The 54,298-nt window shown below is 61.7% G+C and carries 58 protein-coding genes and 1 tRNA gene (2 of these 59 running past the window's edge); 44 read left to right on the top strand and 15 right to left on the bottom strand.

Translation table 11 applies throughout. From position 1 onward, the window contains the following. From RLEG4DRAFT_RS18945 to RLEG4DRAFT_RS19020, 16 genes are all read left to right on the top strand, one after another. On the top strand, positions 1-452 hold the 3' portion of the coding sequence (locus tag RLEG4DRAFT_RS18945) for a VOC family protein (RefSeq protein ID WP_003579062.1). It extends 445 nt beyond the left edge of the window; 452 of the gene's 897 nt are visible here — the last part of the coding sequence; its start codon lies beyond the left edge, outside the window; it ends in the stop codon at positions 450-452. Further along, a complete protein-coding gene (gene kdsA / locus RLEG4DRAFT_RS18950; RefSeq protein WP_003579065.1) occupies positions 449-1,294 on the top strand; it encodes a 3-deoxy-8-phosphooctulonate synthase in 846 nt (281 codons plus the stop codon). The genes RLEG4DRAFT_RS18945 and kdsA overlap by 4 nt, the downstream gene beginning before the upstream one ends. 141 nt (positions 1,295-1,435) lie before the next feature. Further along, a complete protein-coding gene (gene eno, locus RLEG4DRAFT_RS18955; protein ID WP_003579067.1) occupies positions 1,436-2,710 on the top strand; it encodes a phosphopyruvate hydratase in 1,275 nt (424 codons plus the stop codon). A gap of 135 nt (positions 2,711-2,845) precedes the next feature. Continuing rightward, complete coding sequence (locus tag RLEG4DRAFT_RS18960; RefSeq protein WP_003573348.1) at positions 2,846-3,166, top strand: FtsB family cell division protein; 321 nt, start codon at positions 2,846-2,848, stop codon at positions 3,164-3,166. Between the two features lie 145 nt (positions 3,167-3,311). Further along, entirely contained in the window at positions 3,312-4,358 is a 1,047-nt protein-coding gene (pdhA, locus tag RLEG4DRAFT_RS18965; RefSeq protein ID WP_003579069.1) for a pyruvate dehydrogenase (acetyl-transferring) E1 component subunit alpha, read from the top strand. Between the two features lie 15 nt (positions 4,359-4,373). Then, positions 4,374-5,759, top strand: coding sequence for a pyruvate dehydrogenase complex E1 component subunit beta (locus RLEG4DRAFT_RS18970; RefSeq protein WP_003579070.1), 1,386 nt, complete (start codon positions 4,374-4,376; stop codon positions 5,757-5,759). A 10-nt stretch (positions 5,760-5,769) separates the two neighbouring features. Further along, entirely contained in the window at positions 5,770-6,072 is a 303-nt protein-coding gene (locus RLEG4DRAFT_RS18975) for a hypothetical protein (protein WP_003579072.1), read from the top strand. Between the two features lies 1 nt (position 6,073). Further along, complete coding sequence (locus RLEG4DRAFT_RS18980; protein ID WP_003579073.1) at positions 6,074-7,414, top strand: pyruvate dehydrogenase complex dihydrolipoamide acetyltransferase; 1,341 nt, start codon at positions 6,074-6,076, stop codon at positions 7,412-7,414. A 19-nt stretch (positions 7,415-7,433) separates the two neighbouring features. Next, the gene (locus RLEG4DRAFT_RS18985; protein ID WP_003579076.1) at positions 7,434-8,075 is read left to right on the top strand and encodes an SGNH/GDSL hydrolase family protein; all 642 of its coding nucleotides are present in this window, start codon (positions 7,434-7,436) and stop codon (positions 8,073-8,075) included. A 2-nt stretch (positions 8,076-8,077) separates the two neighbouring features. Continuing rightward, positions 8,078-8,659, top strand: coding sequence for a GNAT family N-acetyltransferase (locus RLEG4DRAFT_RS18990; protein ID WP_003579077.1), 582 nt, complete (start codon positions 8,078-8,080; stop codon positions 8,657-8,659). A 16-nt stretch (positions 8,660-8,675) separates the two neighbouring features. Continuing rightward, positions 8,676-10,121, top strand: a complete 1,446-nt coding sequence (gene lpdA, locus RLEG4DRAFT_RS18995) for a dihydrolipoyl dehydrogenase (protein WP_003579079.1) — start codon at positions 8,676-8,678, stop codon at positions 10,119-10,121. Between the two features lie 98 nt (positions 10,122-10,219). Then, positions 10,220-10,474: a GlsB/YeaQ/YmgE family stress response membrane protein gene (locus RLEG4DRAFT_RS19000; RefSeq protein WP_003539329.1), complete on the top strand. Its 255-nt coding sequence runs from the start codon at positions 10,220-10,222 to the stop codon at positions 10,472-10,474. 37 nt (positions 10,475-10,511) lie between these two features. Next, complete coding sequence (locus RLEG4DRAFT_RS19005; protein ID WP_003579081.1) at positions 10,512-10,760, top strand: GlsB/YeaQ/YmgE family stress response membrane protein; 249 nt, start codon at positions 10,512-10,514, stop codon at positions 10,758-10,760. A 40-nt stretch (positions 10,761-10,800) separates the two neighbouring features. After that, the gene (gene lipA / locus RLEG4DRAFT_RS19010) at positions 10,801-11,772 is read left to right on the top strand and encodes a lipoyl synthase (protein ID WP_003573330.1); all 972 of its coding nucleotides are present in this window, start codon (positions 10,801-10,803) and stop codon (positions 11,770-11,772) included. Positions 11,773-11,987: 215 nt separating this feature from the next. Then, a complete protein-coding gene (locus RLEG4DRAFT_RS19015) occupies positions 11,988-12,584 on the top strand; it encodes a hypothetical protein (RefSeq protein WP_003579083.1) in 597 nt (198 codons plus the stop codon). 9 nt (positions 12,585-12,593) lie between these two features. Further along, positions 12,594-13,046, top strand: coding sequence for a type II toxin-antitoxin system RatA family toxin (locus tag RLEG4DRAFT_RS19020; protein WP_003579084.1), 453 nt, complete (start codon positions 12,594-12,596; stop codon positions 13,044-13,046). Between the two features lie 23 nt (positions 13,047-13,069). Here RLEG4DRAFT_RS19020 and RLEG4DRAFT_RS19025 read toward each other — a convergent pair whose 3' ends face one another. Together RLEG4DRAFT_RS19025 and RLEG4DRAFT_RS19030 are read right to left on the bottom strand one after the other, a co-directional pair. Beyond that, positions 13,070-13,573 carry a CinA family protein gene (locus RLEG4DRAFT_RS19025; protein ID WP_003579086.1) on the bottom strand — a complete coding sequence of 168 codons (504 nt, stop codon included), beginning with the start codon at positions 13,571-13,573 and terminating at the stop codon, positions 13,070-13,072. Further along, entirely contained in the window at positions 13,570-14,787 is a 1,218-nt protein-coding gene (locus tag RLEG4DRAFT_RS19030) for a bifunctional 2-C-methyl-D-erythritol 4-phosphate cytidylyltransferase/2-C-methyl-D-erythritol 2,4-cyclodiphosphate synthase (RefSeq protein ID WP_003579088.1), read from the bottom strand. The genes RLEG4DRAFT_RS19025 and RLEG4DRAFT_RS19030 overlap by 4 nt, the downstream gene beginning before the upstream one ends. 142 nt (positions 14,788-14,929) lie before the next feature. Between RLEG4DRAFT_RS19030 and dusB the strand changes: the two genes are divergently transcribed. From dusB to hflX, 10 genes are all read left to right on the top strand, one after another. After that, positions 14,930-15,949, top strand: a complete 1,020-nt coding sequence (gene dusB / locus RLEG4DRAFT_RS19035) for a tRNA dihydrouridine synthase DusB (RefSeq protein ID WP_003579090.1) — start codon at positions 14,930-14,932, stop codon at positions 15,947-15,949. Next, positions 15,946-17,100: a two-component system sensor histidine kinase NtrB gene (locus RLEG4DRAFT_RS19040; protein WP_003579092.1), complete on the top strand. Its 1,155-nt coding sequence runs from the start codon at positions 15,946-15,948 to the stop codon at positions 17,098-17,100. Before dusB ends, RLEG4DRAFT_RS19040 begins: the two co-directional genes overlap by 4 nt. Then, on the top strand, positions 17,097-18,548 hold the full coding sequence (gene ntrC / locus RLEG4DRAFT_RS19045; protein WP_003579094.1) for a nitrogen regulation protein NR(I): 1,452 nt from the start codon (positions 17,097-17,099) through the stop codon (positions 18,546-18,548). The genes RLEG4DRAFT_RS19040 and ntrC overlap by 4 nt, the downstream gene beginning before the upstream one ends. A 549-nt stretch (positions 18,549-19,097) precedes the next feature. Next, complete coding sequence (locus RLEG4DRAFT_RS19055; protein ID WP_003579096.1) at positions 19,098-20,087, top strand: potassium channel beta subunit family protein; 990 nt, start codon at positions 19,098-19,100, stop codon at positions 20,085-20,087. Positions 20,088-20,238: 151 nt separating this feature from the next. Then, complete coding sequence (locus RLEG4DRAFT_RS19060) at positions 20,239-20,556, top strand: hypothetical protein (RefSeq protein WP_003579097.1); 318 nt, start codon at positions 20,239-20,241, stop codon at positions 20,554-20,556. Positions 20,557-21,353: 797 nt separating this feature from the next. After that, a complete protein-coding gene (locus RLEG4DRAFT_RS19070; protein WP_003579099.1) occupies positions 21,354-23,624 on the top strand; it encodes a sensor histidine kinase NtrY-like in 2,271 nt (756 codons plus the stop codon). Further along, positions 23,614-24,978, top strand: a complete 1,365-nt coding sequence (locus RLEG4DRAFT_RS19075; RefSeq protein WP_003573313.1) for a sigma-54-dependent transcriptional regulator — start codon at positions 23,614-23,616, stop codon at positions 24,976-24,978. The genes RLEG4DRAFT_RS19070 and RLEG4DRAFT_RS19075 overlap by 11 nt, the downstream gene beginning before the upstream one ends. Positions 24,979-25,040: 62 nt before the next feature. Continuing rightward, positions 25,041-25,904 carry a D-amino-acid transaminase gene (locus RLEG4DRAFT_RS19080; RefSeq protein WP_003579101.1) on the top strand — a complete coding sequence of 288 codons (864 nt, stop codon included), beginning with the start codon at positions 25,041-25,043 and terminating at the stop codon, positions 25,902-25,904. Between the two features lie 112 nt (positions 25,905-26,016). Continuing rightward, the gene (gene hfq / locus RLEG4DRAFT_RS19085) at positions 26,017-26,259 is read left to right on the top strand and encodes an RNA chaperone Hfq (RefSeq protein WP_003539403.1); all 243 of its coding nucleotides are present in this window, start codon (positions 26,017-26,019) and stop codon (positions 26,257-26,259) included. Positions 26,260-26,336: 77 nt separating this feature from the next. Next, positions 26,337-27,662, top strand: coding sequence for a GTPase HflX (gene hflX / locus RLEG4DRAFT_RS19090; RefSeq protein ID WP_003579104.1), 1,326 nt, complete (start codon positions 26,337-26,339; stop codon positions 27,660-27,662). A gap of 180 nt (positions 27,663-27,842) precedes the next feature. Here the strand turns inward: hflX and mazG are convergent, their stop codons facing one another. After that, positions 27,843-28,688 (bottom strand): nucleoside triphosphate pyrophosphohydrolase, encoded by an 846-nt coding sequence (gene mazG, locus RLEG4DRAFT_RS19095; protein ID WP_003579106.1) that lies wholly within the window; start codon positions 28,686-28,688, stop codon positions 27,843-27,845. 6 nt (positions 28,689-28,694) lie between these two features. Beyond that, on the bottom strand, positions 28,695-29,282 hold the full coding sequence (locus tag RLEG4DRAFT_RS19100; RefSeq protein WP_003579108.1) for a deaminase: 588 nt from the start codon (positions 29,280-29,282) through the stop codon (positions 28,695-28,697). A gap of 268 nt (positions 29,283-29,550) precedes the next feature. Here RLEG4DRAFT_RS19100 and cysG point away from each other — a divergent pair, with 268 nt between their 5' ends. From cysG to RLEG4DRAFT_RS19125, 5 genes are read left to right on the top strand one after another with little or no spacing between them, the layout of a single operon-like run. Further along, positions 29,551-30,987: a siroheme synthase CysG gene (gene cysG / locus RLEG4DRAFT_RS19105; protein WP_003579110.1), complete on the top strand. Its 1,437-nt coding sequence runs from the start codon at positions 29,551-29,553 to the stop codon at positions 30,985-30,987. Positions 30,988-30,989: 2 nt separating this feature from the next. After that, positions 30,990-31,304 carry a DUF2849 domain-containing protein gene (locus RLEG4DRAFT_RS19110; RefSeq protein ID WP_003579112.1) on the top strand — a complete coding sequence of 105 codons (315 nt, stop codon included), beginning with the start codon at positions 30,990-30,992 and terminating at the stop codon, positions 31,302-31,304. Positions 31,305-31,312: 8 nt separating this feature from the next. Beyond that, a complete protein-coding gene (locus RLEG4DRAFT_RS19115; protein WP_003579114.1) occupies positions 31,313-32,983 on the top strand; it encodes a nitrite/sulfite reductase in 1,671 nt (556 codons plus the stop codon). Positions 32,984-32,993: 10 nt separating this feature from the next. Further along, on the top strand, positions 32,994-33,506 hold the full coding sequence (locus RLEG4DRAFT_RS19120) for a DUF934 domain-containing protein (RefSeq protein ID WP_003579116.1): 513 nt from the start codon (positions 32,994-32,996) through the stop codon (positions 33,504-33,506). Between the two features lie 39 nt (positions 33,507-33,545). Further along, positions 33,546-34,757 (top strand): UbiH/UbiF family hydroxylase, encoded by a 1,212-nt coding sequence (locus tag RLEG4DRAFT_RS19125; RefSeq protein WP_003579117.1) that lies wholly within the window; start codon positions 33,546-33,548, stop codon positions 34,755-34,757. On the opposite strand, the gene RLEG4DRAFT_RS19130 is transcribed toward RLEG4DRAFT_RS19125, so the two are convergent. The 3 genes from RLEG4DRAFT_RS19130 to RLEG4DRAFT_RS19140 all read right to left on the bottom strand — a co-directional run bounded on the left by RLEG4DRAFT_RS19130 (position 34,725) and on the right by RLEG4DRAFT_RS19140 (position 37,791). Further along, entirely contained in the window at positions 34,725-35,687 is a 963-nt protein-coding gene (locus RLEG4DRAFT_RS19130; protein ID WP_003579118.1) for an AEC family transporter, read from the bottom strand. The two genes, RLEG4DRAFT_RS19125 and RLEG4DRAFT_RS19130, sit on opposite strands and share 33 nt — an antisense overlap. Positions 35,688-35,864: 177 nt before the next feature. Further along, the gene (locus RLEG4DRAFT_RS19135; protein WP_003579119.1) at positions 35,865-36,800 is read right to left on the bottom strand and encodes an MBL fold metallo-hydrolase; all 936 of its coding nucleotides are present in this window, start codon (positions 36,798-36,800) and stop codon (positions 35,865-35,867) included. Positions 36,801-37,041: 241 nt separating this feature from the next. Beyond that, the gene (locus RLEG4DRAFT_RS19140; RefSeq protein WP_003579120.1) at positions 37,042-37,791 is read right to left on the bottom strand and encodes a cytochrome c biogenesis CcdA family protein; all 750 of its coding nucleotides are present in this window, start codon (positions 37,789-37,791) and stop codon (positions 37,042-37,044) included. A gap of 209 nt (positions 37,792-38,000) precedes the next feature. On the opposite strand from RLEG4DRAFT_RS19140, the gene RLEG4DRAFT_RS19145 reads away from it, so the two are divergent. The 3 genes from RLEG4DRAFT_RS19145 (at position 38,001) to RLEG4DRAFT_RS19155 (ending at position 39,424) form a co-directional block, all read left to right on the top strand. Beyond that, positions 38,001-38,076 (top strand) — tRNA-Lys (locus tag RLEG4DRAFT_RS19145). A 273-nt stretch (positions 38,077-38,349) separates the two neighbouring features. After that, positions 38,350-38,973: an outer membrane protein gene (locus RLEG4DRAFT_RS19150; protein ID WP_037094679.1), complete on the top strand. Its 624-nt coding sequence runs from the start codon at positions 38,350-38,352 to the stop codon at positions 38,971-38,973. Positions 38,974-39,220: 247 nt separating this feature from the next. Continuing rightward, positions 39,221-39,424: a CsbD family protein gene (locus RLEG4DRAFT_RS19155; protein ID WP_003579122.1), complete on the top strand. Its 204-nt coding sequence runs from the start codon at positions 39,221-39,223 to the stop codon at positions 39,422-39,424. A gap of 62 nt (positions 39,425-39,486) precedes the next feature. Here the strand turns inward: RLEG4DRAFT_RS19155 and RLEG4DRAFT_RS19160 are convergent, their stop codons facing one another. Then, positions 39,487-39,708 (bottom strand): hypothetical protein, encoded by a 222-nt coding sequence (locus RLEG4DRAFT_RS19160; RefSeq protein ID WP_003579123.1) that lies wholly within the window; start codon positions 39,706-39,708, stop codon positions 39,487-39,489. A 229-nt stretch (positions 39,709-39,937) separates the two neighbouring features. Between RLEG4DRAFT_RS19160 and RLEG4DRAFT_RS40930 the strand changes: the two genes are divergently transcribed. Both RLEG4DRAFT_RS40930 and RLEG4DRAFT_RS19165 read left to right on the top strand, forming a co-directional pair. Beyond that, positions 39,938-40,108, top strand: coding sequence for a hypothetical protein (locus tag RLEG4DRAFT_RS40930; protein WP_003579124.1), 171 nt, complete (start codon positions 39,938-39,940; stop codon positions 40,106-40,108). Positions 40,109-40,435: 327 nt separating this feature from the next. Beyond that, entirely contained in the window at positions 40,436-41,929 is a 1,494-nt protein-coding gene (locus RLEG4DRAFT_RS19165) for an FAD-dependent monooxygenase (RefSeq protein ID WP_003579125.1), read from the top strand. A gap of 16 nt (positions 41,930-41,945) precedes the next feature. Here RLEG4DRAFT_RS19165 and RLEG4DRAFT_RS19170 read toward each other — a convergent pair whose 3' ends face one another. Further along, positions 41,946-42,680: a hypothetical protein gene (locus RLEG4DRAFT_RS19170; protein WP_003579126.1), complete on the bottom strand. Its 735-nt coding sequence runs from the start codon at positions 42,678-42,680 to the stop codon at positions 41,946-41,948. Between the two features lie 543 nt (positions 42,681-43,223). Further along, complete coding sequence (locus tag RLEG4DRAFT_RS19175) at positions 43,224-43,406, bottom strand: hypothetical protein (RefSeq protein ID WP_003579127.1); 183 nt, start codon at positions 43,404-43,406, stop codon at positions 43,224-43,226. 306 nt (positions 43,407-43,712) lie between these two features. Between RLEG4DRAFT_RS19175 and RLEG4DRAFT_RS19180 the strand changes: the two genes are divergently transcribed. Next, entirely contained in the window at positions 43,713-44,006 is a 294-nt protein-coding gene (locus tag RLEG4DRAFT_RS19180; RefSeq protein WP_003579128.1) for a DUF982 domain-containing protein, read from the top strand. 150 nt (positions 44,007-44,156) lie between these two features. Here RLEG4DRAFT_RS19180 and RLEG4DRAFT_RS19185 read toward each other — a convergent pair whose 3' ends face one another. After that, on the bottom strand, positions 44,157-44,984 hold the full coding sequence (locus RLEG4DRAFT_RS19185; protein WP_003579129.1) for a nickel-binding protein: 828 nt from the start codon (positions 44,982-44,984) through the stop codon (positions 44,157-44,159). 380 nt (positions 44,985-45,364) lie between these two features. Between RLEG4DRAFT_RS19185 and RLEG4DRAFT_RS19190 the strand changes: the two genes are divergently transcribed. The 3 genes from RLEG4DRAFT_RS19190 (at position 45,365) to RLEG4DRAFT_RS19195 (ending at position 46,157) form a co-directional block, all read left to right on the top strand. Next, positions 45,365-45,622, top strand: coding sequence for a DUF982 domain-containing protein (locus tag RLEG4DRAFT_RS19190; protein ID WP_003579132.1), 258 nt, complete (start codon positions 45,365-45,367; stop codon positions 45,620-45,622). A gap of 98 nt (positions 45,623-45,720) precedes the next feature. After that, positions 45,721-45,891, top strand: coding sequence for a hypothetical protein (locus tag RLEG4DRAFT_RS39735; RefSeq protein WP_010069037.1), 171 nt, complete (start codon positions 45,721-45,723; stop codon positions 45,889-45,891). After that, entirely contained in the window at positions 45,891-46,157 is a 267-nt protein-coding gene (locus RLEG4DRAFT_RS19195) for a hypothetical protein (protein ID WP_003579134.1), read from the top strand. Before RLEG4DRAFT_RS39735 ends, RLEG4DRAFT_RS19195 begins: the two co-directional genes overlap by 1 nt. 303 nt (positions 46,158-46,460) lie before the next feature. Here RLEG4DRAFT_RS19195 and RLEG4DRAFT_RS19200 read toward each other — a convergent pair whose 3' ends face one another. Beyond that, positions 46,461-47,963: an FAD-dependent oxidoreductase gene (locus tag RLEG4DRAFT_RS19200; protein WP_003579136.1), complete on the bottom strand. Its 1,503-nt coding sequence runs from the start codon at positions 47,961-47,963 to the stop codon at positions 46,461-46,463. Between the two features lie 44 nt (positions 47,964-48,007). Between RLEG4DRAFT_RS19200 and RLEG4DRAFT_RS19205 the strand changes: the two genes are divergently transcribed. Beyond that, a complete protein-coding gene (locus RLEG4DRAFT_RS19205; protein WP_003579138.1) occupies positions 48,008-48,523 on the top strand; it encodes a MarR family winged helix-turn-helix transcriptional regulator in 516 nt (171 codons plus the stop codon). Between the two features lie 80 nt (positions 48,524-48,603). Then, positions 48,604-49,083 (top strand): DUF2938 domain-containing protein, encoded by a 480-nt coding sequence (locus tag RLEG4DRAFT_RS19210; RefSeq protein WP_003579140.1) that lies wholly within the window; start codon positions 48,604-48,606, stop codon positions 49,081-49,083. 206 nt (positions 49,084-49,289) lie between these two features. Here the strand turns inward: RLEG4DRAFT_RS19210 and RLEG4DRAFT_RS19215 are convergent, their stop codons facing one another. Genes RLEG4DRAFT_RS19215 through RLEG4DRAFT_RS19225 form a run of 3 tightly spaced genes read right to left on the bottom strand, consistent with a single transcriptional unit; the run spans position 49,290 to position 52,282 of the window. Then, on the bottom strand, positions 49,290-49,931 hold the full coding sequence (locus RLEG4DRAFT_RS19215; protein ID WP_003579141.1) for a ThuA domain-containing protein: 642 nt from the start codon (positions 49,929-49,931) through the stop codon (positions 49,290-49,292). A 17-nt stretch (positions 49,932-49,948) separates the two neighbouring features. Then, a complete protein-coding gene (locus RLEG4DRAFT_RS19220) occupies positions 49,949-51,049 on the bottom strand; it encodes a Gfo/Idh/MocA family protein (RefSeq protein WP_003579142.1) in 1,101 nt (366 codons plus the stop codon). A 33-nt stretch (positions 51,050-51,082) separates the two neighbouring features. Continuing rightward, positions 51,083-52,282, bottom strand: a complete 1,200-nt coding sequence (locus tag RLEG4DRAFT_RS19225) for an ROK family transcriptional regulator (RefSeq protein ID WP_003579144.1) — start codon at positions 52,280-52,282, stop codon at positions 51,083-51,085. Positions 52,283-52,484: 202 nt separating this feature from the next. Between RLEG4DRAFT_RS19225 and RLEG4DRAFT_RS19230 the strand changes: the two genes are divergently transcribed. Next, the gene (locus tag RLEG4DRAFT_RS19230; RefSeq protein ID WP_003579146.1) at positions 52,485-53,789 is read left to right on the top strand and encodes an ABC transporter substrate-binding protein; all 1,305 of its coding nucleotides are present in this window, start codon (positions 52,485-52,487) and stop codon (positions 53,787-53,789) included. A gap of 79 nt (positions 53,790-53,868) precedes the next feature. After that, positions 53,869-54,298 carry the beginning of a carbohydrate ABC transporter permease gene (locus tag RLEG4DRAFT_RS19235; protein WP_003579147.1) on the top strand. 509 nt of this gene lie beyond the right edge of the window, so the window shows 430 of its 939 coding nt (coding positions 1-430); its start codon is at positions 53,869-53,871; its stop codon lies off the right edge, out of view.

Genomic DNA, 54,298 nt, shown 5'->3' on the forward strand with positions numbered 1-54,298 from the left:
TGCGGGCGCCTGATTTCTTTCTCTTCACCTGCCAGCGCATCAATCCATTGCCGGCCGATCGCGGCGCGCTGGAGACGCATGCCAATGGCGCAACAGGCATTGCCGAGATCGCACTGTGCGCGCCGGATCCCGCTGCATTCGCCGCCTTCGTCAGTCTTGCCATGGCGCAACCAGCCGTCGAGAAAACCGGTTTCGGCGTCAATATCGCAGCGCCGAACGCGAAAATAAGCCTGATGACGCCGGAAGGGCTGGAGGCCTATTTCGAGATGGCCGTCTCATCCGCCGACCGCGGCCTGCGCGGCCGGGCTATCCTCTTTACCGTCGCCGATCTTGCCGTGACAGAAGCGCATTTGGCTGCTAACGGAGTGACCTACACGCGCAAGAACAATCGCATTCTGGTGAAGCCGGCGCCCGGGCAGGGCACGCTCTTCGCCTTCGAGGAAACACGATGAGCACTGATACGAATTCTGAAGTCAGGATCGGCGAGGGCGCAGGCCAGGTCACCTTTTCCAATACCGGCCGCCTGTCGCTGATTGCCGGTCCCTGTCAGATGGAGAGCCGCGACCACGCTTTTATGGTTGCCGGCACGCTGAAGGAGCTCTGCGCCAAGCTCGGCATCGGTCTCGTCTACAAGAGTTCCTTCGACAAGGCGAACCGGACCTCGCTGTCGGCCGAGCGCGGCATAGGGCTTGAAAAGGGGATGCAGGTTTTTGCCGATCTCAAGAAGGAATTCGGCTTTCCGGTCCTCACCGACGTTCACACCGCCGAGCAATGCGCCGAAGTGGCTAAGGTGGTCGATGTATTGCAGATTCCGGCCTTCCTCTGCCGTCAGACCGACCTTCTGATCGCCGCTGCCGAGACCGGCCGTGCCGTCAATGTCAAGAAGGGCCAGTTCCTCGCCCCCTGGGACATGAAGAACGTGCTGAAGAAGCTCAACGCCAGCGGCAATCCGAACGTGCTGCTCTGCGAGCGCGGCGCCTCCTTCGGTTATAACACGCTGGTTTCCGATATGCGCTCGCTGCCGATCATGGCGTCGATGGGCGCCCCAGTGGTTTTCGATGCGACCCATTCCGTGGCGCAGCCGGGCGGGCAGGGCGATTCCTCCGGCGGTCAGCGGGAGTTCGTGGAAACGCTGGCGCGCGCAGCGGTGGCGACCGGTATTGCCGGCGTTTTCGTCGAAACCCATCAGGACCCAGACAACGCACCGTCCGACGGCCCGAACATGGTCTATCTCAAGGACATGCCGCGGCTGCTGGAAAAGCTGCTCGCCTTCGATGCCGTCGCCAAGGGCTGACAGTCAAAAGCCTGACATGTTCGTGCTATAGCGACGATCAGACATGCAGGTCGAAGGCGTCGCAATGCGCCATTGTAATTTGCACGCCTTCGATTATGACAGGCTTCGAACGATTGATCACCCACCGAGCAGGAAGAACCCATGACTGCAATCACCGATATCATCGCCCGCGAGATTCTCGATAGCCGTGGCAACCCCACCGTCGAAGTCGATGTCTATCTCGAAGACGGCAGCATGGGCCGCGCGGCCGTTCCCTCGGGCGCCTCGACGGGCGCGCATGAGGCGGTCGAGCTGCGCGATGGCGGCAAGCGCTACCTCGGCAAGGGCGTGCAGAAGGCGGTCGATGCGGCCAATACCGAGATCTTCGACGCGATCGGCGGCATCGATGCCGAAAACCAGATCCAGATCGACAACATCATGATCGAGCTGGACGGCACGCCGAACAAGTCGCGTCTCGGCGCCAACGCCATTCTCGGCGTATCGCTCGCTGTCGCCAAGGCTGCCGCCCAGGCGTCCGGCCTGCCGCTCTACCGCTACGTCGGCGGCGCTTCCGCCAGCCTCCTGCCGGTGCCGATGATGAACATCATCAACGGCGGCGCCCATGCCGACAACCCGATCGATTTCCAGGAGTTCATGATCCTGCCGGTCGGCGCAGATTCTATCGCTGAAGCCGTGCGGATGGGTTCGGAAGTCTTCCACACGCTCCGCAAGGAACTGGCCGCCCAGGGCCACAACACCAATGTCGGCGACGAAGGCGGTTTTGCTCCGGGCCTGAAGAGCGCACCCGAAGCCCTCGACTTCATCATGAAGTCGATCGAGAAAGCCGGCTACAAGCCGGGCGACGACATGTGCCTCGGCCTCGATTGCGCCTCGACTGAGTTCTTCAAGGACGGCAAGTATGTTCTCGAAGGCGAAGGCCGCACGCTCGAATCGGGCGCCATGGCCGAATATCTGGCCGAACTCGCCGCCAAGTACCCGATCATCTCGATCGAGGACGGCATGGCCGAAGACGACTGGGACGGCTGGAAGACGCTGACCGACCTGGCCGGCAAGAAGACCCAGCTCGTTGGCGACGATCTCTTCGTCACCAACTCCGCCCGTCTTCGCGACGGCATCCGCATGGGCGTCGCCAATTCCATCCTCGTCAAGGTCAACCAGATCGGCTCGCTGACGGAAACGCTCGATGCCGTCAACACGGCGCACAAGGCAGCCTATACCGCCGTCATGTCGCACCGCTCCGGCGAAACCGAAGATTCGACCATCGCCGATCTCGCGGTTGCCACCAACTGCGGCCAGATCAAGACCGGCTCGCTGTCGCGTTCCGACCGCCTCGCCAAGTACAACCAACTGATCCGCATCGAGGAAGGCCTCGGCCCGCAGGCTCAGTATGCCGGCCGGTCGATCATCCGCGGCTGATCGAATCTGCTTTCAATGGCTCGACCCGCGCCTTCCGGCGCGGGTTTTTTATTGCCCGTTTTTTACGGTCAATGAACGGTTAATCTCTCAGCGTTATGCTGAACGAATTGGTAATGCGTTCAAGAGCATGCGTGTATGTGGACAAAGCATCATAAGAAGAGAAAGATTGGCCGCTTCGTCATTCCAGCCATGACGGTCGCCTTCCTTTCCTATTTCGGTTATCATTGCATTCACGGCGATTACGGCCTGCGCGCAACGGAGACGTTCGAGCATCAGCGTCTCGCGCGTGAAAAAGAGCTTGCGATCTTGAAGGCAAAGCGCGAACATCTGGAAAATCAGGTCGCGCTGCTCAGTGATGGCTCGCTCGACAAGGATATGCTGGACGAAAAAGCGCGTTATCAGCTCAACATGTCGCGCGCGGACGAGATCGTCATATTCAACCATTATTCCAATTAACCTGAATTAGGTTAATTGGAATTTTCGCAGGTTTTCCAATAATTTAGTGCCGAATACGAGCCATGCAATTATGGCATTGCTGTGGTCAAATTTCTTCCCTATGGTACGCGCCAACGAGAACCGACAAACCCATAGGGAGGGTTGAATGGCGCCGCGAAAGACCGCGACCGTTTCCAGCCGCAAGACTGCAGCAAAACCGGCAGCTAAAGCATCGAATGGCGGCCCGGTAGCCGACTTCGATCGTGATGAAGAACTCAAGGCCTATCGCGAGATGCTTTTGATCCGCCGCTTCGAGGAGAAGGCCGGCCAGCTTTACGGCATGGGCTTCATCGGCGGCTTTTGCCACCTTTACATCGGTCAGGAAGCTGTCGTCGTCGGCATGCAGATGGCGCAGAAGGAAGGCGACCAGGTTATCACCGCCTATCGCGACCACGGCCACATGCTGGCAACCGGCATGGAAGCGCGCGGCGTCATGGCGGAGCTGACCGGCCGCCGCAGCGGCTATTCCCACGGGAAGGGCGGCTCGATGCACATGTTCTCGAAAGAGAAGCATTTCTACGGTGGCCACGGCATCGTCGGCGCCCAGGTTTCGCTCGGAACGGGTCTCGCCTTTGCAAACCATTACCGCGGCAACGGCAATGTCTCGATCGCCTATTTCGGCGATGGCGCTGCCAACCAGGGCCAGGTCTACGAGAGCTTCAATATGGCGGCTCTCTGGAAGCTGCCGATCGTCTATATCGTCGAGAACAATCGTTACGCTATGGGCACCTCGACGGCCCGCGCCACCGCGCAGTCGAATTACTCGCTGCGCGGATCCGGCTTCGGCATCCCCGGCATTCAGGTCGACGGCATGGACGTTCGCGCCGTCAAGGCGGCAGCCGACGAGGCGCTCGAACATTGCCGTTCCGGCAAGGGCCCGATCATTCTCGAAATGCTGACCTATCGTTATCGCGGTCACTCCATGTCGGATCCGGCGAAATATCGCTCGAAGGAAGAAGTGCAGAAGATGCGCTCCGAGCAGGACCCGATCGAGCAGGTCAAGGCGCGCCTTATCGAAAAGGGCTGGGCTTCCGAAGACGATCTGAAGGCGATCGACAAGGATGTCCGCGACATCGTCGCCGACAGCGCCGACTTCGCCCAGGCCGATCCGGAGCCGGATGCATCCGAGCTCTACACCGACATTCTGCTCTAATCGGGGAGGGAACCCATGCCTATCGATATCCTCATGCCCGCCCTCTCTCCGACGATGGAAGAAGGCACGCTGTCCAAATGGCTGAAGCAGGAAGGTGACAAGGTCACTTCAGGCGACGTCATCGCCGAAATCGAAACCGACAAGGCGACGATGGAAGTCGAAGCCGTCGACGAAGGCGTCATCGGCAAACTGCTCGTCGATGCCGGCACCGAAGGCGTCAAGGTCAATACCAAGATTGCCGTGCTGCTACAGGATGGCGAATCGGCCGCGGATATCTCCGCCGCCAAGCCGGCTGCTGCTGCCGCTCCGCAGGTTGCCCAGGCAGAAAAGCCTGCCAGCACCGGTTCTGCCGCAGCACCGCTTCCGGCCGAGCCGAAGGCCGTCGTCCCGAACGACCCGGAAATCCCGGCCGGCACCGAAATGGTGTCGATGACCGTGCGCGAAGCGCTCCGCGACGCCATGGCCGAAGAAATGCGCGCCAGTGAAGACGTCTTCGTTATGGGCGAGGAAGTTGCCGAATACCAGGGCGCCTACAAGGTCACCCAGGGCCTGCTGCAGGAATTCGGGGCCCGCCGCGTCATCGATACGCCGATCACCGAGCACGGCTTTGCCGGCGTCGGTGTCGGCGCCGCCATGGCAGGCCTTCGCCCGATCGTCGAATTCATGACCTTCAACTTCGCCATGCAGGCGATCGACCACATCATCAACTCGGCCGCCAAGACGCTCTATATGTCCGGCGGCCAGATGGGCGCCCCGATCGTCTTCCGCGGCCCGAATGGTGCTGCCGCCCGTGTCGGCGCCCAGCACAGCCAGGACTATGCTGCTTGGTACAGCGCCATCCCCGGCCTCAAGGTCGTCATGCCCTACACGGCCTCCGACGCCAAGGGCCTGCTGAAGGCTGCGATCCGCGATCCGAACCCGGTGATCTTCCTGGAAAACGAAATTCTCTACGGCCAGCACTTCGACGTGCCGAAGCTCGACAATTTCGTCCTGCCGATCGGCAAAGCCCGCATCCATCGTCCGGGCAAGGACGTCACGGTCGTTTCCTTCGGCATTGGCATGAGCTATGCGACGAAGGCGGTTGCCGAACTCGAGAAGCTCGGCATCGATGTCGAACTGATCGACCTTCGCACCATCCGCCCGATGGACCTGCCGACGGTCATCGAATCGGTGAAGAAGACCGGCCGCCTCGTCACCGTCGAGGAAGGTTATCCGCAGTCCTCCGTCGGCACTGAAATCGCCACCCGCGTCATGCAGCAGGCCTTCGACTATCTCGATGCGCCGATCCTGACGATTGCGGGCAAGGACGTGCCGATGCCCTACGCCGCCAATCTCGAAAAGCTGGCGCTGCCGAATGTCGGCGAAGTCGTCGATGCGGTGAAGGCTGTTTGCTACAAATAAGGGGTGGGCGATGGCCGGGATGAAAGATGTCAGGCGCATTGCCTGGTCGATCTATTGGAAGATGGTTTTACTCAGCGCCATCTGCGGTTTTGTTGCCGGTGCAGCTTTCGGGTTCGTTTTAGGGGTTGCTGGTGGGATCGCCGGCATACCTCGGGAGACGATGATGCCGTATCTGCAATGGGGTGGTGCTATTAGCGGTCTGATCGCAAGTTTTTTTGTGTTCAACTTTATTTTGGCACGGACAATTGGAAAGTCGATTGGTGGGCGGCAGCTTGAACTCGCCGTTGTCGATTCGCTCAGGGAGGGCCACTAACATGCCGATCAATATCACGATGCCCGCCCTCTCTCCGACCATGGAAGAAGGCAATCTTTCCAAGTGGCTGGTCAAGGAAGGCGATACGGTTAAATCAGGCGATGTGATCGCCGAGATCGAGACCGACAAGGCGACGATGGAAGTCGAAGCCGTCGATGAAGGCACGGTCGCCAAGCTCGTCGTTGCCGCCGGCACCGAAGGCGTCAAGGTCAATGCGCTGATCGCCGTTCTCGCCGCTGATGGCGAGGATGTCGCCGCTGCCGCAAGCGGTGCGGGCTCCGCCGCTCCGGCAAAGGCTGATGCAGCGCCCGCGCCGAAGGCCGAGGCTGCGCCTGCGAAGGCTGAGGCCGCGCCGGCTCCTGCCGCAGCACCTGCATCGGTTTCGGTTGATGGCAACCGCACCTTCTCTTCGCCGCTTGCGCGTCGTCTGGCTAGGGAAGCCGGTATCGATCTTTCGGCAGTCGCAGGCTCCGGTCCGCATGGTCGCGTCATCAAGAGCGATGTCGAAGCCGCCGTTGCCGGCGGTGGCGCCAAGGCTGCAGCCGCACCGGCCGCTTCCGCTCCGCAGGCAGCCGCCGCTCCCGCCCCGGCCGCGCCGAAGGGCGCTTCCGAGGAAGCCGTGCTCAAGCTCTTCGAACCGGGCTCCTACGAGCTCGTGCCGCATGACGGCATGCGCAAGACGATCGCCCGGCGCCTGGTCGAATCCAAGCAGACGATCCCGCATTTCTATGTCAGCGTCGATTGCGAACTCGATGCTCTGATGGCGCTGCGCGCCCAGCTGAACGATGCGGCTCCCCGCAAGGACAACGCTCCGGCCTACAAGCTCTCGGTCAACGACATGGTCATCAAGGCCATGGCGCTGGCGCTGCGTGACGTGCCGGATGCCAACGTCTCCTGGACCGAGACCAACATGGTCAAGCACAAGCATGCCGATGTCGGCGTCGCCGTCTCGATCCCTGGCGGCCTGATCACCCCGATCATCCGCAAGGCCGAGCAGAAGACCCTGTCGGTCATCTCCAACGAGATGCGCGATCTCGGCAAGCGGGCCAAGGACCGCAAGCTGAAGCCCGAGGAATATCAGGGCGGCACCAGCTCGGTTTCGAACATGGGCATGATGGGCGTCAAGAACTTCGCAGCCGTCGTCAACCCGCCGCATGCGACGATCCTCGCGGTCGGCGCCGGCGAACAGCGGGTCGTGGTCAAGAACGGCGAAATGGCGATCGCCACGGTGATGTCGGTCACGCTGTCGACCGACCATCGCTGCGTCGACGGCGCGCTCGGCGCCGAGCTGCTCCAAGCCTTCAAGGGCTATATCGAAAACCCGATGGGCATGCTTGTCTGATCGCTGGGCGGAGGCGGAAATGACCAAGACCGTTCTTTGCTATGGCGACTCGCTGACCTGGGGTTATGACGCCGAAACGATCGGCCGTCATGACTACAAGAATCGCTGGCCGAGCGTGCTTCAGGCAGCGCTCGGCAGCGAGGCGCGTGTCATCGCCGAAGGGCTGAACGGTCGCACGACCGCTTTCGACGACCACCTCGCCGATTGCGACCGCAACGGGGCGCGCGTCCTGCCGACGATCCTGCAGACGCATGCGCCGCTCGATCTCGTCATCCTTCTGCTCGGCACCAACGACATGAAGCCGGTGGTGGCTGGTTCGGCCTTTGCGGCCTGCCAGGGCATCAGCCGCCTCGTGCGGCTGATCCGCAATCATGCCTGGCCCTTCGAATTCGATGGGCCGGAGATCCTGATCGTGGCGCCGCCGGCGATCTGCGCGACGGGCAATGTGCCCTTCGCCGCGTCGTTTCCCGGCGGCATCGATGAATCGGCAAAGCTTGCAACGCTTTATCGTGATCTTGCCGACGAACTCGGCTGCGGCTTTTTCGACGGCAATTCCGTCGCTAGGACCACGCCGATCGATGGCATCCATCTCGATGCGGAGAATACGCGGGCGCTCGGGCGCGGGCTGGAATCGATCGTGCGGATGATGCTGGGGATCTGAGCATGACGGCCTTCATCGCGCTGCGGCAGGCCTCACGGCGGGATGCCTCGGAGCTGGCGATCCTGGCGGATATTGCTTCGCACGGTTTTGCCTCGTGGCTCTGGTTCGCCGATGTGGCGAATGGCGTCAGCGACACGCCGCTGGAGCGGGGCCGGCTGAAGATGAGCGAGGAGGATACTGTCGGCGGCTGGCGGGATTCCGTCATCGCCGAGGCTTATGGCGAGGTCGCAGGTGTGGCGATCGGCCATGCGCTGGAGGATGGCGTAGGTCATATCGAGGCGACGATCCCGGCGACCGAGCCGATGCTCGCCTTGCAGAAAACGGTTGTGGGAAGCTGGTTCATCGGCAGTCTCGGCGTCTATCGCCACCTCCGCGGCATCGGCATCGGACGCAGGCTGCTGGAGGATCAGATCGACAGGGCCGATCGCCGCCCCGTCAGTCTCATTACCGCAAGTGATAACGAGGCGGCTTTGTCGCTTTATGGAAGAAACGGATTTCTGGAGGCTGCGCGCGCCGATGCCGTGCCGCTCTTCGAAAACAGCAAGAGCCACGCGTGGGTGCTCATGACCCGCAGCGCAGCATAACAAGGGCAGGAAACACATGGCTGAATCCTACGACGTCATCATCATCGGCTCCGGTCCCGGCGGCTATGTTGCCGCCATCCGCGCCGCTCAGCTCGGCCTAAAGACCGCGATCGTCGAGCGCGAGCATATGGGCGGTATCTGCCTGAACTGGGGCTGCATCCCCACCAAGGCGCTGCTGCGCTCGGCCGAGGTGCTGGATCACGCCAATCATTTCAAGGATTTCGGCCTGGTTCTCGAAGGCACTGTCAAGCCGGATGCCAAGGCCGTCGTTGGCCGCTCGCGCGCCGTCTCCGCCCGTCTGAATGCCGGCGTCGGCTTCCTGATGAAGAAAAACAAGATCGACATCATCTGGGGCGAAGCAAAAATCACCAAGCCGAGCGAGATCGTCGTCGGCAAGTCGTCGAAGCCGGTGGTCGAGCCGCAGCACCCGCTGCCGAAGAATGTCAAGGGCGAGGGCACCTATACCGCCAAACACATCATCATCGCCACCGGCGCCCGCCCGCGGGCGCTGCCCGGCATCGAGCCCGACGGCAAGCTGATCTGGACCTATTTCGAGGCGCTGAAGCCGGATGCGCTGCCGAAGTCGCTGATCGTCATGGGCTCGGGCGCGATCGGCATCGAATTCGCAAGCTTCTACCGCTCGATGGGCGTCGACGTGACCGTTGTCGAAGTCATGCCGACCATCATGCCGGTCGAAGATGCCGAAGTGACCGCCATCGCCCGCAAGCAGCTTGAAAAGCGCGGCCTCAAGATCTTCACCAGCGCCAAGGTCACCAAGGTCGAGAAGGGTGCCGGCAGCATCACCGCCCATGTCGAGACGTCAGACGGCAAGGTCCAGCAGATCACCGCCGACCGGATGATTTCGGCCGTCGGCGTTCAGGGCAACATCGAAAATCTCGGCCTCGAGGCGCTCGGCATCAAGACCGATCGCGGCTGTGTCGTCGCCGATGGTTACGGCAAGACCAATGTCGCGGGCATCTATGCGATCGGCGACGTTGCCGGCCCGCCGATGCTGGCGCACAAGGCCGAGCATGAAGGTGTCGTCTGCGTCGAGAAGATCGCCGGTCTGCCGAATGTTCACCCGACGGACAAGGGCAAGGTTCCCGGCTGCACCTATTGCAACCCGCAGGTCGCCTCCGTCGGCCTCACCGAAGCGAAAGCCAAGGAGCTCGGCCGCGACATCCGTGTCGGCCGCTTCTCCTTCGCGGCGAACGGCAAGGCGATCGCACTTGGCGAGGACCAGGGCATGGTGAAGGTGATCTTCGACAAGAAGACCGGCGAGCTGCTCGGCGCCCACATGGTCGGCGCCGAAGTTACCGAGTTGATCCAGGGCTTCGTCGTCGCGATGAACTTGGAAACGACCGAGGAAGAGCTGATGCACACGATCTTCCCGCATCCCACAGTTTCCGAAACGATGAAGGAAGCGGTGCTCGATGCCTATGGCCGCGTGCTGAACGCTTGATAATTTCCAGGGCTGCCCTCTATCCCGAGGCGGCGAAGCCATCCTCCGGGATGGCCTAGCCATCACCCGGGGGCTGGAAAAAACGAAAGGAAATCATCATGTCTATGGAGACGCAGGCGTTGCTGGTGTTTTTGTTGATTGGCCTGGTTGCAGGCTTCCTCGCCAGTCTGGTCGTCGGTGGCGGCGGCTTGATCAGATGCCTGCTCAGCGGCATCATCGGCGCCTTCGTCGGCGGTTATCTGTTCAGCGCGCTCGGCATTTCGCTGGGCATTGAAAACGCGCTGGTCGTGCAGATCATCCACGCCACGGTCGGCGCCATTATCGTGGTGCTGATCGCCAGGGCGGTCGCTTGAGGCGCAACTGAAGGGCAAGTTGAGGGTAGGGGCAGGCATGGAAGGCGTGGGCTGGATTTCGGCAATCATCATCGGCGGACTTGCGGGCTGGCTGGCCGGCAAGCTGATGGACGCGCGATACGGGATTTTTCTGAATATCGTGCTCGGCATCGTCGGCTCGGTCGTGGCCAGCGCCATCCTTGCGCAGTTTCACCTCGCCTTGGTCGGCGGCCGGCTCGGTTACTTCGTGACGGGTTTCCTTGGCGCCTGCCTGCTGATATTCCTTGCGCGGCTGGTGCGGCGCTAGAGATCATGCCGCGTAGGGGCGGCGGAAAGCTGATACTGCAATGGTGACCATTCTCGACACGATCAATCCCGACGCCAAGCGCGTGCGGCATCCGGAAAAGGCACACCGGCCCGATACGGAAGTCATGCGCAAGCCTGACTGGATCCGCGTCAAGGCACCGACCTCCAAGGGTTATGCCGAGACGCGCGCGATCGTGAAGGAGCACAAGCTCGTCACCGTCTGCGAGGAGGCCGGCTGCCCGAATATCGGCGAGTGCTGGGACAAGAAGCACGCCACCTTCATGATCATGGGCGAGATCTGTACCCGCGCCTGCGCCTTCTGCAATGTCGCCACCGGCAAGCCGAACGCGCTCGACATGGCCGAGCCGGAGAATGTCGCCAAGGCGGTCAAGGAGATGGGTCTGTCTCACGTCGTCATCACCTCGGTCGACCGTGACGATCTCGAAGATGGCGGCGCCGAGCACTTCGAAAAGGTGATCTGGGCGATCCGCGCGGCCTCGCCTGCAACAACGATCGAGATCCTGACACCCGACTTCCTGAAGAAGCCGGGTGCCTTGGAGCGCGTCGTCGCCGCCAAGCCCGACGTCTTCAACCACAATATGGAGACCGTGCCCGGCAACTATCTGACGGTTCGCCCCGGCGCCCGCTATTTCCATTCCGTCCGCCTGCTGCAGCGGGTGAAGGAACTCGATCCGACCATGTTCACCAAATCGGGCATCATGGTCGGCCTCGGCGAAGAGCGCAACGAGGTGCTGCAGCTGATGGACGATCTACGCACCGCCGATGTCGATTTCCTGACGATCGGCCAATACCTGCAGCCGACCCGCAAACATCACAAGGTCGAAAGCTTCGTCACTCCAGACGAGTTCAAATCCTACGAGACCGTCGCCTACAGCAAGGGCTTCCTGATGGTCGCCTCCAGCCCGCTGACCCGCTCCTCCCACCACGCCGGCGACGACTTTGCGCGGCTGAGAGCGGCGCGCGAGAAGAAGCTGCTGATCGCTGCTGAGTAAGGTTGGGGCGCGCGACAGGAGAATATCCTCGCCCCCGAGATCGCCGCATGCCCCTCATCCGCCTGCCGGCACCTTCTCCCCGCTTGCGGGGAGAAGGTGATATGCCGCACCCGCCTCTTCAACCTTAACGCTGCGTTTGGCACGTCCCCTCTACCCGTTTACGGGGAGAGGGTTAGGGTGAGGGGCAGGCAGTGGTGGCGAGGGCCGAGGATGACATGATGGATCAGAGAGCAGAGTTGCCGCTGCGTCAGCAGATTACCGACATTAAACAGGCGGCGCAGGACATTCGAAGAGCCCGACGCATTCTCGTCGTGGGCTGCTCGGGCGGCGGAAAATCCACTCTGTCGCTGACGATTGCCAGGCGCTTCGGGCTTTCTTACATTTCACTCGACCGCGACGTTTATTGGCTTCCCGGCTGGGTGACGCGCGACAGGGCAGAGCAGCGAGGTATCATTGCCAGCAGGATCCTCGAAGACCGTTGGATCATGGATGGCACCAATACATCGTCGCTGGACATTCGGATGCCGCGGACCGATGTCGTGGTCTGGGTCCGTATACCGCGGCTTCTGTGTATCTGGGGTGCGATCAGCCGATGGGTAAAGTGGATCGGTCGCACCCGCCCGGAAATGGCCCCGGGCTGTACAGAGAAGATCGATTGGAAATTCCTCTGCTTCATCTGGACATTCGAAGAGAAGTTCGCGCCGCGCATCGTTGCCGGTCTCGCCGAGCACGGCCCTGACGTGCCGGTTCTTCAGCTAAAATCCCGCCGTCAGATGCGTGAGCTTCTTGATCTTCTCCGCGCGCCCGCTTAAGTGCCGCCTATGCCGCAATTCGAAACCCATCGTCCCGTCCCGCACACGCCCGATCAGATGTTCGACCTCGTTGCCGATGTCGAGCGCTATCCCGAATTTCTGCCGCTCTGCGAAGCCCTCGCCATCAGGAGCCGCAAGGAGCGCGACGGCAAGATCCTGCTGGTTGCCGACATGACGGTGGGGTACAAGGCGATCCGCGAGACCTTCACCACCCAGGTGTTGCTAAACCGCGCCGAGCACGTCATCGAGGTCAAATATATCGATGGCCCGTTCAGGTATCTCGACAATCGTTGGCATTTCGCCGAGACGCCGACCGGCGGCTGCACCGTCGATTTCTTCATCGACTACGAGTTCAAGAGCCGCATTCTCGGGGCGTTGATGGGCTCGATGTTCGACCGCGCCTTCCGCATGTTCACGGAAGCCTTCGAGACCAGGGCAAACAGGATCTACACGACGGCCTGAGACGGTGAGATCAGGCTCGGCGATCAGCCGGCGAGGAGCGAGTGCACCATATCAAGCGCCGTCCGGACCGTTGCCAGCCGAACCTCGCTGCGGCCGATATCGCCGTAATGCATCTTTCGGTGGAGGAGCGCGCCGGCGCGTGACCTGGCGGCAAGATGCACGAGGCCGACGGGTTTTTCGGCCGATCCGCCGCCGGGACCGGCAATGCCGGTGACGGCAACGGCGATCGCGGCGCGCGAGCGGAAGAGGGCGCCATGCACCATCTGCCGCGCGGTTTCTTCGGAGACCGCCCCGAACCGCAGCAATGTTTCCTCGTGTACGCCGAGCAGCTCGATCTTGGCGGTATTGGTATAGGTGACGAAGCCGCGGTCGACGACGGCGGATGAACCGGAGATCTCGGTCAGCGCCCCGGCAATCAGCCCGCCGGTGCAGGATTCGGCGGTCGACACCATCAGCCCGGCGGCGGTGAAGTCGCGAATGATCGTCTCCGCCGCCGATAGGATATCCTGCGGGAAAAGGCTCATCATTTCCCCCCGCGATAGACGACGGTCGCCGTGGCGATCGCCGCAATGCCCTCGCGCCGGCCGACGAAGCCGATCGTCTCGTTGGTCGTCGCCTTCACCGAGCAGCGCTCGATATCGATGCCGAGATAATCCGACAGTTTCGCCCGCATGGCCTGGCGATGCGGTCCGACCTTCGGCGCCTCGGCGATCAGCGAGACGTCGGCATTCATGATCGTGCCGCCGTGCTCACGCACGATCCGGGCGGCATGCTCGAGGAAGATCCGCGAGGCCGCGCCTTTCCATTGCGGGTCGGATGGCGGGAAATGATCGCCGATATCGCCGGCGCCGCAGGTGGCAAGCAACGCGTCGGTCAGCGCATGCAGCGCGACGTCGGCATCCGAATGGCCTTTGAGCTTCTGGTCGTGCGGAATAAACACACCGCAGAGCGTGACGCCGTCGCCGGCTTCGAGCTGGTGCACGTCGTAACCATTGCCGGTGCGCACATCGGGAAGCGATGGCGCTGACAGCTTGTCGTCGGCCATGGCGATATCGCTCTTGACCGTCAGCTTGACGTTGTCGGGCGTGCCCTCGACGATCGTCACCGGAATGCCGAGCCATTCGGCGATCGAGGCATCGTCGGTAAAGTCGCTGCGCCCGCTTGCCGCTGCCTTCTCGTGCGCGTCGAGAATTGCTTCGAAGGCGAAGGATTGCGGCGTCTGCGCCGCAAAGAGCTGCTCGCGTGAAACCGTCGTCAGCACCGTGCCGGCGCTATCGGCGCGTTTCAGCGTATCGGTTACCGGCGTCGCCGGCAGCACCGCCTGCGCGCCGTCGCCAAGGCTCTCGGCAATGCGGTCGAGAAGCACGTGGTCGAAGAACGGCCGCACCGCATCATGGATCAGCACATGGCTGACATGCTTCTCCTTGAGGTGTCTGAGGCCGGCCAGCACCGATTGCTGCCGGGTCGGCCCGCCATGCACCGTTGTGATCGGCGTTGCCGAAATGATATGGCGGAACGCCTTGGCAAACAGCGCCTCGTCGTCGGGATGAATGACGACGACGATCTCGGTCGCCGCTTCCCATGTCATGAAGTTTTCAAGCGTATGCACGATAACCGGCTTGCCGCCGATCAGGCGATATTGCTTGGGGCCTTCCTGGGAGGATCCTGCGCGCTCGCCGCGGCCGGCGGCAACGATGACAATTCCAGCCGATATCGGTTGCTTGGAAGGCATTTGCAGCATAAATCCCCTAAATTATGCGGAATTGACCGGAGTGCTCTAACCTCTTGCTTTGGCCTTTTCCAGCATCTGCCCAAAAAATATCGATTCCGAACCGAGCCCCCTTGGCAAGACATGGATCTATGGCTAAAAATAATGCAGTTCCATGGTGTGCCTGAAAGATAATCAATTGATTTCCAAGGACCTCGCAGCGCCTTTCCGAATCGGAGATGTCTCCGTGCGGAACCGCGTTGTGCTGGCGCCGATGTCCGGCGTCACCGACATGCCGTTCCGCGAGCTCGCCTGGCGCTTCGGCGCCGGCCTCGTCGTCACCGAAATGGTGGCGAGCCGCGAACTGGTCAACGACACGGCTGAATCCTGGTCGCGGCTGAAGGCTGCGGGCTTCCGGCCGCATATGGTGCAGCTCGCCGGCCGAGAGGCGCACTGGATGGCGGAGGCGGCAAAGATCGCCGCCGATCACGGCGCCGATATCATCGACATCAACATGGGCTGCCCGGCAAAGAAGGTGATCGGCGGTTATTCCGGCTCGGCGCTGATGCGTGATCCCGATCATGCACTCGGCCTCATCGAGGCGACGGTCAAGGCCGTCGATATTCCGGTGACGCTGAAGATGCGCCTCGGCTGGGACGAGAATTCGATCAACGCGCCCGAGATCGCCCGCCGTGCCGAAGAGGCCGGCATTCAGCTCGTCACCATTCATGGGCGCACCCGCATGCAATTCTACGAAGGCCGCGCCGATTGGGATGCGATCCGTCCCGTCCGTGAGGCGATCTCCATCCCGCTGATCGCCAATGGCGATGTCGAGACCGCTGAGGACGCGCAGGAAATCCTCCGCCGCTCCGGCGCCGATGCCGTGATGATCGGCCGGGGCTGCCAGGGCAGGCCATGGCATGCCGGCGTCATATCAGGTGCGGCCGAGCCACTGTCACATGAGATCGCCGACATCGCCGTCGAACATTACCGGATGATGCTCGAATTCTACGGCGAGGCGGTGGCGATCCGCCATGCCCGCAAGCATCTCGGCTGGTACCTCCAGCGTTTCGCCCCTGATCTCGCCGGCAGCGAAAAGGCCGAGATCATGACCTCCCGCGATCCGCGCGAGGTGGCCGGGCGCCTTTACGATGCGCTGGCATCAGCAGTTGTCGACAGCCGGGAGGCGGCATGACGAAGGATACGACTTCTCCGCCCGATCACGCCGGCGGAACCGTCGCCATGGCTGTGCTCAACGCCATCCAGAACCCGGTCGTCATGGTCGACGAATCCGGCTTCGTCGTTTTCGCCAATTGGGAGGCGGAGGCCTTCTTCGGCGCCAGCGCCTCGCATCTGGCGCGTTACCGCATCTCGACCTTCATTCCCTTCGGCAGCCCGCTGCTTGCCCTGATCGATCAGGTGCGCGAGCGCAAGGCCCCGGTGAACGAGTATCGTGTCGACCTGAGTTCGCCGCGTCTCGGCCAGGACAAGCTCGTCGATCTCTATGTCGCCCCCGTCCTCAGCGAGCCGGGCGCCGTCGTCATCGTCTTTCAGGAACGCTCGATGGCCGACAAGATCGACCGGCAGCTGACGCATCGCGCCGCCGCCCGCTCCGTGACCGGCCTCGCCTCGATGCTGGCGCACGAGATCAAGAACCCGCTCTCCGGTATCCGCGGCGCCGCCCAGCTGCTCGAGCAGTCGGCGGTCGATGACGACCGGGCGCTGACCCGGCTGATATGCGACGAGACCGACCGCATCGTCTCGCTGGTCGATCGCATGGAAGTCTTTTCCGACGAACGCCCAGTCGACCGCATGCCGGTCAACATCCATTCCGTGCTCGATCACGTGAAGGCGGTCGCCAGGGCAGGTTTTGCCCGCAACATCCGTATCACAGAGAGTTACGACCCGTCGCTGCCGGCCGTCTATGCCAATCGCGACCAACTCGTGCAGGTCTTCCTCAATCTGGTGAAGAACGCCGCCGAAGCGGTCGGCGACCGGTCGGATGGCGAGATCATGCTGACCACGGCCTATCGCCCCGGAATCCGTCTCTCGGTCGCCGGCACGCGCGAGAAAATCTCGCTGCCGCTGGAATTCTGCGTCCATGACAATGGCCCCGGTGTGCCCGCCGATCTACTGCCGCACCTCTTCGATCCCTTCATCACCACCAAGACGAACGGCAGCGGCCTCGGCCTGGCGCTGGTCGCCAAGATCATCGGCGATCACGGCGGCATTATCGAATGCGACAGCCAGAACAGCCGCACGACATTCCGCGTCCTCATGCCGGTGTCGAAGGACGCCTCGCTCGAAGACGCTTCTTCCGCAAGCTCGACAGGACCTTTTCGATGACAGCTACGATCCTCGTTGCAGATGATGATGCGGCCATTCGGACCGTGCTCAACCAGGCTCTGAGCCGCGCCGGCTATGACGTTCGCATCACCTCCAACGCCGCTACCCTCTGGCGCTGGATTTCGGCAGGTGAGGGCGATCTGGTCGTCACCGATGTGGTGATGCCCGACGAAAACGCCTTCGACCTCTTGCCGCGCATCAAGAAGGCGCGCCCCGAACTGCCCGTCCTGGTCATGAGTGCGCAGAACACCTTCATGACCGCCATCAAGGCTTCCGAGAAGGGCGCTTACGATTATCTGCCGAAGCCCTTTGACCTGACCGAGCTGATCGGCATCATCGGCCGCGCGCTCGCCGAGCCGAAGCGCAGGCCCGCCAAGCTGGAAGACGACGTGCAGGACGGCATGCCGCTGGTCGGCCGGTCGGCGGCGATGCAGGAAATCTATCGCGTGCTCGCCCGCCTGATGCAGACCGACCTGACGCTGATGATCACCGGCGAATCCGGCACCGGCAAGGAGCTCGTCGCCCGGGCGCTGCATGATTACGGCAAACGCCGCAACGGCCCGTTCGTCGCGATCAACATGGCGGCGATCCCGCGCGACCTGATCGAATCGGAACTTTTCGGCCACGAGAAGGGCGCCTTCACCGGCGCGCAGACCCGCTCGACAGGGCGCTTCGAGCAGGCCGAAGGCGGCACGCTCTTCCTCGATGAAATCGGCGACATGCCGATGGACGCCCAGACCCGGCTGCTGCGCGTGCTGCAGCAGGGCGAATACACCACCGTCGGCGGCCGCACCCCGATCCGCACCGACGTGCGCATCGTCGCCGCCACCAACAAGGATTTGAAACAGGCGATCAACCAGGGCCTGTTCCGCGAGGATCTTTATTACCGCCTCAATGTCGTGCCGCTGCGCCTGCCGCCGCTGCGCGACCGCGCCGAGGATATTCCCGATCTGGTCCGCCATTTCATTCAACAGGCGGAGAAGGAAGGCCTCGGCACCAAGCGCTTCGATCAGGAAGCGCTGGAATTGATGAAGGCCTATGCCTGGCCGGGCAATGTCCGCGAATTGGAAAACCTCATTCGCCGTCTGATGGCGCTCTATCCGCAGGAAGTCATCACCCGCGAGATCATCGATGCCGAGCTGCGCTCCGACGTGCCTGACAGCCCGATCGACAAGGGGCCGATCCGCAGCGGTTCGATGACGATCGCGCAAGCCGTCGAGGAGAACATGCGCACCTACTTCTCCGGCTTCGGCGAAAACCTGCCGCCGCCGGGCCTCTATGACCGCGTGCTGACGGAAATGGAATATCCGCTGATCCTCGCTGCGCTGACCGCGACACGCGGCAACCAGATCAAGGCGGCCGATCTTCTCGGTCTCAACCGCAATACCTTGCGCAAGAAGATCAGGGAGCTGGGTGTCTCGGTCTACAGAAGCTCGCGCACTGCCTGAATGAAAACTGGCTGAATGAAAAGAGGGCGGCGGGCCCTCATGTTGCCCACCGCCCACTTCCTCCCGGCGTCCGCCGCCACGGTCGGGAAGAGAATTGAATCTAGCCGAGCCGGGCCGCGGTTTATATCCGGGCGGACAAACAAAAGCGCAGTGTCATTCAACAGTCACATGACGTTTGCGAGGCATGGTTTGCCGCCGGGCGAATGTCATTGAAGTTGCTGCGATCGTGGCCGCCGCGCCTGTGGATAGGCTGTGGATAAGTGGTGGATGACAGGGGTCGATCGGCGGGCGATAACGTCCCAATTCCATTTGTATGTTGCCAATCCGTTCCGAATCTCGTCATCTCCAGGTGCTGCTGTCGACCTCCGCCGCAAACGTCGTCGATTGCATGCAACGGGCGCTCCGGCTGATGTCGTCGAGCGCCCTTTTTCTTTGCAGACACGGCTCGCATATCATCGCGCATGCCATAGATTACGCCAGTCGGTCGTCGATCGATCGCGCGACGCCGGTGACAGGCCGGCCCAGTTCATTATTTTCGGGAGCTGCATGATGGAATATCGTCGTTTGGGAAAGTCGGGTTTGCAAGTGAGCGAGTTCTCCTTCGGCTCATGGGTCACGTTCGGCAAGCAGGTCAACGGAGGCGACGCCGTCGACCTGATGAAGCTCGCCTATGACAACGGGGTGAACTTCTTCGACAATGCCGAAGGATATGAAAGCGGCAAGTCCGAAATCGTCATGGGCGAGGCGCTGAAGTCGCTTGGCTGGAGCCGAGACAGCTTCGTCGTCTCGAGCAAGGTTTTTTGGGGCGGTCAGAAGCCGACGCAGCGCGGCCTGTCGCGCAAGCATGTGACCGATGCCTGCCACGCGGCGCTGAAGCGGCTTCAGGTCGATTACCTCGACCTCTATTTCTGCCACCGCCCGGATATCGACACGCCGGTCGAGGAAACCGTCCGGGCGATGCACGATCTCGTCGCCCAGGGCAAGGTACTCTACTGGGGAACGTCGGAATGGTCGGCGCAGCAACTGACGGAAGCCTATGCCATTGCCCGGGATCTGCGCATCACGCCGCCGACCATGGAGCAGCCGCAGTACAATATTTTCGAACGCCAGAAGGTCGAATCTGACTATCTCCCTCTCTACGACCTCATCGGCCTCGGCACCACGATCTGGTCACCGCTCGCCTCGGGCGTCCTGACCGGCAAATACAGCGACGGTGTGCCGGCTGACAGCCGCATGAATCTGCCGGGCTATGAATGGCTGAAGGAGAAGTGGTCCAGTGATGCCGGCCGCGCCCAGCTCGAAAAGGTGCGCCAGCTCGCAAGGCTCGCCGATGAGATCGGCCTGTCCACCACCCATCTTGCGCTTTTGTGGTGCCTCGCCAATCGCAACGTCTCGACCGTCATTCTCGGCGCGTCGCGCGCCAGCCAGCTGCAGGATAATCTCGCGGCCCTTTCACATCGGGAAAAGATGACGTCCGACGTGATGGCCCGGATCGACGCGATTGCCGGAAACAAGCCGGAAGAACCGCGTCGGTTCTAAAGCCTTTAGCGCAAAGCTGCGCAGCGGGTTGCTGCCAACGACATGGTAGAAATAAAGATCTAAAGCGCGGAGCGTATCCGGAGATCGCGACGCGCATTAGATGAAACAGAATTCCCTCTACAGGCCAGACCAACAATGGTAGAGCGAAACGGTGGCGAAGCGGGCGGAGGCAGGCGGGGTGATGCATTTCTTGGAAGTCTTCGCGATCGGATGTCTCATCGCGGCAGCAATTTTTCATGTCTGCATGCTCATCGCCTTCGAGCAACTGACAAATAAGATCAACAAATACGGGCCGAACCTTGTCACTAAAAGGTCGAAGGCGCTCCCCCAGATAGACCCGAGCAGCCCGTTTATTCCGTTGGCATTGAAGAATAGATTCCAGCTTTATAGGCAGGCTTGGATGGTCGTCATTGCAATATTCATTGTTCCCGTGGTCATTTATGTGGTGACGAAAGCCTATGCGAGTTGAGGCTTTTGAGGGAGCAATGCATTGAGATTTTTCCTAATCTTGCTGGCGGCTCTATTCCTTACCGGTGCCTGGACGTTTATCCGATACAAAACGGCAGGCCATACATGGGAGGGTGTGTATGATTGCGGTGATCGAGGACCGCTGAGTGACGGTGAATTTATACTAGCAGCCGTATCTCAAAGCATTCAGGCCTCGAAAAATTCCCCGTATTATCGGCAATCCTCAAGCCTGAGCTCGAATTTTATTTTTGCGGGGAAATTCATATCGGATAATCCGGAATGCTGCAGCATATACCGCGGAAATCCCAATGATTACTTCTCTCCGGAAAGTTTCGGCGAGTATATGTCGAGAACCGTGGCCAAGATCGTCAAGATTCAATTCATCAAAGAGAATCGTTCGAATGGATCGTATTTTGGAATGCCGGCGTCCTATTACGTGAAGATGGACGCGTGCGGAAATCAATTGGATTAGGCAATACGAAAATGGCCGTGATAGAGACGGCGTGGCAAAGAATTATCTCTTTGAATTTTCCGAGATCTGGGCTCGCGTGCCGGCCGCGCGCTCTGCAACTTTCGCGGAGACCCGGGATTCCACCGATCGCCGCCGCTGACCGATATCTGGCTTGACAATGTGACGGAGTGCGTTGCATTTTCGCCACAATGCGTTGCTTAAAGGTCACGCAGGGTTTTGGACATTCGCTCCCGATCGAGTCGTTGCAGCGCTGGCTTTCTTGAGCCGGCGTTCTTTGGCTTCGATCGGATGGCGAGGGCGGTCAGTGCCGTCTGAAGAGAGGCCGAATGACGCAGGATGGGGTATCGCCGGCGGCGGCGGGCGAAGCGGTGACCACGGTGACCGATCGCCGCGCCCTTTTCGCCGTGCCCGGCCTGGTGCTTGCCGGCGGCGCGCTGCTCTGCGCCACCGCGACACTTTTGGTGCTGCTGGGCCTCACACCGATCGCGCCGACGTCGCATGTCGTCATCACCTCGGTAATCGTCAATTCCTTTTTCGTCCTGACGCTGCTGGCGCTGATCGCCCGTGAGGTGGCAAGGCTGCTCAAGGCCCGCACCCGCGGTCGGGCGGCTGCACGCCTGCATATCCGCATCGTCGTGCTTTTTTCGATCGTCGCGATCACGCCGGCGATCCTCGTTGCCATCTTCGCCAGTATCACGCTGAACGCCGGCCTCGACCGCTGGTTTGCGTTGCGCACCCAGTCGATCGTCAGCTCGTCGCGCAACATCGGCCAGGCCTACATGATGGAAAACGCCAGTTACCTGCAGGGGCAGACGGTTTCCATGGCCAACGACCTGGAGCGCAACCGCGCGCTCTACAGCCTCGACCGAACAGGCTTTGCCGATTTGATGACGCGCCAGGCGAGGGGCCGCGGCCTGCTCGGCTCCTTTCTCGTCGAGCGTGACGGCTCGGTCATCGTCCAGGCCGACATCTCCACCGAAAAGCCGTTGCCGGCCATCCCGCAGGACGCACTGGAGAAGGCCGCTGCCGGGCAGCCGACGCTCATTCCGCCCGGCGTCACCAACCTCGTCGGCGCCATCATCAAGCTCGATGCCATCCAGGGCACCTTCCTCTATACGGTGCGCGCCGTCGACCCCAAGGTCATGGGCGCCATGCGCATGATGGAGGAGAACGCCACCGAATATCGGTCGATGGAAGCCAACCGCTTCTCGCTGCAGATCGCTTTCGCCGTGCTCTATATCGGCTTTGCGCTGATCGTGCTGCTCGCGGCGATCTGGACGGCGATCGCGGTGGCCGACCGCATCGTCCGGCCGATCCGGTTGCTGATCACCGCGGCCGACAGCGTGGCATCGGGCAATATGGATATCGTCGTACCGGTGCATTCCGTCGATGGCGACGTCGCCAATCTGTCGCGCACCTTCAACAAGATGATCTCGGAAATCCGCACCCAGCGCGACGAGATCCTCGAGGCCAAGGACGAGGTCGATGACCGCCGCCGCTTCATCGAAGCGGTGTTGTCGGGCGTTACTGCCGCCGTCATCGGCGTCGAGCAGGATCGCCGCATTGCCATCGTCAACAGTTCGGCCGAAACGCTGATGTCGCTGTCGGCCGACGAGATGCTCGGCAAGCAGCTGGCCGACATCGCGCCTGAGGTCGATCACGTGCTGACCGAGGCGGCGTCACGTCATCGCGGCGATTTCCGCAAGCAGATCGCTCTGGTGCGCGGCGGAACAGTCAGGACGCTGAGCGTGCAGGTCACCCGCGAGGAAGTGCGCGATATGAGCGAATCCTATGTGATCACGCTCGACGACATCACCGACCTCGTCATCGCCCAGCGCTCGACCGCCTGGGGCGACGTCGCCAGACGCATCGCTCATGAGATCAAGAACCCGCTGACCCCGATCCAGCTTTCCGCCGAACGCATCCAGCGGCGTTATGGCAAGCAGATCGACCAGGACGACCGCACCGTCTTCGACCAATGCACGGAGACGATCATCCGCCAGGTCGGTGATATCGGCCGCATGGTCGACGAATTCTCCGCCTTTGCCCGCATGCCGAAGCCCATCAAGGAGCCGAGCGACCTGCGCGATATCCTGCGCGACGCGATCTTCCTGCGCGAGATGGGCAATCATCACGTCAGCTTTGCCCAGGATTTCGGCGAGCAGCCGCTGGAGGGCCTGTTCGATAGCCGCATGCTCGGCCAGGCTTTCGGAAATCTGATCAAGAATGCCGTGGAGGCGATCGAAGCCGTTCCGAGTGACGAACGCGACGAACGCAAGATTCTCGTTCGCGCCACCCTCGATGCCGGCCGCGACCGCTTCACTGTCGATGTCATCGACAATGGCCGCGGCCTGCCGGTGGAGAACCGCCACAGCATTCTGGAACCCTATATGACGATGCGCGAGAAGGGCACCGGTCTCGGTCTCGCCATCGTCAAGAAGATCATCGAGGAACATGGCGGGCAGCTCGAACTGCATGATGCGCCCGCCGATTTTGACCGGGGAAGAGGGGCCATGATCCGCGTGCATCTGCCACGCCGGGATCCGACGCCCGCTGCTCCCGCAGCCAATGACAAGGAAAGCGTTTATGGCCTCTGATATTCTCGTCGTCGACGACGAGCACGATATTCGCGAGATCGTTTCCGGCATTCTCTCCGACGAGGGACACGAAACGCGCACGGCCCATGACAGCGACAGCGCGCTGGCGGCGATCTCCGACCGCGTGCCGCGGCTGATCTTCCTCGATATCTGGATGCAGGGCAGCAAGCTCGACGGCCTGTCGCTGCTCGACGAGATCAAGACCCGCCATCCGGATCTGCCCGTGGTGATGATCTCCGGCCACGGCAATATCGAGACCGCCGTCTCGGCGATCAAGCGCGGCGCCTTCGATTTCATCGAGAAGCCCTTCAAGGCCGACCGGCTGATCCTGATCGCCGAACGGGCGCTGGAGAATTCCAAGCTGAAGCGCGAAGTCTCCGAGCTGAAGCGCCGCACCGGCGACGCGCTGGAGCTGATCGGCACTTCGGTCGCCGTGTCGCAGCTGCGCCAGACGATCGAGAAGGTCTCGCCGACCAACAGCCGCATCATGATCCTCGGCGCGTCCGGCTCCGGCAAGGAGCTGGTGGCGCGGATGATCCACAAGAAGTCGGCCCGCGCCAATGGCCCCTTCGTGGCGATCAATGCCGCCAACATCACGCCCGATCGTATGGAAGTGGCGCTGTTCGGCACCGAGGGAACACCCGGCCAGGCGCGCAAGATCGGCGCGCTTGAGGAAGCCCATCGCGGCATCCTCTATCTCGACGAAGTCGGGGAGATGCCGCGCGAGACGCAGAACAAGATCCTCCGCGTACTGGTCGACCAGCAGTTCGAGCGCGTCGGCGGCTCCAAACGCGTCAAGGTCGACGTCCGCATCATTTCCTCGACCGCCTATAATCTCGAGAGCCGCATCACTGAGGGATGGTTCCGCGAAGATCTCTATCATCGCCTCGCCGTCGTGCCGGTGCGTGTGCCGGCGCTTGCCGAGCGGCGCGAGGACATTCCCTTCCTGGTCGATCAGCTGATGCGCCAGATTTCCGAGCAGGCCGGCATCCGTCCGCGCCGCATCGGCGACGACGCCATGGCGGTGCTGCAGGCGCACGATTGGCCGGGCAACATCCGCCAGCTGCGCAACAACATCGAGCGGCTGATGATCCTTGCCCGCACCGATGGGCCGGATGCGCCGATCACCGCCGACATGCTGCCGACCGATCTCGGCGACATGCTGCCGAAGGTTTCCGCCAAGAACGACTACCACATCATGACACTGCCGCTGCGCGAAGCCCGCGAGATGTTCGAGAAGGATTACCTGATCGCCCAGATCAACCGCTTCGGCGGTAATATCTCGCGCACGGCGGAATTTGTCGGCATGGAGCGTTCGGCGCTGCACCGCAAGCTGAAGTCGCTCGGCGTCTGATCTCAGGTGCGGCCGATGCCGCGCCGCATTCCCTTATCGCTTCCCGGAAGACCAGGTTTCCTATGCCGAGAATTGCCTATGTGAATGGCCGTTACGTCAAGCATTCCGATGCCAGCGTGCATATCGAGGACCGCGGCTACCAGTTCGCCGACGGCGTCTACGAGGTCTGCGAGGTGCGCCACGGCTATATCGTCGATCTCACCCGCCATCTGAACCGTCTCGACCGTTCGCTCGGCGAGTTGCGCATCGCCTGGCCGATGGGCAAGGCGGCGCTGACCCAGGTCATCCGTCAGACGCTGCGCCGCAACCATGTGCGCAACGGGCTGTTCTATCTGCAGGTGACGCGTGGCGTTGCGCGGCGCGATCATGTCTTCCCGGCCGAGGGAACGCCGCCTTCGCTCGTCATCACCGCCAAGAGCACCGATCCGAAAATCATCGCCGGCAAGAATGCCAACGGCATCAGGGCGATTACGCTTCTCGACAACCGCTGGGACCGCGTCGACATCAAATCCGTCGGTCTGCTGCCGAACGCCATGGCCCGCCAGCAGGCCAAGGAGGCCGGCGCCCAGGAAGCGATCTATGTCGACGGCGACGGCATGGTGAAGGAGGGGGCAGCGACCAATGTCTGGATCGTCGATTCCGACGGAATGCTGGTGACGCGGCCGGCCGAACACGGCATCCTGCGCGGCATTACCCGCACCACTCTAATGGATGTCGCAGCCGGGCTGGGGCTGAAGATCACCGAGCGAAACTTCTCCGTTTCCGAGATGCTCGCAGCCCGCGAGGTTTTCCTCACCGCAGCCACAAGCATTTGTTTTCCGGTCGTTTCCGTCGATGGCCAGGCCATCGCCAACGGCCATCCCGGCAGTGTTTCGCAGAAAGTCCGCGAAGCCTTTTTCGACGTTGCGGAAAAGATTGCGATTTGATACCAAGATTTGCTGGACAGGTGGAATGAGGGTGCCACCGGTCTTCGCATAGTGAGGTTGATTGATATTCTACCGGCCAGATGAGGTCGGCAATAAAGAAAGAAGCGGCGCGATGGCGGAACGTTCTCAGAATCTGCAGGACTTATTTCTCAATACTGTTCGCAAGCAAAAGATTTCCCTGACAATCTTTTTGATCAACGGCGTGAAACTCACGGGCGTTGTTACGTCTTTTGACAATTTCTGTGTTCTTCTTCGCCGTGACGGCCATTCGCAGCTCGTGTATAAGCATGCGATCTCGACGATCATGCCGGGCCAGCCCATGCAGATGTTCGAGAGCGAAGAAGCAGCGTCCTAACAGGATCAGCCGTCATTTCGACACGCGATACCAAGAACGATTCGATCATCCCTGAGGCCGCCAAGCACAGGGACGACATGCGCGCGACTGTCGTCGTGCCGGTTCTGAAGTCGCGCAGTCGCGGCGGCCAGAGCGAATCGGCCTCGACCCGCACGCCGGAAAGCCGGCTCGAAGAGGCGACCGGCCTCGCCCAGGCGATCGACCTTGATGTCGTCAACGGTTCGATCGTGCCGGTCAATGATCCGCGACCGGCCACACTGCTCGGCACCGGCAAGATCGAAGAGATCAAGGCGCTGCTCGATGAGCGCGATTCCGGTCTCGTCATCGTCGATCATCCGCTGACGCCGGTGCAGCAGCGCAATCTCGAAAAGGAATGGAACGCCAAGGTCATCGACCGGACGGGTCTGATCCTCGAAATCTTCGGCCGCCGCGCCTCCACCAAGGAAGGCACGCTGCAGGTCGATCTCGCCCACTTGAATTATCAGAAGGGCCGGCTGGTTCGCAGCTGGACCCACCTTGAGCGCCAGCGCGGCGGCGGCGGCTTCATGGGCGGTCCCGGCGAAACCCAGATTGAAGCCGACCGGCGGATGCTGCAGGACCGCATCATCAAGCTCGAACGCGAGCTGGAGCAGGTCGTGCGGACCCGCCAGCTGCATCGCGCCAAACGCCGCAAGGTGCCGCACCCGATCGTCGCGATCGTCGGTTATACCAATGCCGGCAAGTCGACGCTGTTCAATCGCATCACCGGCGCCGGTGTGCTGGCCGAAGACATGCTCTTTGCCACGCTCGACCCGACGCTTCGGCGCATGAAGCTGCCGCACGGCCGCACCGTCATCCTGTCCGATACCGTCGGTTTCATCTCCGACCTGCCGACCCATCTGGTCGCCGCCTTCCGCGCGACGCTGGAAGAGGTGCTGGAAGCCGATCTCATCCTGCATGTCCGCGACATGTCCGATGCCGACAACCAGGCGCAGAGCTCCGACGTGATGCGCATCTTGAACGATCTCGGCATCGATGAGGCCGAAGCCGACAAACGGCTGATCGAGGTCTGGAACAAGATCGACCGCCTGGAGCCCGAAGTGCACGACGCCATGGTGCAGAAATCATCAGGTGCCAGCAATGTCGTCGCGGTGTCGGCCGTCAGCGGCGAGGGCGTCGATACGCTGATGGAGGAGATCAGCCGGCGTCTCTCCGGCGTGATGACCGAAACGACGATCCGCCTTCCCGTCGACAAGCTGGCGCTGCTGCCCTGGCTCTACGACCACGCGATCGTCGATAGTCGTGAGGACAACGAAGACGGCTCGATCACGCTGGAACTGCGCCTGTCGGAAACCGAAGCCGCCGAACTCGAGCGCCGCATCGGCGCCGGGCCGAAGCCTGGCAAAGAGGATTGGGAACGGTAAGTTCGGCGCGGCCAGCCCCTCATCCGGCTGCCGCCACCTTCTCCCCGCTTGCGGGGAGAAGGGACATGCCGCCCCGGCTTCCTCAATCTCGACGCTGCATTTGGCACGTCCCCTCTACCCGTTTACGGGGAGAGGGTTAGGGTGAGGGGCGGCATCCGCACGAAGCGGGCAGGCGTCAACTCACTCAGCCCCGGCCGTCACAGCCCGCTCGATCGCCTTGGCCGCCTGCCAGATTTCTTCCATGCGTTCGAGGCTGGCCGCCTCCAGCGTCTCGCCTTCTGCATCAAGAACCTGCTCGATGTGATTGAACCGACGCCTGAATTTTGTATTCGTACCCCGGAGCGCCTGTTCCGGATCGGCCTTCACATGCCGGCCGATATTGACAACCGCGAAGATCAAATCGCCAAGTTCGTCGCTGACCTTTGCCCGATCGCCTTCCCGAAGCGCTGCCCGCAATTCATCGATCTCCTCCTCGATCTTGTCGAGGATCGGCTCGGGCGCCGACCAGTCGAAGCCGACCTTGGCGGCGCGTTCCTGCAGCTTCAGCGCTTCCGTCAAGGCCGGGAAGCTGCGTTGCACCGAGCCCAAGAACCCGCCCTTGAAATCGTCGGTAATGCCACGCCGTGCCCGCCGCTCAATGCGCTCGCGTTTCTCCGCCTGCTTGATCTCGTCCCACTGGATCTTCACTGCATCAGGCGTATCGGCCGCCGAGCGGGCAAAGACGTGCGGGTGGCGGCGGATCATCTTGGTGGTGATGGCGTTGACCACGTCGCCGAAGGAGAATTCGCCGGCCTCCTCGGCCATGCGCGCATGGAAGACCACCTGTAGCAGCAGGTCGCCGAGTTCGTCGCAGAGATCGTCCATATCGCCGCGCTCGATCGCATCGGAGACCTCATAGGCCTCCTCGATCGTATAGGGCTTGATCGTTTCGAAGTTCTGCTCGATGTCCCAGGGGCAGCCGGTTTCGGGATGGCGCAACGCCGCCATGATCTCGATCAGCCGCGAAATGTCTTTGGAAGGTTCCATGGTGCCTCAGTTCAGCGGAATATCGTTGGCGCTCTTCGACGACTGGTAGCTGGAAGACAGTGCGTCGTAGCGCGCCTTGATGCGAGCGGTCTGAGCCTTCAGCGCGGTCTTCGACTGAGCCTCTTCGGTTTCAACCAGATCGGCGATGGCAAAGCTGTTCCAGAAGGCGTTTTGCCTGCGATAGCCGCCGGGTTCAAGCCCGAAGACCTCCTTGAGGATCTTCAGGTCGTGCGGAATGGCGAAGGCGTCGCGGGAATCCTCATGGCTGAAAAAATAGTAGAAATTGTCGAAGCCCGCCCAGGTGATCGCCGACATGCACATGGTGCAGGGTTCGTGCGTCGACAGAAAGATCAAATCCTTGGTCGCCGGCTTGTCGCCAAGCTCGTAGAAGCGCTTCAGCGTATGCACTTCGCCGTGCCAGAGCGGATTTTCCAGCTCGTTATTGGTTTCGGCGACGACGAGCGACAGATCGGATTTGCGCAGGATCGCCGCGCCGAACACCTTGTTGCCCAGCGAAACCCCGCGCTCGGTCAGCGGCAGGATATCCTCTTCCACGACCGAAAGCAGGCGGTCGGCGATGGTCTTGTCAGGCATTGATATCTCCGGTTTTCCTTGCAGTCTATCGCCTTGGCGGCGCGAGTTAAATGCGCCAAACGCCGGTGGACGCCATTTGTCACAGGCTTTATACTGCATCGCAACAAAGAGAGTGGGAACAGGCGGATTTCGTCAGCACGGGTGACTTTTCTCAAATCGCCGACGACGCGAGCAAAAGAATACGCGCTTGCTGGGGCTTTCGAATTTCTGTTCCTTCAATCCCTTGTCGATCACGGGCATATTCTGGCAACTTCGAAGTGGATTGATGATGTCTCCCAAGACTGAACAGCTTTCGGTATTTCCAGCCTTCTTTCGCGTGGAAGGCCAGAAGACGGCTGTCTTCGGCAATGGCGACGAAGCTTTCGCCAAGGTGCGGCTGTTGCTCAACACGCGGGCGCGGATTGTCGCCTATGCCGAGCGGCCTGAAGCCGATTATCATGCCTTCCTGATCGCTAACCGGATCGAGACGGTGCGGGCTGCCTTTGCTGCCGAACAGGTCGAGGGAGCAGCACTGGTCTTTGCCGCCACCGGCAATGAAGCCGACGACCGTAAGATCGTCGATGCCGCCCGCGCTGCCAGAATTCCGGCCAACGCCGTCGATCAGCCCGATTACTGCGATTTCTTCACGCCGGCGCTGGTCAATCGCGCCCCCGTCGCCGTTGCGATCGGCACCGAAGGGGCAGGGCCGGTTCTGGCGCAGATGATCCGGGCGCAGATCGATCAGCTGCTTTCGCCCTCGCTCGGCCGGCTCGCCGGTCTGGCGACAAGCTACCGCAAATCAGTCGAGCAACTGGTGCCGCGTGGCGTTTCCCGCCGCGTCTTCTGGCGCCGCTTCTTCTCCGGCGCCGTTGCCGATGCGGTCGCCAACGGCAACCTGCCGCAGGCCCAGCATGCCGCCGACCGGCTGCTGCGCTCGGTGGACAAGGTCGCCGGTCACGTCTGGCTGGTCGGCGCCGGTCCTGGTGCCGAGGACCTGCTAACCCTGCGCGCCCAGCGCGTCATGATGGAAGCCGACGTCATCGTCTATGACGCGCTCGTGCCGCAGGCGATCGTCGATATGGGCCGCCGCGACGCCGAACGGCTTTCGGTCGGCAAGCGCAAGGGCTGCCATTCCAAGTCGCAGGAAGAGATCAACGACCTGCTGGTCGATCTCGGCCGTCAGGGCAAACGCGTCGTCCGCCTGAAATCCGGTGATCCGCTGGTCTATGGCCGGGCAGGCGAAGAGATGGCCGCATTGCGCGCCGCCGGCGTCACCTATGAAGTTGTGCCCGGCATCACTTCGGCCTTCGCCGCCGCTGCCGATTTCGAGCTGCCGCTGACGCTACGCGGCGTCGCCTCCTCGCTTGTTTTCACCACCGGCCATGATCTCACCGGCGATGTGCTGCCCGATTGGGCGAGCCTTGCCGTTTCCGGCGCGACGATTGCCGTCTATATGGGCCGCACGGTTGCCGCCTCCGTCGCCGAACGGCTGATGCAGGCCGGCATTCCCGCCGAAACCACCGTCGCCGTCATCGAAAATGCCAGCCGCGCCGAGCGCCGCCTGCTGCATGGCACGCTCGCCGATCTGCCCGATCTGCAGCACCGCGACGAGTTGACCGGGCCGGTGATGGTCATTATCGGCGATGCGGTCGCCGGCGCCAATTTCGAACTGTCCGAGCCGCTGGTGCGTGCAAACGCCCGGCTCGAGGAACTTGCAAGGAGCTGAATATGGGTGACAAGGTTCTGACGGCCAACCGGCTGACGGACGGCATTGCCGTCTGGCTGGATGCGAACGGCAAGTGGTCCACCTCGCTGCAGGAAGCGCTTGTCGCCCGCCACAACGAAGCTGTTGAAGCGCTGGAGGCGATCGGCAAGAAATCCTATGCCGACAACGAGGTCGTTGACGTCGCCGTCGTCGACGTTCAGGAAACCGACGGCATTCTCTGGCCGCTTCGCCTGCGCGAACGTATTCGCGCCCAGGGGCCGACCATGGAATACGCACCGGGCTACGCTCCTGCCGATCCCGAATTCATTGCAGTCTGAGGAAGACGATGTACCGTTACGACGAATTTGACCATGCCTTTGTCACCGAGCGCGTCGAGCAGTTCCGCGACCAGGTCCAGCGCCGCCTTGCCGGCGAGCTCGCCGAGGATGCGTTCAAGCCGCTGCGCCTGATGAACGGCGTCTATCTGCAGCTGCATGCCTATATGCTGCGCATCGCCATTCCCTATGGCACGCTGAGCGCGCGCCAGCTGCGCATGCTCGCCCATATCGCCCGCACCTACGACCGCGGTTATGGCCATTTCACCACGCGCCAGAATCTGCAGTTCAACTGGCCGAAGCTGTCGGAAATCCCCGATGCGCTCGCCGATCTTGCAAGCGTCGAAATGCATGCCCTGCAGACCTCGGGCAACTGCATCAGAAACGTGACGGCCGACCACTTTGCCGGCGCCGCCGCCGATGAGATCGCCGATCCCAGACCCTATGCCGAGATCCTCCGCCAGTGGTCGTCGGTCCACCCGGAATTCTCCTTCCTTCCGCGCAAGTTCAAGATCGCCGTCACCGGCGCCGAGCGCGACCGCGCTGCGATCCAGGTTCATGATATCGGCCTGCATTTGAAGAAGAACGACAAGGGCGAGATCGGTTTTGCCGTCTATGTCGGCGGCGGCCAGGGCCGTACGCCGATGATCGCCAAGCTGATTCGCGATTTCCTGCCCGAGGAGGACCTGCTCTCCTACACCACGGCAATCGTGCGCGTGTACAATCTGCACGGCCGCCGCGACAACAAATACAAGGCCCGCATCAAGATCCTCGTGCACGAAACCGGCGCCGAAGAACTGGCCCGCCAGGTGGAAGCCGAATTCGCGGCGCTCAGGGATAGCGAGCTCAAGCTGCCGGAAAAGGACGTCGAGGCGATCGCCAGCTATTTCGCGCTGCCCGATCTGCCCGAGCGCGCCGAGGGCTGGGAAAACCTCGCACGCTGGAAGAAGGCCGATCCGGATTTCGCCCGCTGGATCCAGCAGAACGTGCAGCCGCATAAGAATCCTGATTACGGCATGGTGACGATCTCGCTGAAGCCGATCGGCGGAATTCCGGGCGATGCGACCGACGCGCAGATGGATGCGATCGCCGATCTCGCCGAGGAATATGGCTTCGACGAAATCCGCGTCAGCCATGAGCAGAACCTGATCCTGCCGCATGTGGCGCTTGCCGATCTCGAAGCCGTCTACCGCGGCCTCGTCGCCATCAATCTGGCGGAAGCCAATGCCGGCCTGATCACCGATATCATTGCCTGTCCGGGGCTTGATTATTGCGCGCTCGCCAATGCGCGCTCTATCCCGCTGGCGCAGGAAATCTCCCGCCGCTTCGGCAATGCCGAGCGCCAGGCCGAGATCGGTGAGCTGAAGATCAAGATCTCCGGCTGCATCAATGCCTGCGGCCACCACCATGTCGGCCATATCGGCCTGCTCGGGGTCGAGAAGAAGGGTGCCGAACTCTATCAGATCACGCTCGGCGGTTCCGGCGACGAACATACCTCGATCGGCGAGATCATCGGCCGCGGCTTCGAGCCCGACCGGGTGACCGACGCCATCGAGACGATCGTCGACACCTATCTCGGCCTGCGCCTCGATCCGTCCGAGACCTTCCTTGCCGCCTATCGCCGGGTCGGACCGCAGCCTTTCAAGACTGCGCTCTACGGCGCCACGGCCGAAGCGGCATAAGGAGGCGATGATGACGAAGATCTGGAGAGAAACCGGTTTTGTCGACAACGATCCCTGGGTTGTTGAAACCGACGAGGTGAAGGCGACCGGTGAGCAGAAGCCGCTGCTCAGCCTCGACGAGCTGATCGCCAAGGCCGACGAAAGCAACGATGTCGGCCTCGGCGTGCTGATCAAGCCGGCCGATGATGTGCGCCGGCTGGAGCCGTACCTCGATCGCCTCGAAATCGTGGCGGTCGCCTTTCCGGCCTTCAACGACGGCCGCGCCTTCAGCCATGCCTCGCTGCTGCGCCAGCGCATCGGCTATACCAACGAGTTGCGCGCTGTCGGCGACGTGCTGATCGACCAGGTGCCGCTGATGCAGCGCGTCGGCATTGACAGCTTCTCGGTCAGCAATGCCACGGCGCTGAAGCGGCTTTCCGAAAACCGGCTTCCCGCTATTCCCCACCATTATCAGCCGGCGGTGCGTGACGCCGAAGCCGGCAAGGGCTATAGTTGGCGCCGTCAGGCGAAGCCGGCCGCATAAGCGTCCGGTGCCGCCTTTTCACGATGGCGGAATGAGAGCATGAAGACATTCGAAGTGGCGGTGATCGGTGGCGGTCTCGCCGGCATGATCGCTGCAATCGCGCTCGCCCGCGGCGGCCGCAGCGTGGCGCTGGTGGCGCCCGTTGCCGCAAAGGAAGACAGGCGCACCACGGCGCTGATGGATCAGTCGATCCGCTTCCTCGACCGCCTGACGCTCTGGGAAAAACTGCGCCCTGCGGCCGCACCCCTGACGAGCATGCGCATCATCGACGGCACCGACCGGCTGCTGCGCGCTCCGACGACGACTTTCCGCGCGGTCGAGGTCGGCCTCGATGCCTTCGGTTACAATTTTCCCAACAAGGTCCTGACCGAGATCCTCGAAGCGGCGGCGGCCGCCGAGGGCAATATCACCCGCTTCCCCGATATGGCCGAATCGATCGGAATATCGGCCGAGGCCGTGTCGATCACCCTTGCCGGCGGCGAGACGGTGACGGCCGATTTTGCCGTCGGCGCCGACGGCCGCGGCTCGAAGCTGCGCGAGACGGCAGCAATCGACACCCGCAAATGGTCCTATCCGCAGTCGGCCATGGTCTTGAATATCGCCCATTCGCTGCCGCACCAGAACATCTCGACCGAATTCCACACCAAACATGGCCCCTTCACCCAGGTGCCGCTGCCCGGGAATCGCTCCAGCCTCGTCTGGGTGCAGGATCCGGCCGAAGCGGCAGCCCGGATGGAATTGCCACTGGCCGAGCTGGGCTCTCTCGTCGAGGCGCAGATGCAGTCCATGCTCGGCAAGGTCGAGGTGGAGGAGGGCGTCCAGGTCTGGCCGCTGTCGGGCATGATGGCGCACCGTTTCGGCAAGGGGCGAATCGCGTTGATCGGCGAAGCCGCCCATGTCTTCCCGCCGATTGGGGCGCAGGGGCTGAACCTCAGCCTGCGCGATATCATGGCGCTCACCGATATCCTCTGCGACAGGGCTGAATTGCCGGTGCCGGCCGATGCCGGCGAAAGCTTCGACCGCAAGCGCCGCGCCGATATCATGACGCGTACGGCCAGTGTCGATCTTCTCAACCGCTCGCTGCTTTCGGATTTCCTGCCCGTTCAGATGCTGCGGGCCGCCGGCCTGCATATTCTCTCGGCCATTCCGCCGCTGCGCAGCATTGTCATGCGCGAGGGCATCGAGCCCGGCCGCGGCTTGCGCGATATTCCGGGTGCCCTACGGGAAAAGCTGAAGCGGAAGAAGGCCTGAGCGGATCGCGATCAGCCAGAGCGAAACGCTGACCACCGAAAGCACCGTCGTGATCAGGATCGTCGCCGAGGCGCGCTCCTGCCAGACGCCATATTGCTGGCCGATGACGAAGACATTGGTCGCCGTCGGCAGGCTGGCAAGCAGCACGGCGGCCTGGATCCAGACCGGCTCGAAACCGCCAACCACCGTCAGCGCGATGAACACCGCGGTCGGATGCAGGATCAGCTTCGCCGGCACGATAAAGGAGATCTCGGCCGGAATCCGCTTCAGCGGCCGTAGCGCCAGCGTCACGCCCATGGCAAAGAGCGCGCAGGGAGCCGCCGCCTGAGCGAGGTAATCGACGAGGCGCTGGAAGGCCAGCGGCTGGTCAATATCAAGCGCGGCCACCGCAAAGCCTGCCGCCGTCGACAGGATGAAGGGATGCAGTACGACCTTCCGGGCGATATCGGCGACAAGCCGCCCCGCTGAACGCTTGTCGTCGCCCGCCGCTGCCATCAGTGCCGGCGCCACGATGAAATGCAGCGCATTCTCGAAGCAGATGATCAGTGCCACCGGCACGGCGGCAGCTTCGCCGAGCGCGAGCAGCGCCAGGCCCGGGCCCATATAGCCGATATTGCCATAGGCGCCGGCAAAGGCCTGGATGGTGCAATCGGCGAGCGAATTGCCGCGCACGACGCGGCCGACGGCAAACAGCATGATGAAGACCGCATAGGTCGCGGCGATATCGGTGACGATGAAATCGACGCGCGTCAGCTCTTCGATCGGCGTGCGCGAGACGAGCTTGAAGAACAGAGCGGGCAGGGCGGCATAGATGATGAAGGTGTTCAGCCAGCCGAGCGCTTCGGCCGGCAGCTTCGTCGCCTTGGCAGCGATATAACCGATCAGGATCAGGCCGAAGAACGGCAGTAGCAGGCTGACGATATCGGCCAAGAGGTCTTCCAGTACGCGGGGATGATCGGCGGGTCAGGACCTGACTTACGCAATTCCAGCGAAACTGTGTAGCGGTTTGGGCTGCGAAATTGCGGAAGAACAAATCGGTAGAGCGCTTTCGTCATTTCAAGGAAAGACGGAAACGCTCTACAGGTGGGACGTGCCTGACCAGAGCGATCAGTAGTCCCAGAAGGCCGCTACCCAGCGAAAGGCGTCGCCATCGACCGCCACCCGGCCGACGGACGGGAACGGCAGGTGAGTGGCCACCAGCTGCTCGCCGGTCTCCGCCAGTTCCCGCAGAAGACGGACCCGAACGCGAGCCGCCTCCTCGGGGTCGTGTTCGAAGCCGTTGTACCAGTCGGGATGTTCAAATCCGACCGCGAACACGGCGTCGCCGGCAAACATCAGCCGGTCCCCGCCAGACGCCAGGCGGATCACGCTGTGCCCGGGAGTGTGGCCGCCGGTGCGATGGACGACCACGCCCGGCGCTACCTCGTACTCGTCGTCGAACAGCCTGAGATGGCTGCGATACTCTTTGGCGAACCGCTTGGCGGTCGCCCGAAGCGCGTCCGGGAACCCCGGCGGCATGGAGACCCGGGAGAAATCGGGCGCCTCCCAGAACTTGACCTCGGCCGCCGCCACGTGGATCCGCAGGTCCGGACGCAGCTGGTCCTTCACCCCGTCGACGAGCAGCCCGCCAATGTGGTCCATGTGCATGTGGGTAAGGACTACGTCGGTCACCGACGCAAGATCGATGCCGGCGGCTTCCAATCGCTTGATCAGCTGCCCGGCCCGCGGCAGGTGCAAGTCCGGGTCGATCCCCAGCCCGGCGTCGAGGAGTATGGTCTGGTCGCCGCTGCGCACCACGACCACGTTCAGCGCCCAGTCGAAAGCATCCGCAGGCAGGAACATGTCTTTCAGCCAGGCCGCTCGGACGGCGGGATCGATGTTGTGTCCCAGCATCGCGGTTGGGAGCGGCAGCACGCCATCGCTGACCACCAGCACCTCAATCTCGCCGACCCGCACCGCGTAGCGCGACGGAACCAATTCGTCGAGCCGAGGTATGCCGGTGTGTGCGGTGTTTTCCAGGCTCATCTTTGTCTCAAGGTTCATGTTCGTCTCCTTCTGACCGCCGCCTTAAACACGGCATCGACGACGCTACATGGAGGCGTGTTTGCGATCGATTGGGTCGAGGGATAAGGGCGGGTGGGGCCGAGGGACAGGGCAAGCCATACCACGGCATAGGTGCGGGCCTTGCTTTTTACTGCCGGCGGCGTGCTGATGAGCGCGGAGTTGACCAGATCAGCGAACGCGGAAAGCCTGCTGCATAGCCAGAAAATCGGCAACCCGTGGCCTAGCCGATCTGCATCAGGATCGGGAAGGTTTGCTGGAACCAGATCGCCACATCGCTGACCCATCCGAACAGGAAGGCGAGGCCGGTCAGCACGAGAAAGACGCCCATCACCTTTTCCACAGTGCCCAGATGGCGGCGGAAGCGCGACAGGAAGCGCATGAAGGCGCCGGAAAAGCCGGCGGCGATCCAGAAGGGGATGGCAAGGCCGAGCGAATAGACGGCAAGCAGCCCGGCGCCGGAGCCGACCGTCTCGCGCGAGGCGGCGACACCGAGGATCGCGCCGAGCACGGGGCCGATGCAGGGCGTCCAGCCGAAGGCGAAGGCAAGGCCCATAATATAGGCCCCCGTAAGCGTCGCCGGCTTGCCGCCGCCCTGGAAACGCGCCTCGCGGGCAAGCAGGCCCAATCGGAAGACGCCGAGGAAATTCAGCCCCATGACGATGATGATCAGCCCGCCGAGTTTCGACAACAGGTCGAGATGCTGGCGAAGCGCCATGCCGATACTGGAGGCACCGGCGCCGAGCGCCACGAAGACGGTGGCAAAGCCGAGCGTGAACAGCAGGGCGGAGAACAACACGCCGCGCCGGACGTCGGGCGCAACCGCAACCGCACCACCGCCGCGGAACTGCTCGACCGAAATGCCGGCCATGTAGCAGAGATAGGGCGGGACGAGCGGAAGCACGCAAGGCGACAGAAAGGAAAGCGCCCCGGCTATCAACGCGCTCCACAGGGAAATATCGGCAATCGACACACATTCTCTCCGGCTGCTATCTGCGTGATGTTCCTAGCTTTGCTGGTCCGGCATTGCCAATCACCTTTTTGCGCTCGGCAGCAATTGCCTTGCGCGCGCAAGAAATGTGCCGATCGCCGAAAAAACCCGAATTTTTCGGTTGACCGCAATGGGTCGCCTGCCTATGTTCCGCCCACTTCCAGCCGGGGTGCTTCACACCCACGGAGAGGGAGAGCGTAGCTCAGCCGGTAGAGCAACTGACTTTTAATCAGTAGGTCTCGGGTTCGAACCCCGACGCTCTCACCAACAATTTCAAAAATGTGTTTTTCGATTTGGTGTCGCCGTCCGGCCGCCACTAAATCATGTGGCATGGCGACCGATACTGAATCGAATCCGCAGCAGCCACCACGCTATATGAATCTGGCAAAGCCTAAGCGCTACCTTACCCACCAATGAGCCTGTCGGCCGCTGCCGGCGTCGTCCCAAACGTACAGTCCCTGCGAGTGTGGCTTTGTTGCTACAGCTATTTGTTGGTGAATATTATATTGTGCTTGTATTCTAATGCATGGGGTACAGAAAATGAAGTTGACTATCGCCACCACTTTCCTCGCACTTGTCGCATCGACTGCTTTTGCAGCGGATGCCGTTCAGGATATTCCGGCCGCTCCCGTTGCGGCTGCCCCTGTCTTCACTTGGTCGGGTCCGTATTTCGGTCTCGATGGCGGCGCCGGATGGCTTAACGGTGATTTCGACTTCGGCGGCCCCAGCGCTTCTGAGGATTTCAATGGCGGCGTCTTCGGTGGGTTTGCGGGTTATAACTTCCAGTTCGATAGCATTGTCGTCGGTATCGAAGGCAACCTGGAATACAACTGGAATGAGAAGGAAGTCCTGGGAGCGGACATTGGGACGGACTGGGCCGGCGCCGTTCGCGGTCGTGTTGGCTACGCCTTCGACAAGGCGCTGATCTATGGCGCAGCTGGCTGGACCGCTACGCGCGGCTACGTTGATGTGCCGGGATTCGACAAGGAAACCGAAACCTTCAACGGCTACACCGTCGGGGCTGGCGTCGACTTTGCCATCACCAACAACATCTTCGCCCGCGGCGAATACCGGTACAACGACTTCGGCAAGAAAGACATTCTCGGTGTTGATGTCGATCTCGACCAGCACGAAGTCAAGTTCGGTCTCGGCGTGAAGTTCTAACAACTGTCGGCTAGTCAGAAGCGCGAAAGCTCCGTCAACTTGGCGGGGCTTTTCTATTTGGCGCCGTAACGCAGGCAACCATTTTTTGATCAGCACAACTGCGAAAAGGCCAGCCTATCCTCGTCGCCGCGAGCAAGAGGCTGCGAGGGCAGGATAACGCGGCGGTTTGTCAAATCGGCCAAAAATGCAGGAACCAACTTCCACTGCTTCCCGTTCTCTCCTCATCGACAAACAGGAGAAATCGATCATGGATTGGAATCGTGTGGAAGGAAACTGGAGGCAGGTGAAGGGCAATATCAAAGAGCAGTGGGGCAAACTCACGGACGATGATCTCGACCAGATCGCCGGCAAGCGCGACCAACTGGAAGGTAAGATCCAGGAGCGGTATGGCATCGAGAGGGATCGCATTAGACGCGATATCGATGACTGGTACGGTCGGCAGACTTGGTAGTGCCTGAGCAAGAACCCGGTGAAAGCCGGGTTCTTGCCGTCATTCTTCAGCTGATCTCATGACTATCCACCAAAAGCCAATAGAAGGGCGCCGCCGGCGATAAGCGCAAGGGCCGGCCAGTTTTTGGATAGGCCGAGGAATCTGAGGCCTTGGCGCCGTGGTTCCAGCGTCGTGCCGCCTTGCGGCAGTTGATGCGGATCACTCGGCTTTCGACCAAGCACCGACGAAAAGAGGAAAAGCAGTCCGCCGATGATGAGAGCGGCTCCGGTCAGGATGACCCACATGGTGGCCTCCGCTGTGAAGAGAATATGGGTTTAAACCGAATTCGGCCTTGATCGTTCCGTGCGTGCCTGCTCAATGCCTTCCGGCTTTTGCGCCTCGCCCGCATCGTAAGCACAGCGTTTTTGGCCCCGGCGCAGATGCGGATCGGCGATCGCCCTTCACACATTCCACTTTCGGAACCAAAAGCGCCTGCACCGAATTTGACCCCTGAGCGATCTTGGAGGTCCCCTGATGGACAAGACACCGAAGATGGCTATCCGCGGAATGATGTTATACGTGCTGGCTCTACTCGTCCTCGGTGTTCTGGCGGGCGCCGTGTACACAATCTACGGCCATCCCGGCGATCCGTCCGAGCGACCTGCTGCTGAGACGATTCCGCAAAAAGCCACGCCTCCGCAGTGAGATAATTTCGTCCTTCGAGAACAAACGATGACCGCTAAGGCCTCTGCCAGATCCGGCGTGCACCCGGTCAGGTCGTGTTGAAAAGCCTGCGTTGGACTCCACAAGTCCAGCAAGCGGCAACGAACATTGCTTTGGAAAGCAAGGCGGGAAATTCTGTCGCAAGTCCTTCCAACCAGTAAAGAGCCAAATTTATAGGGGGAACAACCTGCGACACCGAAATCGGTGCCGGGGTCTGGATCTATTGAACTGCCGTTCCAGATGCCATCGGGCAGGTCTGCCTGGAACGCCGGGATATTGCGTCGGGCAATCGGAAAGAGGAGTCTGCGGATGAAAGAACACGCGGTCGTGATTTCCGGAGGAGGTCCGACGGGGCTGATGCTGGCAGGCGAATTGGCGTTGGCGGGCGTTGACGTCGCCATCGTCGAACGCCGCCCGAACCAGGAGATTGTCGGGTCCCGGGCCGGCGGCCTGAGTTCGCGCACGCTTGAGGTTCTCGACCAGCGTGGAGTGGTCGACCGGTTCCTCGCGGAAGGCCAGATCGCCCAGGTCACCGGATTTGCGGTCACGAGGCTGGATATCAGCGATTTTCCGACCCGGCACAATTACGGGCTGGCGCTGAGGCAGAAGCACATCGAGCGCGTTCTTGCCGGCTGGGTCGAAGAACTGCCTGTGGCGATCTATCGCGGCCGTGAACTGACGGCTTTCGCGGAGGACGATACCGGCGTCACCATCGAACTCTCCGATGGCGCGTCGCTGAGGGCAGGCTATCTCGTCGGCTGCGATGGCGGCCGCAGTCTGGTTCGCAAGCTGGCCGGCATCGAGTTTCCGGGATGGGATGCGACGACCAGCAACATTCTCGCCGAGGCCGAAATGGAGGAGGAGCCGCCGCTCGGCGTGCACCGTACGGCGCTCGGCATGCATGCATTCGGCCGGGAGGAGTACGAAATCCGCGACGGCAAGGTCGTTTTTTCAAGTGAAGGTCCGGTCAACGTCATGGTGACCGAAAAGACGGCCGGCGGCACGAGCGAGCCGACCCTCGGCGATCTCAGGCAAGCCCTGATCGAAACATGCGGGACGGATTATGGCATCCATAGTCTGAGGTGGATTTCCAGGTTCACCGATATGTCGCGGCAGGCGGCGGCTTACCGCAAGGGCCGGATTTTCCTGGCCGGCGACGCCGCGCATGTGCATTCTCCAGTGGGCGGGCAGGGCCTCAACACCGGTGTTCAGGATGCCGTCAACCTGGGCTGGAAGCTGGCTCAGGTGGTGAAGGGAATATCGCCGGAAAGCTTTCTCGACACCTATCATGCCGAGCGCCATCCGGTGGCCGCCCGCGTGTTGCGCACGACGATGGCGCAGGTCGCGCTGCAACGGACCGATGACCGCACCGAAGCCTTGCGAGACATGGTTTTGGAGCTCCTCGCCATGGAGGAGAACCGAAAAAAGATCGCCGCCGAAATGTCCGGGCTGGCCATCCATTACGACCTTGGCGAGGGGCATCCGCTGCTCGGCCGCCGCATGCCGGACCTTGACCTCACCACATCAGATGGCCCTCTGCGCGTTTATGCGCTGCTCCAAAATGTGCAACCGCTGCTGTTGAATCTCGCTGCGCCCGGCAGCCTCGACATCGGGCCGTGGTCTGGCCGCGTCCAACTGCTTGACTCCAGCTATGACGGCGTATGGGAGCTGCCGGCGTTGGGTGCGGTCTCGGCCCCAACCGCCGCGTTGATCCGGCCCGATGGCTATGTGGCCTGGGTGGGCGAGGGGACGACGGATGGTTTGCACGAGGCGATGACGACCTGGTTTGGACAGCCCGCCTAAAAGCCACGAACTTTGGCTAAGCGGCCAGAGGCATCGAACCGCAATCCGATATCGTCTCGGCCTCCGGCATGGGTTTGCCGCGGCGCTCCCATGTCCGGCGACTGATGCCGAAAGCCTCCCAGGGGCGCGCTTGGCTAAAGGAATTGGCGAGATAGTCGGCTCTGGGGCGCGCGCCTGCGGCACGGCGTTGCTCGTCTTTCCGGCTTCTGTCCCGCTGCCGCCGCTTTTCCTTTTGCAGTTTTGCTCTATTTCCCTTTGGTACATCGAAGGCGCCGATCGTGCGGATATCGAGGGCGCACCTTTCGGCATAGCTCAAATGCAGAGCGTGACCGAGAGCGTCGGCCGACAGCGGGGAAAAGCGCACCTTCGTCCGCTCGTAGATGATCTCCTCCACGTCGGCTTTCCCGGCCCAGGGAAGCCATCGCGCCGCCCAGCCGAGTACAACGTCCACGAACTCTTGCCCGAATTCGACAAAGGCGAGGCTGGCGATCACCTCGACATAGATCAAAGCATCATCCGCCTCGGGCACGATATCTCCATGGCGATGCCTGATCAATTTTTCGATCTCGCGCATCCGGCCACGGAAATGGTTCCAGCGGCCGCCTCGCGCTCGGCGCCGGACCGCCTTGTACCCCAGCAGGCAGTCGCCGACTTTGACGGCTGAAACATCCCGGGCGAGATCATCCGAGTGTTCGGCTTTTACAGCCCGCTTGTCGGATTGGGTCGCTTTTTCCTGACCAAGACGTTCCATCGATTTCCCTCGCGACCGGCCTCGCGAAGGCCGAAACGCGTGATTGTAAGGGAAGTCGAGGGGGGTGATGTAGCCTGGCCAACCGACATTTTTTTGGATTGTAGGCGAAAAGTCGATGGATCGCGGTTCGGCCCTCGGCGGACAACACGCGCAAATAGCGTCCGGCCAGCCAAAGCCACCAGAGACAAGTCGCTCCGAAGCTTATCGATCTATCGGCGCCAGCGGTCTCATCTCCACCTGATTGCCAAGGAGAGAAAGGCCCCTCGCCACAATTTACATTAGTCAGCGAAAGCCGAAGAAGCTCAAAACCGCGAGCACAATGACGACAGCGCCGACAATCCAGATCAAATTGTTCATTGGGAACCGTTCTCCTGTTTGAATTGAGCCAACACGTGACCCGTTCACTTAACTGCGGGGCAGGCTCGGAGTTCCCTAACCATTTCTATTGCTGCAGCGCGCCTCCTCTCAATGACTCAGCCATACCACGGCTGCTCCCTGCGGCAATCGCAGTGAGGCCGTGCACCAATGTCGGCCGGGGGCGCCTTAATAGCTGCACGAGCGCGCATTGCCGGGTCTGAAACCACCCGCGCACGCCGGGTTGATCGAGGTGTCCCGTTGATACTGGAAATCTTCACGATCGTGCTTGCCAGGCGAGGTGCAGGAAGACGCGATCGCGGACACGCCGAGCAGCGCGCCGATGGCTACAAATGTCAGAAATCGGTTCATCTGGGCTCTCCCTTGCGGAATTGATCTTGGTCATAGTCTACCGTGCCGTACCAGCCTATACGAAACTTCCGGCGCTATTGATCACGCTTGGCTGAACACGTGTGCGATGGATCAATCGACCTTGAGCTTGTGCGTTTGAACCTCGATCTCTGATCGATTCCCTCAAGATAATCTCATCGGGCTATTCTGCCGTTATGGAAGTAGTTGCGGAAGCTTTTGACTAAATGCAGGCGATTTTATCTTGAATAAATCAAGGATTTTCAGTAATATTATCCCATAAAAAAGTAATATAAATGGGAGGTTACTATGGCGGAAACTCGGTTCGATCCGGTTTTGCTTCATCGTCAGCATTTCATCGCTGAGATCACATGTCTCGATGAAATCATCGATTTTCTCGATGAATGGCCGGAGGAGAAACGGGGCCTGGCATATGACACGCTGTTGAAGGCGTGCCGGGACACGGCCAGCGGCCGTTTCCCGCTGAGCGCTGCGCGCGAGAATTTCCGGCGGTTTCTGAAGATGTCGGGTGTGCTTGCCAAGGTCGAGGGCGCGCCCAAATTCGAGCAGCTGATGGGTGATCGAAATATCGGCAATGCTTGATACGATGGAATGAGCAAAAACGCGCCGTCACATCATGTGCGGCGCGTTCTGGTTTTAACGTCGGCTGCCGGCCGAACACCTATTTCTCAGCGACAATGCTTGGCGACGAGCATCAACAGGCAGAGGCGATCCCGGGGATCTCGACAAATCTCAGGCAGTGGCGCCATTCGCCCAGTCACATCGGAACACCATCACCGGCTTCGAAAAGCCCTTGAGCCGTCGGCGCGAGGCGTGACCGAAGAGATCGGCGGCGCCATGTTCCCGAAAAATGTTCTCCGAGACGAGGATCTGGTCGCTGGATGCGGCCGCACAGAGCCGTGCGGCGAGCTGTACGGTTGAGCCGAATAGGTCGTTGCTGTCCTCGACCGGCTCGCCGCAATCCAGCCCGATGCGGATATGGATCGGCTCGGTGTTTCCGCCGTTGTAACGCAGGAATTCCTGCTGGATTGCCATGGCGCATTCGACGGCCGCGGTGGTGGCGGAAAAAGCCGCCATGATGCCGTCGCCGGTGTGCTTCACTTCGCGGCCTGAGGTTTGGCCGAGGCATCGGCGCACGATCGCGTCATGGGCCCGCACCATCTCAGTCCCGATGCGGTCGCCGAGCCGCGCTGTCATCTCGGTCGAGCCGACGATATCGGTGAAGAGAATGGCCCGGTGGCCGGGATCCACTTGCGCCGAGGATTGGCCAGGCGCCAGTTCAGGGTCATGAATTCGGCCGAGAAAAGCCTCGACCGCTGATAAGGCGACCTCGACGACCTCGTTGGCGACCAAGCCATGCGCCTCACGATGCACACATTGGGCGGTTTCCATATCGGGCGCATCCACGAGACAGAAGGCGGTTCCGCGCCGCTGGTCGAACCAATAGGTGAGGAACTTGACGCCGTAACGATCCTGAATGTCGAGATCCATGCGATGCGCCTGGGCAACGTCGGCTGCCGACGTTCCCTCGAGAAGGTGCCGGTCCATGAAGATTGGCATGGCGCGTCCTCCGAGATCGCCGTTTGCAAGGCATAGTACGATCTGGATGCTTTTGCGTCCACCTTTGGTACAATCAATGAATGATTTATTGAGGTTGTTGCTTCGAGAAAAGTCGCGGCGTTGCTGCAATTCCTATAGAATACTAAGGAAATCCCGGTTTTTAATGAGTAGGCTTGGCCGGAGAAGCCTGATATTTACCATAATCAGTCGTTTGATAACCAATCGTGGGGTTCTCGAAGCCGATCGGACGCTTCAAGCGTTGCATGTTTTCAAGGCGCCTGCCTGGAGGCGCACGGAGATACGCCCGTTCCCGCCGCCATCGGCACGCAAATTGCATCTTTAACTCGTAAGCTCACCGAAATTGGAAAAGCTGTAGAAAAGTGAGACAGACGGCAAATTTTCGACCGGTCGGCTTGGCCTCAATGGGGCTCGGCCATTATGCCGTTATTAACTCTGTGTGGGACGCCGCGCGCACGCTGCTGCACGACTGGCCGGTCGATGACGGCGAAGATTATCTCGAAGCCGTGAAGTCATGCCTGGATGCAATTATCGGCGATCTCCCGCCGGAAGAGGTGCGCGCATCCTTCATCAGGGCTGCGCAGGAAGCCGGCATCGCCGTCATTGAAGCTGCGGACTGAACGCCCGCCCCGATCCATTTTTTGAACGAGATCCTCCCAACTTGACTTTTCCAGCCAAACGTCTAAAATGGAACAAAACAGGAACATTGGAGATGGTCATGACACATACGGAACAAGTGATCGCCAACGCCCTAGCCCTTGTCGAAGCCTCCCGTGCGGCGCGCGAGCGCGATCAGCTGCGCCGCGCCGCCTGGCAGAGAAAGGTCGAACTCAGCCGGCCGCTGCCGCCCTTGCCGCGTCCGGTTCAATTGCCATTGGCGCTGAACTGATGCGACCGGCAAAGGTCCTGGAACCCGATCCGGTTTGGCCGGATCCGGCGTCGCCCGATCCTGCTTGGCCCGATCCTGCTTGGCCCGATCGAGCTTGGGAAGTCGAAGCCGTGTTGGCCTGGCATGACGACAATGCCAAGGCGGCGATCCGCTCGCTGCTCGACGACTGCAAACATCTCCGCCGGCAACTGGCGCTGGCGGAGCGGGCGATGAGCCGCGGGATGACCCGCGGTTGGACGCCGCGATACCAGCGCGACGCCCTCTGAACATCAGTCCTGCCCGCCGTTTCAGACACTCACGAAGGGCGCCGAACTCGTTGTCGGATCTGCGCCCAGCCACCGGCGACGCACAATTCAGAGCCTAGGATCGATCCGGGAAAGCCGGCTGCGATGATGAAAAACCGGCAGCATCAGGCGGCAGTCAAGTCGCTGCTGCGCAGCCTCTACGGCCGTGTCGGTCGAACCCAGTTCGTCCCTCATCGAATTTCTCTCTCATCAAACACCGGGTGACGCGCGCGTCGACCTCGGAAATTCGCGTAGTCGGGCGACGGCTCGGCGTCGGCTTGGCGCTCACGCATCATGCTCGAAACCGACATTTGCCAGATAGGCTTCCAGCGCCCAGGTATCGGCCGCTGAAACGATGGCGCCGACATAACCGTCCGGACGCACCAGCACCCAGTCGCCTGGGGCCAGGCCATAGGCCTCGCGGAAATGCCCGCCTTGATCCATCAGGTCGGCACGTTGGCAAATCCTGCGGATATGCAGCCCTGGGCGCAGCGGTATCGTGAGTTGCTCGACCTCATAACCGAGCAGCGTCCAGTGCGTGCCCCTGAACAGTTCGAACAAACGTCTCGGCTGGCCGGCCGCACCTGTGAGCGGTGCATCCGGTGCACGGTCGCCTGCCAGCAGGCCGGCGCGACGCTCCGGCTTTTCCAGCGCGAGGGAAGACTCGGGATAGCCGATATCGAGTTGATGGACCTCGCGCCCGCGCCGCATCTCGCCGCGCTTCAGAGCATCGAGAAGACCGGTGGCAAGACCAAGCATCGCCGCGGCGATCGGGCGGCGCTCTTCCTCGTAGCTGTCGAGCAGCGCGTCCGGGGCGCCGCCGGCGACCGCCGCCAGTTTCCATCCGAGATTATAGGCATCCTGCACGCTGGTATTCAGACCCTGGCCGCCGGTCGGCGGATGCGTATGGGCGGCGTCGCCGGCCAGGAACACGTGGCCCTGCCGGTAGCGATCGGCAAGCCGGGCATTCATGTTGAAGGCCGATGCCCAGGAAACCGACTGGATGGTGATGTCAGCCCGGCCGGTGCGCTCCTTCACCAGAGCGGTCAAGCCTGCCTCGGAAAGATCGATATCGCCTACGAGCGCAACAGGTCCCTGGATCTGGAACATCTCGGTGCCGGCGAGCGGGCAAATCGAAATCTGGCGCTGCATGTCGCCTTCGCCGAAGCGATGCCACGCGTCGCGATCGAGGCCGGTCAGCATGACATCGGCGACGATGGCGCGCACGCCGAGCGTCTTGCCGGGAAAGCCGATATCGAGCGCGTGGCGCACGAAGCTGCGCCCACCATCGGCGCCGACGAGCCAGCGCACGCGGATGGTCTCTTCGCCGGATCGGCCCTTGAGCCGCGCCGTTACTCCCGCATCGTCCTGTTCGAAGCCGATGAGTTCACATCCGAATTCCGGGCGGTGCCCCAGCTCGAGCAGACGATCGCGCATCACGCCCTCCGTCAGGAACTGCGGCACCATCAGCGGCAGATGGTAAGGTTCGGCAGGCGTCGGCGCTTCATCCAGCACGAAGTCGGAGTCGCTGAAGCTCCCATCGTCGCGATACTCCCGCTGCCTGGGATAGGCGCCGCCAAGCGCGACGATCCGGTCGAGGATGCCGAGATCTTCGAAGACTTCCTGTGTGCGCGGCTGGATGCCCTTGCCGCGGGAGCCGCGGAACGGGTCGTTCATTTTCTCGATCAGGCGGAAATTGACGCCGCGCCGCGCCAGCTCGATTGCCAGCGTCAGCCCGGCCGCACCGGCGCCCGATATCAGCACGTCGATTGTAGAATTCGATGTCATATTCATCTCCATATGTGTATTATGCACACAATAGGAGAATCGATATGACGGCGTCAACAAGAAATGTGCAAAATACACATATGTCGGAAAAACTGCGCGAACTGCATGGGGCTTTGATCGAGATCGTCAGCGTCATGAACCGTCCGCAGCGCGACGAGCAGATGGTGCGCGAGGCCGGCATTTCGCTCGACCGCGCGCTGTTTCCGCTATTGGTCACGGTGGAACGCCTCGGTCCGATCGGCGTGGTCGAACTCGCCGACCGCGCCGGGCGCGACTACACCACTGTCAGCCGTCAGGTTGCCAAGCTCGAAAGCCTCGGCCTGGTCGAGCGCCGCGGAGGTGCCGCCGATCGCCGCGTGCGCGAGGCGGTCATCAGCCCGAAGGGCAAGGCGATGACCGATCGCATCGACGTGGCGCGCGAAAGGATCGGCCGCGCCATCTTCGAGCGCTGGGACGAGCACGAATTCAATGAGCTGGTGCGGCTGATGCGGAAGTTTGCAGAAGATATCAGTGGCGATCTCGGCGACAGCACGCCGGCCTCGCATGACGAGCGCGAATGATGCGCGCGTAGCCATTGCACCGGCGTGTCTCCAATGCTTTTCTAGCGCCTCTGCAATTCAACGCTCTCCGGTGATTCCCGATGTTCGATATTCTGTGGCGCGGCCTGGCGATCGGCGCCGGCGCAACCATCCTGATGGACCTCTGGGCGATATTGCTCACCAAGGTCTTCGGCCAGGCGGCGCCGAACTGGGCGCCGGTCGGCCGCTGGTTCTGGCACCTTCGCCGCGGCAAGGTCTTTCACGACAGCATCGCCGATGCCGAACCCTATGCCAATGAGCTGGCGCTCGGCTGGATCAGCCACTATGCCGTCGGCATTCTCTATGGGGTGATCTTCGCGCTCATCATGGGGCAGGGCTGGCTCGCCGCGCCGACATTCCTTCCCGCCTGGATCTTCGGCATTATCACCGTCGGGGCAGGGTGGTTCCTGCTGCAGCCAGGCCTCGGCATCGGCTGGGCCGCCTCAAAACATCCAAACCCCAACAAGGTCCGCTGCTTCAACCTGCTGGCGCATACGGTGTTTGCGCTGGGACTCTATGGTACGGCGCTGATCATTCGCTAGACCATAGAAGACCCCTCCCCAACCCCTCCCCACAAGGGGGAGGGGCTAAGATGCCGCACCGCTTTGCATAACCTCTGTCGTAGCAATCCTAGAACGATCACAGCCAGCACGGCTTCTCTTTTTTTGTCGCTGCCGGGGACCAGAGCTTAGTCCCTCTCCCTTGTGGGGAGGGGTCTTCTCCACCTCTCTATCCCAACAACCCAATCTTACCGCGCCGCCCAATTGGCGCCGCGGCGGAAGATGGTCTTCATCTCCGGCACGTCGAACTCCTTGGCCTGGTGGCCGAGTGAGGAATAGAAGACGCGGCCCTTGCCGTATTTGCGCTTCCAGACCACGGGCATGACGACGCCGTCGATCCAGTAGGCGTGCTCGCCGGTGAATTTCGTCGTCGCCAGCACCTCGTTCGAGGGGTCGACATGCATGTAATATTGCTCGGAAGTGTAGGGGAAATCGGCGATCCCCTCCACCAGCGGATCGTCGGGCCGGGTGATGTTGACGGTATAGTCGATGATGTTGCCGGGGTGGGCCACCCACTGGCCGCCGATGATGAACTGGTAGTCGACGGAGTCGCGGAAGGCATCGCCGGCGCCGCCGTGATAGCCGGCAATGCCGACGCCGCTTTCGATCGCAGCCGCGAGGTTCTTGACCTCCTCCTTCTCGATCTTCGACATCGTCATGATCGGCACGACGAGGCTGAGATCATGGACGGAAGGGTCGGCGAGCGCCTCGGTGCCGTGTTCGAGATAGACCTTGAAGCCGTCCTCCTCGAGCATGGTCTTGATGATTTCGGCGCATTCCTGCGGCTCGTGGCCGCTCCAGCCGCCCCAGACGATCAGTGCTTCACGCATAGTCTTTCCTCCTGAAATTATTTCGCCAGCCGTCCGTCGACGATGGAATCGGACAAGGGGGCAGGGCGCTCCGTCGCCGTGGTAATATCAACCGTCCTGCCGGTCGCGGCCGCGGTGTGGAAGGCTTCCATGACTTCGAGCACATGCAGCGCCAAATCGCCGTTGGCGCGATGCGGCCGGTTGGAGCGGATCGCATGCGCCATGTCGGCGACGCCGAGCGAGCGGTAATTGCCGTCGGCATAGGGTGATGTCACCGGCTGGTCTTCGAATTCGCCGCCCTTCTTCAGGTATTCGACAGGGCCTCCGAATTTGTTCGGATCGGGAACGATCAACGTGCCCTCGGTGCCGTAGACTTCGAGCGGCACATGTTTGTGACCGGCGACATCGAAGCTCATGACGATCTGCACGACGGCGCCATTGGCAAAACTCATCATGCCGGCGACATGTGTCGGCACGTGCACGGGAATGCGCTCGCCGTTGCGCGGCTCGCTGGTCACAAGCCGTTCGGCCCGCGGCGTCGTCGCAAAGCCGGCGACTTGAGAAACCGGCCCGAGAAGATTGACGAGATCGGTGATGTAATAGGGACCCATGTCGAGCATCGGCCCGCCGCCGACCTCGTAAAAGAAGGCCGGGTTCGGATGCCAGCGCTCATGGCCCGGGCACATGAAGCTTGCCGAGCCGCCGACCGGCTGACCGATGACACCTTGGTCGATCAGCGCGCGCGCCGTCTGATGGCCGCCGCCGAGGAAGGTGTCGGGCGCCGCGCCGATACGAAGATTGCGGGCGCGGGCCGCCTCGGCCAATTTTTTCCCTTCCGCGAAATTAATCCCCAGCGGCTTTTCCGAATAGGTGTGTTTGCCGGCGTCGAGCGCCTGCATGGCGACCGCGACATGCGCCTTGGGAATGGTCAGATTGACGATGATCTCGACCTTGGGATCGGCGAAAAGCTCCTCGATCGACTTGGCGGGGACGTTGAATTCCGCAGCCTTCGCCTCTGCCAGTTCGCGGTTGAGGTCGGCGACGCCGCGGATCTCGAGAATGGGGAAGGATGCCATTGCCTTGAGATAGGCGCCCGAAATATTGCCGCATCCAATGATGCCGATACCGACTTTATCCATGAATTCCTCCATTGATCTTGATCTGTGCGCCGCTCAGAGCGCCGGCCCTGTCGTGTTCCAGGGCGATTCGTAGAGTTCGTAGAGCGCCACCGCAGCCGCACCCTGCGCCCAGAAATCATCACTCGAATCGTCAAAGACGAGTTCGCTCACCCCCTTCAGCGAGGGCGGAATTGCCAGCGCATAGGCATCGCGCAGGCTGTTCAGAAAGGGTTCGCCGAGCGCCAGGCTGGAGCCGACAAGGATGACCCGCGGCGGTGCAAACAGGGTGACGATGTTGGCAATCGTCAATCCCACCGCTTCGCCGGCGCGGATGGCCGCACTGATCAGCCGGTCGTCATCGGCCTTGATCAAAGCCTGGGCATGGGTCATTCCGCGCCCGAGGCGGATCGCTTCGGCAAAACGCCCGTCGGTCTGCTGTTCGCCGAGAATGGCGCTTTCGCCGGCCTGGCTGAACAACCTAACCACGCCATTTGGCCCCATGCCGAGCACGAGGTCGCCGAGATTGTGGCTGAGCCCGCCGGCGCCGCGGAACAGGCTGTTGCCGTGCAAGACGCCGAGCCCCAGCGTTTGTTCCAGCGAAATCAGCACCATATCCTCGAGATCGCGAGCCTTGCCGAACCAGTGATGGCCGAGGGTGATGGCGTGGGCGTCGCTTTCGACGATGGTCGGCGTTGCCAGCCGCGTCGACATTTCGGCGGCGAAATCGACATTGATGTCGCGGAAGATCGGGCTGCTTCTGATGTAGCCAGTGCGATGTTCGATGACGCCGGGAAAACCGAGGCAGATGCTGTCGACATCTTCGAGCGACAGCCCGGCATCGACGACGCAGCGCCTGACACCGTCTTCGACCAGATCGGCGATGACGCCGATCGGCTGGCGGTCGATGCGGATCGGCAAGGCGAGCTTCGACAGCACGTCGCCGCGGAAATTGGTGACGACGAACACCATCCTGTTGGCGGCGATCTTGGCGCCGACGACGCGGGCCGCATCGGGATTGAGTTCCAGAGCCACACGTGGCCGCCCACGCACCGCCTCGTTGCGGATGTCGCCTTCGTGACGCGGCAGGATCAGCCCGTCATCGAGCAGCGAGGCGGTGATCGCCGAAACGGTGGTGGTGGAGAGTTGGGTGCGCTCGCTGATCTCGATGCGCGAGATCGGACCATGGCGCCGGACGGTATCGAGCACGTTCAAGCGATTGATCGCGCGCATTAATTCAGGATCTGCGGTCTTCATTGGAATTAGCCAGGCGATCGTTTCGTTGCTGCGGAACCCGAATATTTTTAACGGGTTACGAAATAAATAACGGGCAAATCCTCGGTGCTGTCAAGCGCATTTGATAAAAATACAGGCATTGGGTTGACATTGTGCGAAAGCTCCGTTGAATTAATCCGCATTGGGGAAAAATTGTGAGGATAGGTCCCCTGGGAGGAAAATCATGAATTTTATGTTGAAGAGCGCCGCTCTCGGCGGCAGGCGCATCGCATCCATGGCCGCGGCAGCCGGCATGCTGCTGGCGGGAGCCGGGGCTGCCTCGGCGACGACGGTGGTCAAGTGGCTGCATCTCGAACTCGACCCGAAAAACGTCGCCGCCTGGGAAGACATCGTCAAGAAATACGAGGCCCAGCATCCCGACGTCGACATCCAGATGCAGTTCCTCGAAAACGAGGCCTTCAAGGCCAAGCTTCCGACATTGCTGCAGTCCGACGACGTGCCGGATTTCTTTTTCAGCTGGGGCGGCGGCGTTCTGAAGCAGCAGTCCGAGACCGGCGCGCTGCAGGATGTGACGGCAGCGCTCGATGCCGATGGCGGCAAATTGCGCAAGGCCTATACTCCGGCTTCGGTCGATGGCCTGACCTTCGAGGGCAAGACCTGGGCGATCCCCTACAAGGTCGGCCTGGTCAGCTTCTTCTATAACAAGGCGCTGTTTGCCAAGGCAGGCGTCAAGGCCGAGGACATCAAGAGCTGGAGCGATTTTCTCACCACGGTCAAGAAGATCAAGGCGGCCGGCATCGTGCCGATTGCCGGCGGCGGCGGTGAAAAATGGCCGATCCACTTCTACTGGAGCTATCTCGTCATGCGCGAAGGCGGCCAGAAGGTCTTCGACGCGGCCAAGAATGGTGAGGGCGAAGGTTTCCTCGATCCGGCGATCATCAAGGCCGGCGACGACCTCGCCGAGCTCGGCAAGCTCGAACCTTTCCAGCCCGGTTATCTCGGCGCAAGCTGGCCGCAGACGCTCGGTGTCTTCGGCGACGGCAAGGCGGCGATGATCCTGGGCTTTGAAGCGACCGAGGCCAACCAGCGCAAGAATGCCGGCGACGGCAAGGGGCTTTCGCCCGACAATATCGGCCGTTTCGTCTTCCCGACGGTCGACGGCGGCGCCGGCAAGCCGACCGATACGCTCGGCGGCCTGAACGGCTGGGCCGTCACCAAGAAGGCATCGAAGGAAGCGCTCGATTTCCTCGCTTTCCTGACCAACGCCGAGAACGAGCGGGCGATGGCCAAATTGGGCATGCTTCTGCCCGTGGCCGTCGGCGCCGATGATGGCGTCGTCAATCCGTTGCTGGCCGAATCGGCCAAGCAGCTTGCGGGTTCGACCTGGCACCAGAACTTCTTCGACCAGGATCTGGGCGCCGCCGTCGGCCGTGTCGTCAACGACGTCTCGGTGGAAATCGTCTCCGGCCAGATGAAGTCCAAGGACGGCGCCCAGATGATCCAGGACGCTTTCGAACTGGAACAATAACCAGCGCCCGCAGACCCCTGTCGGCGCTCCAAAAGTGGAGCGCCGACATTGCTGCCGACGAGATGCGAAAGCAGGAACCATGGCCAATATATCAGTCCTATCGACACCGAGTGCCGCAAGGCCGGCAAGACGAGCCGCAAACAGCAGAAGCTCGGTTGCGCACGACCGCTTGACCGTGCTGCTGATCTTTCTGCCGCCGGCGTTGCTGCTCTTCACGCTCTTCGTCATCATGCCGATGGGCGAGGCGGCCTGGTACAGCCTCTACAAGTGGAACGGCTACGGCACGCCGACCGAGTTCATTGCGCTGCGCAATTTCCAGGTGCTGTTCCGCAATGCGGCGTTCACCCAGGCGCTGGTCAATAACGGCCTGATCATCGTCATCTCGATCTGCATCCAGGTGCCGCTCGCCATCTGGCTGGCCACCATGCTGGCCCACCGCATTCCCGGTGTCGTCGGTTATCGCCTGATCTTCTTCCTGCCCTACGTGCTGGCCGATGTTGCCGCAGGCC

The organism is Rhizobium leguminosarum bv. trifolii WSM2297, from assembly GCF_000271845.1.

Bases quoted from the DNA above. Each gene is read 5' to 3' on its own strand.
- kdsA (WP_003579065.1), top strand. From the start codon at position 449: ATGAGCACTGATACGAATTCTGAAGTCAGGATCGGCGAGGGCGCAGGC.
- eno (WP_003579067.1), top strand. From the start codon at position 1,436: ATGACTGCAATCACCGATATCATCGCCCGCGAGATTCTCGATAGCCGT.
- RLEG4DRAFT_RS18960 (WP_003573348.1), top strand. From the start codon at position 2,846: ATGTGGACAAAGCATCATAAGAAGAGAAAGATTGGCCGCTTCGTCATT.
- pdhA (WP_003579069.1), top strand. From the start codon at position 3,312: ATGGCGCCGCGAAAGACCGCGACCGTTTCCAGCCGCAAGACTGCAGCA.
- RLEG4DRAFT_RS18970 (WP_003579070.1), top strand. From the start codon at position 4,374: ATGCCTATCGATATCCTCATGCCCGCCCTCTCTCCGACGATGGAAGAA.
- RLEG4DRAFT_RS18975 (WP_003579072.1), top strand. From the start codon at position 5,770: ATGGCCGGGATGAAAGATGTCAGGCGCATTGCCTGGTCGATCTATTGG.
- RLEG4DRAFT_RS18980 (WP_003579073.1), top strand. From the start codon at position 6,074: ATGCCGATCAATATCACGATGCCCGCCCTCTCTCCGACCATGGAAGAA.
- RLEG4DRAFT_RS18985 (WP_003579076.1), top strand. From the start codon at position 7,434: ATGACCAAGACCGTTCTTTGCTATGGCGACTCGCTGACCTGGGGTTAT.
- RLEG4DRAFT_RS18990 (WP_003579077.1), top strand. From the start codon at position 8,078: ATGACGGCCTTCATCGCGCTGCGGCAGGCCTCACGGCGGGATGCCTCG.
- lpdA (WP_003579079.1), top strand. From the start codon at position 8,676: ATGGCTGAATCCTACGACGTCATCATCATCGGCTCCGGTCCCGGCGGC.
- RLEG4DRAFT_RS19000 (WP_003539329.1), top strand. From the start codon at position 10,220: ATGTCTATGGAGACGCAGGCGTTGCTGGTGTTTTTGTTGATTGGCCTG.
- RLEG4DRAFT_RS19005 (WP_003579081.1), top strand. From the start codon at position 10,512: ATGGAAGGCGTGGGCTGGATTTCGGCAATCATCATCGGCGGACTTGCG.
- lipA (WP_003573330.1), top strand. From the start codon at position 10,801: ATGGTGACCATTCTCGACACGATCAATCCCGACGCCAAGCGCGTGCGG.
- RLEG4DRAFT_RS19015 (WP_003579083.1), top strand. From the start codon at position 11,988: ATGATGGATCAGAGAGCAGAGTTGCCGCTGCGTCAGCAGATTACCGAC.
- RLEG4DRAFT_RS19020 (WP_003579084.1), top strand. From the start codon at position 12,594: ATGCCGCAATTCGAAACCCATCGTCCCGTCCCGCACACGCCCGATCAG.
- RLEG4DRAFT_RS19025 (WP_003579086.1), bottom strand. From the start codon at position 13,573: ATGATGAGCCTTTTCCCGCAGGATATCCTATCGGCGGCGGAGACGATC.
- RLEG4DRAFT_RS19030 (WP_003579088.1), bottom strand. From the start codon at position 14,787: ATGCTGCAAATGCCTTCCAAGCAACCGATATCGGCTGGAATTGTCATC.
- dusB (WP_003579090.1), top strand. From the start codon at position 14,930: ATGGTGTGCCTGAAAGATAATCAATTGATTTCCAAGGACCTCGCAGCG.
- RLEG4DRAFT_RS19040 (WP_003579092.1), top strand. From the start codon at position 15,946: ATGACGAAGGATACGACTTCTCCGCCCGATCACGCCGGCGGAACCGTC.
- ntrC (WP_003579094.1), top strand. From the start codon at position 17,097: ATGACAGCTACGATCCTCGTTGCAGATGATGATGCGGCCATTCGGACC.
- RLEG4DRAFT_RS19055 (WP_003579096.1), top strand. From the start codon at position 19,098: ATGGAATATCGTCGTTTGGGAAAGTCGGGTTTGCAAGTGAGCGAGTTC.
- RLEG4DRAFT_RS19070 (WP_003579099.1), top strand. From the start codon at position 21,354: ATGACGCAGGATGGGGTATCGCCGGCGGCGGCGGGCGAAGCGGTGACC.
- RLEG4DRAFT_RS19075 (WP_003573313.1), top strand. From the start codon at position 23,614: ATGGCCTCTGATATTCTCGTCGTCGACGACGAGCACGATATTCGCGAG.
- RLEG4DRAFT_RS19080 (WP_003579101.1), top strand. From the start codon at position 25,041: ATGCCGAGAATTGCCTATGTGAATGGCCGTTACGTCAAGCATTCCGAT.
- hfq (WP_003539403.1), top strand. From the start codon at position 26,017: ATGGCGGAACGTTCTCAGAATCTGCAGGACTTATTTCTCAATACTGTT.
- hflX (WP_003579104.1), top strand. From the start codon at position 26,337: ATGCGCGCGACTGTCGTCGTGCCGGTTCTGAAGTCGCGCAGTCGCGGC.
- mazG (WP_003579106.1), bottom strand. From the start codon at position 28,688: ATGGAACCTTCCAAAGACATTTCGCGGCTGATCGAGATCATGGCGGCG.
- RLEG4DRAFT_RS19100 (WP_003579108.1), bottom strand. From the start codon at position 29,282: ATGCCTGACAAGACCATCGCCGACCGCCTGCTTTCGGTCGTGGAAGAG.
- cysG (WP_003579110.1), top strand. From the start codon at position 29,551: ATGTCTCCCAAGACTGAACAGCTTTCGGTATTTCCAGCCTTCTTTCGC.
- RLEG4DRAFT_RS19110 (WP_003579112.1), top strand. From the start codon at position 30,990: ATGGGTGACAAGGTTCTGACGGCCAACCGGCTGACGGACGGCATTGCC.
- RLEG4DRAFT_RS19115 (WP_003579114.1), top strand. From the start codon at position 31,313: ATGTACCGTTACGACGAATTTGACCATGCCTTTGTCACCGAGCGCGTC.
- RLEG4DRAFT_RS19120 (WP_003579116.1), top strand. From the start codon at position 32,994: ATGACGAAGATCTGGAGAGAAACCGGTTTTGTCGACAACGATCCCTGG.
- RLEG4DRAFT_RS19125 (WP_003579117.1), top strand. From the start codon at position 33,546: ATGAAGACATTCGAAGTGGCGGTGATCGGTGGCGGTCTCGCCGGCATG.
- RLEG4DRAFT_RS19135 (WP_003579119.1), bottom strand. From the start codon at position 36,800: ATGAACCTTGAGACAAAGATGAGCCTGGAAAACACCGCACACACCGGC.
- RLEG4DRAFT_RS19150 (WP_037094679.1), top strand. From the start codon at position 38,350: ATGAAGTTGACTATCGCCACCACTTTCCTCGCACTTGTCGCATCGACT.
- RLEG4DRAFT_RS19155 (WP_003579122.1), top strand. From the start codon at position 39,221: ATGGATTGGAATCGTGTGGAAGGAAACTGGAGGCAGGTGAAGGGCAAT.
- RLEG4DRAFT_RS19160 (WP_003579123.1), bottom strand. From the start codon at position 39,708: ATGTGGGTCATCCTGACCGGAGCCGCTCTCATCATCGGCGGACTGCTT.
- RLEG4DRAFT_RS40930 (WP_003579124.1), top strand. From the start codon at position 39,938: ATGGACAAGACACCGAAGATGGCTATCCGCGGAATGATGTTATACGTG.
- RLEG4DRAFT_RS19165 (WP_003579125.1), top strand. From the start codon at position 40,436: ATGAAAGAACACGCGGTCGTGATTTCCGGAGGAGGTCCGACGGGGCTG.
- RLEG4DRAFT_RS19170 (WP_003579126.1), bottom strand. From the start codon at position 42,680: ATGGAACGTCTTGGTCAGGAAAAAGCGACCCAATCCGACAAGCGGGCT.
- RLEG4DRAFT_RS19175 (WP_003579127.1), bottom strand. From the start codon at position 43,406: ATGAACCGATTTCTGACATTTGTAGCCATCGGCGCGCTGCTCGGCGTG.
- RLEG4DRAFT_RS19180 (WP_003579128.1), top strand. From the start codon at position 43,713: ATGGCGGAAACTCGGTTCGATCCGGTTTTGCTTCATCGTCAGCATTTC.
- RLEG4DRAFT_RS19185 (WP_003579129.1), bottom strand. From the start codon at position 44,984: ATGCCAATCTTCATGGACCGGCACCTTCTCGAGGGAACGTCGGCAGCC.
- RLEG4DRAFT_RS39735 (WP_010069037.1), top strand. From the start codon at position 45,721: ATGACACATACGGAACAAGTGATCGCCAACGCCCTAGCCCTTGTCGAA.
- RLEG4DRAFT_RS19195 (WP_003579134.1), top strand. From the start codon at position 45,891: ATGCGACCGGCAAAGGTCCTGGAACCCGATCCGGTTTGGCCGGATCCG.
- RLEG4DRAFT_RS19200 (WP_003579136.1), bottom strand. From the start codon at position 47,963: ATGACATCGAATTCTACAATCGACGTGCTGATATCGGGCGCCGGTGCG.
- RLEG4DRAFT_RS19205 (WP_003579138.1), top strand. From the start codon at position 48,008: ATGACGGCGTCAACAAGAAATGTGCAAAATACACATATGTCGGAAAAA.
- RLEG4DRAFT_RS19210 (WP_003579140.1), top strand. From the start codon at position 48,604: ATGTTCGATATTCTGTGGCGCGGCCTGGCGATCGGCGCCGGCGCAACC.
- RLEG4DRAFT_RS19215 (WP_003579141.1), bottom strand. From the start codon at position 49,931: ATGCGTGAAGCACTGATCGTCTGGGGCGGCTGGAGCGGCCACGAGCCG.
- RLEG4DRAFT_RS19220 (WP_003579142.1), bottom strand. From the start codon at position 51,049: ATGGATAAAGTCGGTATCGGCATCATTGGATGCGGCAATATTTCGGGC.
- RLEG4DRAFT_RS19225 (WP_003579144.1), bottom strand. From the start codon at position 52,282: ATGAAGACCGCAGATCCTGAATTAATGCGCGCGATCAATCGCTTGAAC.
- RLEG4DRAFT_RS19230 (WP_003579146.1), top strand. From the start codon at position 52,485: ATGAATTTTATGTTGAAGAGCGCCGCTCTCGGCGGCAGGCGCATCGCA.